Here is a 56,920-nt window from a genome sequence, read left to right as displayed (position 1 = left end):
CTCAGTTCCCTGCATCGCCAGCATGCCTCGGTCACGATCAATTTTCACGGCCGCAGCCAGCATTACGCCAGTATGCTGGTCGAAGTAGACAGAGACCAGAAGGTCTTTTATCTGGATGAATTCAATCCCCCCAGCGGCCACAAACTGGCCCTGGCCGGAGAAAGCTTTGGCGTACGAGCTAACACCCAGGGGCTCTCCATTTTCTTCAGTCAATGCCAGGCAATCAGTGTTCTGGAAGACGAAAAAGGCCTGGTCTACAAGGTCGCCTTCCCCACTGCCGTACAACACAACCAGAAACGTGAAGCCTATCGCGCCCGTGTACTGGCTTCCATGCAGGCCCCCATCACCCTGCTGGCCTATGAAAGAGGCAAACCCATCCAGGGCCGACTGGTGGACCTTTCCAACGGCGGCTGCAACCTGATCTGCGAAGAGCTGCCCGACCCGCCGCTTCGTAATATGGAAATCTTTGAAGAACTGACCCTGGATGTAAAGGACTTTGAACGCAGCATCACCGTTCCCGCTGAAATCCGCCGCATCAGCGCCGATGAAAAAAAGGAAACCGTGCACTGCGGCATCCGCTTTATCAATGTTGATGGAGCCACCCAGGCAGAAATCGACCGCCTGGTGATGTTTCTCCAGCGCGAAGCCTTGCGATTGGACTCTGGCCGAGATTAAACGTTATAATTCAGCCGCTTCGCAAGCGTGCCTCAATAGCTCAGCTGGATAGAGCGTCCCCCTCCTAAGGGGAAGGTCGCAGGTTCGAATCCTGCTTGGGGTACCACTCTTCCAGCAGCACTTCATCCGTTTCTACAGACTGAAAGCCCCCCGCTTTTTTCAAGCAACTCTGCGGCAAAAGCCTTTCAAGTTCATGCATTGGCTGGCATCCCCGGTAGCGATTCGCTAAAGTTAGATGATCCGAACATAACATTAAAAAGAAAACGAGTTCTGCTTCCATGCTGGTATGTCCTAGCCCTTCCTGCCCTGCATTTTTTATGGCCTTGTTGCCCGGGTATGAGTGATGGCTGCCTACCCCAGTGATCAGAAAACACCTGCCCGCCCGAGCCAGGCTTACAATGAGCTGCTGGAATCCATCTATGATTCAGCAACCCACCCGGAAGCCTTTGAATACTTCCTCAAAAAACTCTGTGCTTTTACTCAAAGTGGCTCGGCCAATCTGTCTACCGTTAATGTAAGTGAAGGCTGTTTTGTCGGCGGCTGGATTTACGGGTTCAAAAAAGAGGATCTGGCCCTCTACATGGAAGAAAACCTGATCAATCAGGACCCCATCGCCCAAAAAATCATGAGCTCACCGCCTGGTCAGTTTATTGCCATAAGAAAAATCATTGATTGGGAGAGTTTCAAACAGGAGACTATCTACAAGCGGTGGGTCGAACCCCAGGATATTATCGACTCAGCGGGCTGCATGATCAAAAGCGAGGGCAGCATCCAGACCACCCTGTTTATTCAAAGAAAGACCGCTCAGGGCCCCTTTACCGATGAGGAGGTTCACTTCCTCAATTCCCTGGTCCCTCACATCCAGCGATCCGTTAGCCTTTACTTGCGACTGGCCGCGAAGGACATGGCCAACCAGACGCTTCCCAACGTGCTTGATGCCCTGGCCACCCCCACGATCCTGCTCGACTCCCGAGGACTGGTAAAACACGTGAATACCACCGCCCAAGCCTTCATGACGCAACGCGGCTGGATCAGTATAGAAAACAACCTGCTGACTTCCAGTGTGAAGGAACTGCGCAACCGCTTTAATTCCTTTTTAATGACCAACGCCGCCTACATTCATGCTGAACAGGGAAGTGGGCAATCGGTGATTCATACTCAGGTCGGGGGTGAACACCTGGCTTTCTGTATGCAGCAGGTGGATGCCGCCCCAGGTTCGGGCACCAACGGAGGAGCCCTGCTATTTATTCACCACCAAGAACAGTGGATTGATGAGAGAAAGGTGCCGGTTATTGCCGAACTTTTTCATCTAACACCGGCAGAAGCCAGGGTCGCCCTCTTGCTCGCACAAGGCATGAGCATTGAAGCCATCGCCAATTATCTACAACGCCAGAACACCACCGTGAGAACTCAGCTCAAAAGCGTCTTCTCAAAAACCGGCACCAACTCCCAGGGACAACTGGTATCCCTGTTACTGACCAGCCCCGTCTTTTTGACCTGATCCACCTCTGGCACATCAAAACGGCTGCACCCAACTTGGATGCAGCCACTGAAGGATTCGGTTAGTTAGTTTCTATCCAAACCCCCAAGCCCTTGCCATTAAGAGAATCAGCCTGACCTTCCGGCGTACTAGCCTCTATGAGGATATTGGCGCCACTGGGCAACCTTTCAATTGGCGTAAGAATAAAGCTCCAGCTATCGCCATGATCATCGGTTTCCGTGTAGTAAAGCCGACCATTGGTAACCTTCCAGGTGATCGAATTGTAATCGCCACCAATGAAATTAACTATGCCTCGATCATCATCATAAAAACTGAGATTCCATTTTGGTAAATCAAAAGCCTCTAAACTAAAACTCTTTACACTGATATCCGCCTCGGTAAAGAGCGTACCGATGGTTAGCTCCTGGCTGCCTTTGTCATAGAAGATGCTGCCTTCACTTTCAGCCGAGAGATCCACAGTGATTTTATTGCCTGCTGCCCAGGAGATGTCGTCACCCAAGGTGCCCAGACCCGCACCGCGAGTAAAATCCTCCTGGCCGGACGGTGAAGTCACCTCCACCAAAATATTCTCCCCAGCCGCTGTTGTTTCTATGGGCGTGAGGGTAAAGGTCCAGGTATCACCGTAATCATCGGTTTCGGTAAAAATAATCTTGCCATCACTGATCTGCCAGCTAATGCTATTGGAATCATCGGCACTAAATTTAATACTGCCCGTGCCACCACTTCTAAAGATCAGCGTCCAGGCATCCAGATCAAACACCTTGAAATCCAGTGATTTGCCGGAGATATCCGCCTCGGTATAACCGCTTGCCAAATCCAGGGTGCGCGTGCCCTTGTCATAAAAGACACCTTCCTGATTCTCCACCTGCAGTTGCAATGTTCGCGTATGGCTTTGCAGGTGAGCGATGGCATCACTGCCATTCACCAGGCTGGTCGTCACAGAACCACTGTTATTGATCAGCGTTTCCACATCACTGGCAAAACTGCTACTGGCAAAATCAATGGATAAGCCTGCTGCGCTTTCGTGGGCCTGGTTATCAATTTTAATGCCGCCCGTATCCGGGTCACCATCAGCATCCAGGGTTTGCAGCAAGCGGGCAATATTGACCGCAGTGGTGTTATTGACATCCGTGGTTCCTGCCAGGGTCAAGGGCGACATCACCTCACCGGCTGTGACAGCAGGCAATTCCAGATCACCAATACTGAAAGTGACCGTCTCACCCGACTTATACTGGAATTCGCCCTGATCATTGGTTCTGCCGCTGAAAGAAGCGGTTGAATAAGCCAGGTTCACCACCGGACTATCAACAAAACTGCCCGTCAGCGTCTGATCACTCGTATCGGAACCGGAAGATGAACCACTACCACCATCACCGCCCAGGCAAGCCGTCAATAAAAGGGCACTTGTAGTAACCCCCAGAATTTGTGGAAATCTTCTTTTTATTCGCATGGGTCATCTCCTCAGCATTGAAATCAAGAAGGTGTCTCGACCACCAGCCTGCAACCTCGACACCCACACAGACCTGAAACTATCTGCCTCGGGCAAAGACTAGCCAGCTCAGTGACAACCCGCATGCCCCATATGGGTTAGATTGCATAAAAAATGCAGATCATCATACAAACACATAAAGCTGTATATTTATACAGCATCAATCCATCTTTTGATTTCAGTAAAAACAGCAGCAGAGACACACAAAGAAAAGCCAGTAACCGCCAGAAAACTGGCATAGCAGGCTCTTTAGCCCATAAATCACCCAACAGATGGGTAGACTTAAACCTTCAAAACATAATGACTGTATATTTATACAGCTTCAATAAACTTGCGGGAAATCAAGCAAAAGACAAGACAGCGGGGATTTGCTTGCTGGCATTAGATGGGTTTGATAGAAAGGAATAAGGATCATAAAAACCCAGCCACCACCGCAGGATGCGAGTCTTACCCTGACCCATCCCCTGGGGCGGCATCGTGAAAGCAGTAATCCAGACGTGCACACTTTGTTTGCCGGTAATGCTCAAAAGACACTAGGGAGCCTCTGATTAACGTGATGAGCGCCGGTTAGACAAGGCGAAATTGAACGAAAAAGCGGAGTTTACAGCGAGTAAATGAGCATTTTGAGGTCAATTTCAACGCAGTATAATCAAGCGCAATAGTTAATCAGAGGTTTCCTAGCAAAATCCAGAAAGACCAAAGTATTCAATGAACTGGAAGTACAGCGACGTAGATAGTAAGCAGGGCAAACAGGGGAAAACGTGCATGCACGGTTTTATAGGCAAAAAGTTACTGGGTAGGCAGGGAGTAAGTTGTTTAAAATCAGAGCTTTAAACGCTCTAGAGGCCTTTGACTGGATGCTTGATAACGAGGGGGCCTTATGAATAAAAATGTTATATTATTTAGAGAGTTTCATGCCATACATCTTAGATTTATCAAAATTAGAACTCGGTGATATTATCCTAGAATCAGGAACTACTAAGTTTAGTGGTCTGATTAAGTTTGGAACTGGGAGCAAATATTCCCACGCAATGATTTATGTCGGGAGTTCAATCATTCATGCTCTAACAGATGGCGTTTATTCTAAAAACCCTCAGAGAATTATTGTTGATGATGAAAAATGTCTTAAGGTCCTTAGAGCAAAGGATAAATTAACTGACAAGAGCAAAGCCATTATTACACAATATGCTCGAAATCTGTCTGGAAGTTTATATAACATACCTGAGGCTGGCGCTAGCTTATTGCTTAACAAAGCAAAAAAAAATGCAATTACAACAGACCAATTTTGCTCTCGCCTTGTGTCACAATCATATCTACAAGCCGGCATTTCAATTGTAAAAAACCCAGATTATTGCTCACCAGAGGATTTAAATAAGTCCCAAGCTCTCATAGAAGTTAAAGATTGCTTAAGGGAAGCAACCCAAGAAGAAGTAGATTTTTCAGAAACATCAGATCCCATTAAAGAAAACCAACGAAGAATGTTTGACTGGCTTAATAAAGCAAGGGATAGCTTCAAGAAAAAAGGAATAGTAATTCAAACAGATAATGATGTTCAAACTGCCTTGATGTCACACCCAGACCTTGATGATGAAATTTGTTCTTATATAAAAAGCAGTGAGTACCTTGAACATTTTAGCTACGATAAGGTCGTGAATCCCCATAGATATGATCTGGATTTGTTTTTGAAAAAAAGTCAAGAAACAGGTCTTGGAATTGAGTTGTTTTTTGGTGAAATTAACAAAGAACCAAATGAAATAACAAGACACTCTACCAGCCTTTTCCAAAGCGGACTAAATTCCACTCATTTAGGTCTTGAGTATCATCGCCTGCATACTGAACTCTATAAAAACCTATTATCGATGTCTAAGGATAGGCTTACAACTTTACTCCAGTTTGCTCAGCTCATTCAGCAAAGGAAGCTAGTTCAAATTTGCGAATATCAGTTAGATTACATTGCAAAAATAATATAACAAGTAAATCCAGGTGACGCCTACGGCGCACCTGATTTAGGCGTTCAGGCTGTAGAAAAACCTAAGAGGTTTCGGTTTCTGAGAATTTATCTCGCTTCTACATAAATTCTGAAGTTTTTGATGATGAAAAGTGATCCATAATTTACATAGGGTCGCCATTTTTAGTACAAAAAATGATCAACTTTATAGGCTGAGGTTTTTCTACAGCCTCGTTAGGCACTTAGAAAGAGCAGAGGTAAGAATTGGCACATTTATCAGACATGGAAGAGCTTTTACAGAATATTCCTAATCCTCAAATTTCAGATTACATGAGGGAAGCCCTACAGTGCTATAACTCAGGGGCTTACAGAGGATGCATTGTTCTTAGTTGCATTGCTCTATTTGACGACAGTGTAAACAAGCTGGCTGATATCAGAGGCTTCAATAAGAAAGCGAAGGAAATACATGATGAGGTTGTCCGTCGCCAAAAAGAGCAAGATGTATTCGAATCTTATCTTTTGGATCAATTATCGGCTAACAAACTGATCTCGGAGCTTGATTCAGCGACGATTAATACCATTAAAGCTCGTAGAAACAAAGCGGCTCATCCCAGCGGTCACAAGCCGTCAGCAGAAGAAGCTCGCTATATTTATTTTGAAGTTATTGACAAGTTTCTAAGCAAGCAATCGTTTAATTCAAAAGTACTAGCAGACGAAATTTTGGAGAGACTCGAAAATACTGGCTTTTTTCCTTCAAATCAAATTGAAGACGTTAGATCAGTTGTCATTCATGAAATCAAACTGCTTCACAGTGACTCTTTTCCATACTTTCTATCTAAACTGATCGAAGGGGTAACGAGCAAAAACACATATTTGACTCAAAACTCTCGCTATTTTTTAGATGGCTTGTCTTCACTTAATCACGATAAGTGGAATGGTATTATTGTAGCCAAACTGCTCGAAAAGAAGCTCGGAGATGATAAATATGATTCTCAGTGTTTAGCTGCTGTTTCATTGAATCCAAAGTTGATTGAGGAGCTATCTGAAACAGCGATGAAGCGACTTAGACAGTCGATTGAAACCAACACAAAAGAAATGCCAAATAGCTCATCCGTAAATAGTCCTGCACATCTTTTTGAAAATATACTGAGATATAACCCCCCAGCAATAAAAGCTTTAAAAAATGAGTGCGTTCAATTTATTCAGAAGCACTCCTATCTGCCTTTGTCTCCGAGGATTGCAAGTTTTGATGACGATTTATGGGGTCAGTATCAAGATATATTGTTGTCGAAGGCTGGTTCTAGCACGTTTGATACAGCTAACAATTTCTCGAAAAAGTTCGGGGTTATTGAAAAGTCCATTGTAGATAAATCTAGTGATGAGTATCTACTAAAACTGATGATTGGCATTATAAGTGCGGCTGAGTGGGGAGCATGGGGAGCAGAATCAATAGTTTCGAATAAATTTGAAAGCTACCCTGAGCTTAAAAATAGGGTGTCGGTCTTTTGCTTAAATAATGAAGCAGAGTGCTTGAAAATTTACGGCGATGAAAAATCAGAGATTGATAGTGTTGCAAAATTCATGAAGCGATATTTAGAGGACGATAAGGGTGATGCCTAACACCTATGAGCCTTCTGGCTGTCAATAGAACGTAGGGATTTTTTATTGGCCGCGTCAGCGGCCAATATCAAATCCCTGAGCCAGTGATCCTACTTCATCTGTCATCGTTGGCTGTTGGTGGCTTACAGCAAACATACCCGAGGGCACCTCCTGCGGTCGCCTACTGAGGCTCTCTTAACGTGGTGGTTCACCACTGCCAGACCAGGTTGCTCCTTGCAGGTCGGTCTGGGGCACTAGACATTCATCGGTTAACCAGCAGCTGTCCTATTCAAAAACCGGGTTACTTTACAGTTCCAGTTAGTTTCAGGTTCAGCGCCGGTGTAAGCCCACTCGCTCAGAGGGTAATCCCCCCAAAAAATAATCGCGGTGATAAGTGGAATTTTGTACTCTGATGAAGAAATGAAATCAAATAATCTCTAATACGGCTTGGAATCAGACCTTTCAAGAATATAAATAGGGGGAATTCCTTTTCCCCGGTTCCTTTAGGCACTCGTGCTATCCAACAGCTCTGGCGATCAGGCCAGGTTTTCTTCAAAGAAGCTGGTCAGCTTGTCGAAGGGAATCTTGTCGAGCTGATCGTAGAGATCGACGTGGTTGGCGTCTTCAATGATCATCAGTTCCTTGGGTTCGGCCGCATCGGCATAGGCACTTTCACTGAAGTAGAGGGAGTGCGCCTTGTCACCGTGAATAAACAGGGTGGGACGCGGTGAAATCTCGTCGATGTAGGTCAGCAGCGGCATGTTCATGAAGGACAGCGGGTTGGTCAGCGTCCAGGAGGCGTTGGAGTTAACCGAACGCGGATGGAAGCCTCGCTCTCTGGATTTGTAGTAGCCGGCGTATTCCACCACGAACTGGGGTTCGCCACCCTCCAACTCCAGGGAAACAGGACCATAGGCGGGCTCACCCTTTTCGGCATCAACCCAGCGCTGCTGGCTGAGCTGTTCCAGATTGGCAGTGCGCTCTTCAGCGGTCATGCTGTCAAAATAGCCCTTGGCCATGACCCGGCTCATGTCGTACATGGTGCTGGTCGCCACTGCCTTGACGCGCTTGTCCACGGCTGCAGCGTTCAGGGCCATGCCGCCAAAACCGCAGATACCGATAATGCCGATTTTTTCGCGATCCACCTGTTCCTGCAGACCCAGAAAGTCGATGGCAGCACTGAAGTCTTCGGTATTGATATCCGGCGAGGCCACATTGCGTGGCTGACCACCACTTTCACCCGTGTAGGAAGGATCAAACGCCAGGGTGATAAAGCCTCGCTCGGCCATTGTCTGGGCATAAAGGCCGGAGACCTGCTCTTTGACGGCACCAAAGGGGCCACTCAAGGCCAGGGCGGCCAGCTTGCCCTGGGCATTTTTGGGTTTATAGAGGTCGGCTGCCAGGGTGATGCCATAGCGGTTTACAAAGGTCACTTTCTGGTGATCGACCTGGTTGCTCTTGGGAAAAGTCTTGTCCCATTCGCTAGTCAATTCCACGCGGGAATGTGCGAAAACGGGCGTTGTGGATGCAATGCTCATAGCCGCGATGCCTGCTCCTGTCATTTTCAGTAGATTGCGACGTTCCAGATTGGTAGTTTCCTGTTCGGGGGCTTCTTTCATGGTTATTGCTCCAGGTAATTTTCAAGGACGCCTTGGGCGCGTTGGCCGGTTTCTGCGTTGACTCGCTCGTGCAGTACCTCGACCAGTTGTTTCAGTTCATCGGTGCTCAGACCGCTGTTCATGCCAATCCCCAGGTGGGCCCGGAATTGCGGCTCGGCACCCGGAAGCGCAGCCAGCATGCCCAGGGTGGCGATTTCACGATCCTTCCAACTGAGGTTGTCGCGGGCGAAGATGTCGCCAAAAAGGTGGGTTTTCAAAAACTCATCAGCCGCCGGGGCAAAATCAAACAGAGCACCTTCAACCGGCTGGCCGACCAGCTCGGTCTGGTTGGCGGTTCCCTGCGCCAGCAGCTCGTCGCCTTGGGGGATGGGGGCTTCGGGCGCTCGACCGACTTCATCTTCAATACCGGCTTCACGCCTTGCTTCAATCACCTGCATGTAGGTGCCCAGGGCATTCAAGCTGCGTGGAAAACCGGCATAGGCGTAAAGCTGAACCAGAACTTCTTTGCCGTCATGAATGGTCATACCGGCATCCAGGGCTGCATTGAGGGCGTCTTTCAAGGCTTCAAGATCACCGGCTGCACCCAGAGCTGCAACGGGGATCAGAGCTTGTTGGCGTTCACTCAGGGCAGTTTGCGAGGTCGACATGGCGTTGTCCTCCGAGTTGGATGTTGAAGCCAGACCCCAAACGGGGATGAGTAGCAAACCAAGGAGCAGGCTCCTCAGCAGTGGCGGTAAAAAACGTGATGACATGGTGGCTCCTGTGGGTTACTGGTTTTCAAATAACCGCTGACCCTTGTAGATCCTGATCAGCTGGATCTCAGCTTAGGAGCAGCCCAACCCACCAACAACAGCCCTGGATTCATCGAAGCCATGAATCAAATCGATCAATCGCTATAAAAAGTTGGTGTAGACTGAAAAAAATCCAATAATCACTTAAAAATAATCATCGATCTTCCAGTTGCTTGCCGAAGCGCCAGGCCTCTGGAAATCAACCGCTTAACCAGCGAGGCAGCCATGCGTGAGGAATTGAATGATCTGGCCCTGTTTATGGCCGTGGCGGAAGAAAAAAGCTTTACCCGAGCCGCAGCCCGGCTGGATTTATCCCAGTCGGCGGTGAGTCATGCTGTGCGACGTCTGGAAGCCCACGTTGGAATCCGGCTGCTGAACCGTACCTCGCGCCGGGTTTCCACCACGGATGCCGGGGAAAAACTGCTGGCAGCCCTGCGCCCCGGACTGGGCATGATCACTTCACGCATCGAGGAACTGCGTCTGCTGGGCGATGCCCCCCAGGGCCTGGTGCGGATTTCCACCAGCAAGGCGGCCCTCAACAGTTTTCTCTGGCCCAAGCTTTCCAAGATCATCAGTGATTACCCTGAAGTACAGATTGAACTCAACCTGGAAAGTCGCCTGACGGATTTAACCGAAGAGCGCTTTGATGCCGGGGTGCGCCTGCGCGAGTTTGTCAGCCCGGACATGATTGCCGTGCCCATCAGTCCGCGGATACGTCTGGCTGCCGTGGCCTCACCTGACTACATCAAAAAGCATGGCATCCCCGAACACCCGGACGATCTGGATGAGCATGCCTGCCTGGCCCTGCGTTTTCATTCCCACGCCAGTGCCTATGACTGGGAATTTGCCAAGGACGGCGAAGAGATCGTTAAGAAAGTCCACGGCCCTTTTATCTTCAGTGAAAGCGATATCGCCATCGAAGCGGCCAAAGCCGGACATGGCATTGCCTTTGTCACTGAACCGGAAATCCGTGAAGAAGTGGAGCAAGGCAACCTGCGCGAACTCCTTACCGACTGGTGCCCGCCCTTTGAAGGCTATTACCTCTGTTATTCGGGGCGTCGTAATATCAGCTCGGCCTTTCGCCTGGTGATTGACCGCCTCAAATACAAAGGCGAGGCTAATTGACAACAAAACACGCCAAATGCAGCAAAATAACTAATAATTCAAGCAAAATTCAAAAAACCTGATATTTAAAAACCTTCGATTCAGGACACCTGATCCAGCCTTATGCTTGCACATCAGCGCCTACCGAATATATGATCCATATATAGATCATATATTCAGAGGTTTGCTATGGGGATTGTTAAGATTAACGACGAGTTGCACGAAGAAATCCGCAAGGCCAGCTCAGTCATGGTTCGCTCCATTAATGCTCAAGCTGAGTATTGGATAAAAATGGGTATGCTGGCTGAAGCCAACCCCAGCATGACTTTCTCTGAGCTGATCCGTGAGCAGATGAAACAGGCCGATGTCGACCTGGATCTCAGGAAGGTGATCGGTGGCTAGTGTAGCGCTGAAAAATCCTGAAGAGCTGGATCTCATGCGCGAGGCAGGCCGTCTGCTGGCTTCGGTTTTTGATCATCTTGATCGCTTCATTGAACCCGGAGTCACCACCATGGCGATCAATAACCGGGTAGATCATTACATCACCGAAGAACTCAAGGCCCGCCCTGCCAGCAAAGGCCAGTATGGCTATCCCTATGTGCTGAACAGCTCGATCAACGAGGTCATCTGCCACGGTGTGCCTTCGGCAACCCAGCAGCTCAAATCCGGGGATATCGTCAATATTGATATCACTCTGGAGAAAAACGGGTTTATTGCCGATTCCAGCAAGATGTATCAGGTCGGTGAGGTCAATCCCATCGCCCGCCGACTGGTCGAGAAAACCTATGAGGCCCTGTGGCGCGGTATCCGCGTGGTAAAACCCGGCGCCACCCTGGGTGATATCGGTTATGCCATCCAGCGTTATGCCCAGAAAAACGGCTATTCGGTGGTGCGTGAATTCTGCGGTCACGGGATTGGCCGGGAAATGCACGAAGCCCCCCAGGTACTGCACTATGGTCAGCCGGGTCGAGGCCTGGTTCTGGAAGAAGGCATGGTGTTTACCATCGAACCCATGATCAACCAGGGCAAAGCCAAGATTAAGCAGTTGAATGATGGCTGGACGGTCATCACCCACGACAAGAAGCTATCCGCCCAGTGGGAGCACACGATCGCCGTTACCGCTGATGGCTTTGAAGTGCTGACCCTTCGCGATGAAGAGCGCCAGCAACACTGACCTAACCCGCCTAAAACCAAGAAGGAAGCGCAACCGATGGCACTGAAAGGAAGCTGTTTATGCGGCCAGATCCGTTATGAAATTGATGCGTTGGCAATGCCGATCCAGCATTGCCACTGTCAGACTTGCCGCAAGGCCCATGCCGCTCCCTTTGCGACGACCGCAGGGGTAAAGCGCGAGCAGTTTCGCTGGCTTCAGGGCACCAGCAGTTTGTCCACGTTTGAATCCTCACCGGGAAAGCTGCGCCATTTTTGCAAGCACTGCGGCTCGCATTTACTCGCTGAAAGACCCGCGCAGCCTCATGTCATCCTGCGGGTGGCCACTCTGGATGACGATCCAGGGTTAAGGCCCCAAGCGCATATCTGGGTTTCGCAGGAGGTTCCCTGGCTTGAATACGCCGGAGTAAACCACCACAGTGAATATCAGGATGATCCTTAATCAGCAGCAGCACCCTGAAAATCCCCTGAAAAATCACCTGTGACCCGGGATTGAATCATGAGCAGCCACCCCCTCAACTGGCCCGAAGAGTCGTTTTGCCTGCGGCCTTCCACACTGGACCTGACCGCGCTGGCACAAGAGGTCTACCGGCTGACCTGCCGAACGGATTTTTCGGCACCGGGTTTCTGCCTGGTTAATCTGGGTGCGGCCCTGGATTCCCGGGCGCAGCGCCAGTTGATGGTGGATCTCAAACAGGCCCTGGCGGCGCTGCATGAAACCCGAACTGCAAGCACGCTGGTTTATCAGTCGGCCGGGCGCTTTGATCAGCAAAAAAGCACCGGTTTTCATCGCGATGGCGGGCCAGCAGAAAGCCTTTTGATGCTGGGCTATGAACCCACTGGGGTGAAAGCAGAAGTAAGCCTTGCTGATTTCTCCCGCTTTGCCCGAGATCTGGGCCTGACGCCGGAAGCTTATCTGAGCCAGCACTCCCCTCTTTCTCCGCCCAGCCGCGAGCAACTTCAGCCCTATACCACCCACCTGCCCAGCTTTGCAAAAACGGATTTTCAAATTCTCTGCGTCAATAATTCCTGCCTGCCGCTATCCTCGGATCAGCCGGGTTGGCAAGGCGTTTTTCACAGTGCGCTCATCCTGACTCCGGATGCCACCCAGCAACGGGTGATCAATTCCACCCAGATCGCCACGGCTCCCAAGGGCACACCCGATGCCCTTACCGAGGATGAACTGCAAACCTTTATCACCACCACCCAGGTGCTGTAACAGCAAAATCGGCTGACTCTAAAGCGGCCTTTGGCTTTTCCCAGCAGTTACTTCTTCCCCCTGCCTGAAATTTTTTTCATCCGTCCAGAGCTGCATTTTCTTACCCTGTGCAGAAGCTTTCCAAGCTATTGATTTAAAAGATCTATTAAATAATCCAGATAGGCGCTTTTTTGATCCTGACCAGTACCCGGAAAACTCACCGGTCAAGGGAAGGCTGTTGTCTTGGTGCTGAAGTTTGTGTAAGGTTTTTATTGATTGAACGTTCAATTAAAAATAATGGATTGAATTGCTATGCCCAAAATTGGAATGCGAGACACCCGCCGGCAGCAATTGATTGAAGCCACCATGGCCTCGATTGCCGAGCTGGGAATGCAGAAAACCACGATCATCAGCATCAGCCGTCGTGCGGGCCTGTCTTCGGGCATTATCAGCCACTATTTCGGTGGCAAAGAGGGTCTGATTGAAGCGGCCCTGCGCTATCTGCTGGAACAACTGGGCAAGGAATTGAAAGAACGTTTGGCCTTGAGTGATGGCACTCCTGAGCAACGCCTGGAGTGCATTGTTGAAGCCAATTTCTCCGACTTCCAGCAATCGGAAATGACCGCCAAGACCTGGCTGAGTTTCTGGGCCAGATCCATGCACGAGCCGGGGCTGCAGCGTTTGCAACAGATCAACAATGCCCGCTTGTACAGCAATCTGCGCTATGCCTTTGCTGCCCGCTTGCCCAAGGAGGCAGCCACCGCCGCCGCGCGCCAGACGGCCTCGATGATTGATGGTTTCTGGCTGCGCAGTGCTTTGAGCAAAGACCCGACTGAAGGTTTTGAGGCTGCAAAAATCCTGTGCAAAGACTTTGCACTGAAAACACTGAATTCAGGATCTTGAAGATCCCGGTAATCTGGAGCTGAATCATGGCAGTAACCCGCTATCAGAATTTTATCCACGGCCAATTTGTGGCTAACGCTTCGGGCGAGACTTTTGAGGTCATCAATCCGGGCACTGGTGAACTGGCCTATGAGGTGGAAGTTGCGGATGAGAAAATCCAGCAGGCCGCCATCGAAAGTGCCCGTGCCGGTTTTCAGGCCTGGTCTGCCATGACCGGCATGGAGCGCAGCCGCATTCTGCGCAAGGCGGCTGATCTACTGCGTGAACGCAATGATGAGCTGGCTGCGGTGGAAGTCATCGACACCGGCAAACCCCTGCAGGAAGCCGAAGCCGTGGATATCGTCACCGGTGCTGATGCGGTGGAATATTTTGCCAATGCTGCGCCCAGCATCGAGGGCATGCAGCAGGATCTGGGCGAGGATTTCTTTTACACCCGCCGCGAACCCCTGGGCATCTGTGCCGGTATCGGTGCCTGGAACTACCCCATCCAGATTGCCTGCTGGAAGTCGGCTCCAGCGCTGGCCACTGGCAACAGCATGATTTTCAAGCCTTCCGAAGAAACGCCTCTGGGAGCGGTCAAACTGGCCGAAATCTACATCGAAGCCGGGGTTCCTGCAGGCGTGTTCAACGTCATTCATGGCGCTGGCGAAGTGGGTGCCTGGCTGACCCATCACCCTGAAATTGCCAAGGTGTCTTTCACCGGAGAAGTGGCTACCGGCAAGAAGGTCATGGCCGGTGCGGCCACCTCGCTCAAGGAGGTCACCATGGAGCTGGGCGGCAAGTCCCCGCTGATCATTTTTGATGATGCCGATGTGGATAACGCCGTCTCTGCAGCCATGGTGGGCAACTTCTACACCCAGGGCGAAATCTGCACCAACGGCACTCGGGTGTTTGTCCACGAAAGCATCTACGACGCCTTTATACAGCGCCTGCTGGAGCGTACCCGCAACAACATCAAGATGGGCAATCCAGCCGACCCTGAAACCAACTTTGGTGCACTCATCTCCAGTAAGCATCGTGATCTGGTCTTGAGTTATATCGAAAAAGGCCGGGCTGAGGGTGCCACCCTCACCTATGGTGGCCAGGCGGCCAGCCCCGAATCTGCACCCGGTGGCTACTTTGTCGAACCGACCATCTTCACCGATTGCAGCGATGAGATGACCATCGTGAAGGAAGAAATCTTTGGCCCGGTCATGTCGGTGCTGACCTTCAAAGACGAAGCCGAAGTGATTCGCCGTGCCAACGCTACTGATCTGGGGCTGGCCGCAGGGGTCTTCACTCAGGATATCCGCAGGGGTCATCGAGTCATTCACCAGTTGCAAGCCGGTATCTGCTGGATCAACAGCTATGGCGATTCCCCGGTGGAAATGCCGGTGGGTGGTTACAAGCTATCCGGGATTGGCCGCGAAAACGGGCGTGAAACCCTGACTCACTACACCCAGATCAAGTCGGTGTATGTGGGCATGAAGGATCTGGACGCGCCCTTTTAATCAACCCCTCACCAGGAGAAAGCGTATGAAAGAAAACCAATACGACTACATCATCGTGGGTGCGGGGTCTGCTGGCTGCGTACTCGCCAACCGTCTGAGTGAAGACGGCCAGCACCGTGTACTCCTGCTGGAAACCGGTGGCAGCGACAAGAGCATTTTTATCCAGATGCCGACTGCGCTGTCGATTCCCATGAACACCAAGAAATACGCCTGGCAGTTTGAAACCGAGCCGGAACCCTATCTGGATAATCGCCGGATGCACTGTCCACGCGGCAAGGTACTGGGTGGCTCCTCTTCCATCAATGGCATGGTCTATGTACGCGGCCATGCACGCGATTTTGATGAGTGGGAAGCTGAAGGTGCCCAGGGCTGGAATTACGCCCAGGTGTTGCCCTATTTCAAGAAAGCCGAAACCTGGGCCTTTGGTGGTAATGACTACCGCGGCAGCGAGGGCCCCCTGGGCGTCAATAACGGCAACCAGATGCAAAACCCTCTCTACCAGGCCTTTGTCGAGGCCGGTCAGGATGCCGGTTATTTTCACACGGCCGACTACAACGCTGCCCAGCAGGAAGGCTTTGGCCCCATGCACATGACCGTTAAAAACGGTCGTCGCTGGTCAACCGCCAATGCTTATCTGCGCCCGGCCATGAACCGTGAAAACCTGACCCTGGTCACCCATGCCCTGGTGCATAAAGTCTTGCTCGACGGCAAAAAAGCCACGGGTGTGCGCTATGAAAAAGGCGGCAAGACCCATGAAGTCAGTGCTGCCAAAGAGGTCATCCTCTCGGCCGGTTCCATCGGTTCACCCCACCTGCTGCAACTCTCGGGTATCGGTCCGCGTGATGTGCTGGAAAAAGCCGGAATCGAGGTTCAGCACGAGCTGCCCGGTGTCGGTGCCAATCTTCAGGATCACCTGGAATTCTATTTCCAGTTCCGCTGCGAGCAGCCGGTTTCACTCAACCGCAAGCTGGACTGGTTCAGCAAGCTGAAAATCGGTGTCCAGTGGATACTCACCAAAACCGGCCTGGGTGCGACCAACCACTTTGAATCCTGCGGTTTTATCCGCTCCAAGGCGGGTGTGGAATGGCCGGATCTGCAATACCATTTTCTGCCCGCTGCCATGCGCTACGATGGCCGGGAAGCCTTTGATGGCGATGGATTTCAGCTGCACATCGGTCATAACAAGCCCAAGAGCCGTGGTCATGTCCGGGTTCAATCGGCTGATCCACGCCAGGCCCCCAGCATCCTGTTCAACTATCTGCAGCACGAAGACGACCGCGAAGGCTTTCGTGACTGTGTGCGCCTGACCCGGGAGATCATCAACCAGCCAGCGATGGATGCCTATCGCGGTTCGGAGATTCAGCCCGGTACCGAGGTGCAAACGGATGCCGAGATAGACGCCTTTGTGCGTCAAGCCGTGGAAAGCGCCTATCATCCCTCCTGCACCTGCAAAATGGGTCAGGATGAGCAGGCAGTGGTCACCCCCGAGACCCGCGTACACGGCATCGACCAACTTCGAGTCGTGGATTCTTCCATCTTCCCCACGATTCCCAACGGCAACCTCAATGCGCCCACCATCATGGTGGCCGAGCGTGCCGCCGATCTCATTCGTGGTCTGGAACCACTCAAAGCTTCCACCGCCCCCGTGGTGATGGATGATCTCTGGCAAGAGCGCCAGCGCCCAGGAAGCGCCAAGCGCGGCCACCCCTAGCTATTTTCCCTACGCCGGTTTAACCGCCGGCGAACCACTTGCAAACCGGCAGCACTTACCTATCGCCGCGAAATTCTTCGCTGGCGGCCAGGTAGCACCTGATTAACGTGAAAAGCGAAGTTCAGGGCTGGATTCATTCCTGATGAATTCCAGCACCTCCCACACTCTGTGGATCGCAACGCATTAATTAATCAGAGGTTTCCGAGGGAGCGCACGATAGCTAAGTGTTGGGTTTGTGTCCGATTCATTAACGAGGAGGAGCACCCATGTTAATCACCAGCAACCAACCTGCCCAACGGAGGATCAACCCATGACACTCTGGTTATCCGCAGGCATGCTGTTTACTTTTGCCGCCATCCTGGCGATTCTTTTGAAATGGGGCACGATGAAGGTCATCGGTGTTACGCCGGTGCATACCCTGACGTTTGTCGCCATTTTGTTTACCTCCGGCCTGGATGTGGGGCTGATCATGTTCCCGCTGACCGAGTTCGGCAGCTACGCCAATCTGGCGGAAAGCCCTGAATACAGCTTTGCCAACCCCTTGGCGATTGAATTTGGCTTCTGGGCCTTTTTAATCTGGGGATTTTATTTCCTCACCTGCTTCTATTTCGCCATCATCGAACCGCGGGTGCAGTTTTTTGAAATTCCGGTCGTGAAGATCATCAATAATGTGGTGATCATCGGCACCTGCGCCTTCACTGCTTATCTGCTGCTGGTCAACCTGCCCTGGTATCTGCCGCAGTTGGGTGATGGCGAAAGTGTCGTGCCCGAGTTTTATCTGATCGTGCTCGCATCTATCGGTCTGGCGGTCTACTCCAGCTCGCGAATCAAGTATGTGCGCATTCTCAGTCTGGCTTCCAGTGCCCTCTTTATTGCCCTGATTGCCCTGATGTGGGTGCGTGCTTTTGTGGTGGGCTCAGGTTCACCGGGCGACTTCTTCGGTACAGCGGGTTTGCTGGGCGAATACTTCGGCAACATCCACCAGTTTGTGCTGCCGCTGAATGACTACCACGAGTTCTATCTCTACTGGTGGTTCGCCTGGAGCATCATGATCGGTCAGTTCACCGCGCGCTTTGTCAGTGGTATCCGCACCTGGCAGTTGTTGATTGCCATGCTGATGATTCCCTCTATTGCCATTGGTGTCTGGTTTATCGTGCTCTACCAGTACCATGTCGAAAGCCTGGAGGTAGCCACCCTGACCAATCTGGCCATGATCACCGTGGGCGTGCTGATGGTGGTGAATTCACTGGATTCGCTGATTCGTCTCTACACCGACAACCTGAACCTGACTGCCGAGCGTTTGGGGCGCATCAACTACGTGATCTTCAACTTTATTGCCATGGTCGGGCTGACGCTGCTCTTCCAACTGGAATTCCTGCAAATCCAGTGGGTCGGTGCGCTGGTGATTGCCCTCTACTTTGGCTGCGCACTCTACATCCTGATCAAGCGTCGCGCTGAAGTGGCTGGCATCCAGGGATCACCTGAAGAAAATATCCTCGATTTCCATCGAATCGAGCAGGTGAGTTAAGCGCTAACGATCGAGTCAGTTCTTGAAGTGAAAAAGGCCCGGACAACCTCCGGGCCTTTTTTATTTCTGCTTTAGGGGCAGGGGTTGGGCTGTTGCAGGTGAATGGCTTCGATGGCTTCCAGCAGCTCTTGAGGCAGTTGCAGTTCGGCCGAGGCCAGGTTGCTTTCCAGCTGGTCCATGCGGGTTGCGCCGATGATGTTGCTGGTGACGAAGGGACGATCATTCACAAAGGCCAGGGCCATTTGTGCCGGGTCCAGGTTCCAGTCTTTGGCCAGTTGCACATAGCGCGCCGTGGTTTCTTCGGCCAGGGCCGAGGTATAACGCTGAAAACGCTGGTAGAGCGTCAGGCGAGCCCCTTCCGGCTGGGCCTGATTGAGGTATTTGCCACTCAGGACACCAAAACCCAGAGGAGAATAGGCCAGCAGACCGGCGTTTTCACGAATCGCCATTTCTGCCAGACCTACTTCAAAGGTGCGATTCAGCAGGTTATAGGGGTTCTGGATGGATTGAATACGTGGCAGGTTTTGTTGCTCACTCAGGCGCAGGTATTCATGCATGCCCCAGGGAGTTTCGTTAGAAATACCCAAATAGCGCACCTTGCCTTCCTTGACCAGGTCTTCACAGGCTTTGAGGGTTTCCTCGATGCTGATGGCACCGTCATCGCCCTGGTGTTCATAACCCAGGCGACCGAAATAGTTGGTTTTACGCTCCGGCCAGTGAATCTGGTAGAGGTCGATATAGTCGGTCTGCAAACGCTTGAGGCTGGCTTCGCAGGCTTCCTTGATTTGCGCGGCATTCAGGCGCGGGCCGCCTCTTAAGTGCTTCATGTCCGAACGACCCACGACCTTGCTGGCAATCACCAGGTCTTCACGCCGGGGTTGCTGTTTAAGCCAGCTGCCCAGGTATTGCTCGGTCAGCCCCTGGGTTTCCGGTTTGGGCGGCACCGGGTACATTTCCGCCGCATCGATAAAATTGACGCCTGCTGCGATGGCTCGATCCAGTTGTTCGTGAGCCTCGGCTTCTGTGTTTTGTTCCCCCCAGGTCATGGTGCCCAGGCAGATCTTGGATACTTGCAAGGATGTTGTTCCCAGTGGACGGTAGTGCATGCTGTCTCCTTGGTATCTAAAAAAGTTGATCAGAAGCTTTCTAGGAAACCTCTGATTAACTATTGCGCTTGCTTATGCTGCGTTGAAATTGGCCTCAAAGTGCTCATTTACTACTTGTAAACTCCGCTTTTTCGTTCAATTTCGCCTTGCCTAACCTGCGCTCATCACGTTAATCAGAGGCTCCCTAGGAATTTTTTGATCAAGACAAAAGGGTTTAAGAAGCTGACGGCGGGGGTGAAGGCTTAGCAGCTGCCTTCACTTCATCCACCCCCTGAACCGGATAAAGCTTGTAGATTTGAAAGAATTCTTCACGGGAAAAGCTTTTCAGCAGTTGTTTGCTGTAGGCAATCTTGCGGTTGCGTTTTAAATCAAAGCCTTTGTAGGCCAGTAGTTGCAAACAATCGGGGCAGACCTGACGCGGGCTGGACTGGTTTTCTCCCAGAGGAAGAGCACCGGTGCGCCGACTGCTGACCCAGACGCTCTGCTGAGGGTCCCAGCTAGCTGTTTGTGCACACTGGGCCAGATGGTAATCCTGCTGGTCTTCACGGTAGACCACCAGGCGCGAGTTCTTCAGGCCCCAGGTCAGGTCGGCAAAACGCTTGAGCCGATGCAGGGGCAGCTGGCGGCCTTCACGATCCAGTTCGGAGCGCTCACGTCCGGTCAGATGGCGTTCGGGATCAAAGAGTTCAAAGTGCCCGTTTTTTCGGGCTCCCATCTGCAGGCGTAGCTGCTTGAAGGGTTCAAACTCGGTGAAATCCGGCAGCTTCATTGCTCGGTGGTCTCCTCGGTGACCTGGGGTCGCCGGTGTTCTTCAAGAATTTCACGAATGCGCGAGTCGGCATCTGTTCTGACCCGAAATTCCACCCGCCGCGAGAGCTCATCGTTTTCACTGCCGTCTTCGTTGAGAATCGGCTGGGAGGAAGACAGCCCGTTGGCGGTCAGGTTGCGCTTTAGCCAGGTCTGCTCGTGGCTGACACCGGGCAGGTTAATCACATACTCCAAACTGGAACGGGTACGTGCCTGGGACAGGCGCATGTTGTTGATGTAGGCCTCGTTTTCGCTGGTGGCGTTAGTCCATTCACTGGAGGTATGGCCTTCGATGCGCACTTCTTCAATTTCATCGCGGTATTCCGGAGCGGTAATGACTCGCACATAACGGGGAAAGAATTCTCCCAGAATTTCGGCAAAACGCGGACGCAGGTTGGAAGAACCGATTTCGTAAAGGGCTCCGGAGTCCTGAAAGGTAATCACCAGATCGGGGCTCAGTTGAGCCCCCCAGCGCGGCAGATCCTCTTCAAATTCGGCCAGCAGATCCTCATAGAGGGCTTCACGGATATCCAGGTAGATTTCCGCGATTTCACGCATCCGCTCGCTTTCCTTTTGCACAATGACCATAAAAACCACGGAAACCAGCAGGAAGACCATCATCAGACCGGCCATGAGGTCACTGACAGAAATCCAGTGGGCTCCTTCTTCCCCGGAAAGCAGTTCTTCTTCCGGATTCTGGTCCAGACGGGTCATGCGTCACCTGCCTGGGTCCTGGCGGGTTTGGCCGAGTCTCGGGCTTCCAGTTTTTCCGCCAGTTGGACCAGCTCGCGCAGCTTGTCGGTCAGCGGGGTGTAGTCACTGACAAACTTCTCGGACAGGGCCGCCAGTTGGCTACCAAAGGTCTGCAGGGAATGCGTCAGTTCATGCTCCAGGGCTGCATCCAGACGCACCAGCTGCTGTTCGCTGCGATCCAGGGTCTTGTTGGCCTGTTGTTGCTGGCGGGCCAGTTGTTCATCCAGACGCGTGCCCAGGATCTGATTGAGATTTTCCACGCTATCAGCGACCCGCTTGGCCGAGCTATCCAGCAATTTTTGCATCTGGCTGTGCTGGCGATCCAGTTGTCCGGCCAGGCCATCGGTGAGGGCATGAATCCGGTCTTCGAGACGCGGCAACCCGCCTCCGGCCTTGTTGACCAGATTGGCCAGAGAATCCAGGTAGCTGCCCAGGGATTCCGATTGCTGCTGCAGCCCCCCCATGACTTCGCCCAGGGTATCAGCCACCACGTTAAACGACTGGGTGTGTTCAACCATGGTTTTGTAGGCTTCGGTGGCCTTGTCGAGCACCTGGCCATTGGCTCTTTGTTCGTTAAGCAGAGCTTCCAGTTCTTCCTTGTAGTTGTCCTGCCATTGCAGCATCTGGCCCACGGCCTGGTTCAACTGTTGGAAGTTCTCGCCATACTGGACATTGATCTGCTGGTTGAAATCCTGCAGCAGAGTTTCCAGCGCGGAAACCAGCGCCTTGGAGTTGGCATCCGCCATCTTCTGCTGGTAGTCACCAATACCCTCACCCAGCTTTTGCAGGCTGGCCTGGAGTCGCTGGTCATTGCTTTTCATGTATTCATCAATGCGGGTCAGTCCGGAATTTTTCAGCAGCAGGCGGATATCCCCGAGCAGGGTTGCCAGATCATCCATGGTCGCACCGGTGACCTGGGTGCTGCCATCCATGCCACGCACATGGTTGAGGACATGACGCAGTTTGATGGTCATGGCTCCGAGCAGACCGGCAATGGATGACCAGAAGGCGGTTTTCAGGCCTTCGATCAGCTGGGGAACACTGGCTTCAACATCCCCAGCATCAAATTCCATCAGACCCAGGGCGATACCGAAGAAGGTACCGAAAATGCCCACACTGGTAAGGATCGAGGGTGCGGCATTGACTGTTCTCAGGGAGTAGACGGGCCCATGAAAATAGGCGGTCATTCCCAGAATCAGGGCGATAAAAAATAAAGTCAGGGGTGAAAAAAATGTAAAAAATGCCATGGTCAGCAATCACTAGTCTCTTGGATCAATCGGCCGCGGGTTAAGCTTCACCCTCAGCACGGGAAGTAGGCGGTCTTGTGGTGGCCCTTGTAAACCAGCCTCTCAGTTTACCTGCTGCGGCCTCCAGGGGTAAATTACTGCAAAGTTTTTAGGCTGTGGCGCTTATCCGCTACAATAATGCCGACATTCAACTCTACAGGAAAAGCTCTGTGAATAAAGCCAAGTTATTTGCGCTCAGCCAGTATCTGCTGCCCCATCACCTGCTGTCGCGACTGACCGGACACCTGGCCGCCTGTCAAATCGGTTGGGTCAAGAACCTGCTGATCACTCGATTTGCCAAGCACTTCCAGGTGGATATGAGCGAAGCTCAGGAAGAGCAGCTGACCGCCTACGCCAGTTTTAACGACTTCTTTACTCGTCCTCTGAAGCCAGGTGCGCGTCCCATTACCCCGGACCCCAAACAACTGGCCTGCCCGGCCGATGGCGCCATCAGTGAGCTGGGTAGTCTGGAGCATGGACGGGTGCTTCAGGCCAAGGGCATTCATTACAGCCTGACCCGCCTGCTCGGTGATGATGCCGACAAGGCCGCTCCCTTCATGGGCGGCAGTTTTGCCACCATCTACCTGTCACCGCGCGACTATCACCGCGTGCACATGCCTCTGGGGGCAACCCTCAAGGAAACCCTTTATGTACCGGGTCGACTCTTCTCGGTGAATCAGGCCACAGCGGATAATGTACCCGGCCTCTTTGCCCGCAATGAGCGCCTGGTCTGCTTTTTTGATACCCAGGCCGGCCCCATGGCCATGGTGCTGGTCGGTGCCATGATCGTGGCCGGTATCGAAACCGTCTGGGACGGCCAGGTAACGCCGCCGGTTCGCCAGGTTACCCTTAAGGACTTCACCGACCCCCAGCCAGTAGTACTGGAAAAAGGTGAGGAAATGGGACGCTTCAAACTGGGATCGACCGTGATCCTGCTGTTTGGTCCCGATGCGGTCAAATGGCGTGACGATCTGGAAAACCTCACCCCGGTTAAACTGGGTGAGCCTCTCGCTGAACTGAATCTTTAATAAAACGGGGAGCAGCTGCTCCCCGTTTTTTTAAAAGCGATACAGATATGCAAAAAAGCCGCCGGAAACCCATTCCCGACTGACCAGAGGGCTGGCCGTTACCTCATCGGGTAAACGCGTGGAACTGGCCACCAGCATGATCGAGTGGCTTTGATTGAAAGAATAGATCGTATTCAGATTTAAACTGGGCACCCAGGCTGCATCCGCCTGATAAGCCCAACGTTCACGACTGGCATCCGCCTCTTCAGCCCTGACGCCGTAGTAATAGCTTAAAAGGTCCGAACTTTGCCAGCTCAAGCTCACACCGGGACTCATTCTCAGTTTAGGGGTTATTTTGAACCCATAGCTGTAGCTGGTGCCGATTTCCTGGCCCTGGTGCTTGTCGAGCAGGTCGGTGATCAGTTGAACGGAAAACTGGTGACCGTTAACCCGACCGGAAAATCCCACGCCCCCATCTATCGACCAGTCACGATCTTCCATGCCATGCAAATACCAGGAATCGCTCGACTCATAGCCTGCCAGACGCCCCTTGACCAACACACTGGCCTGGACACCGCCCCATTCACCACCCGTTCCCCAGGCATTAATACCGGCTTCGATACCGCGCAAATAGGCAAAACGACCACGGTAACTGACAAAAGCGGGAATAGTATTAGGATTAGTACTCACTCCGCGATAAGGGCTTTGTCCCAAGGCTCCGCCAACACCGGCACTCCAATTGGCGGCTGCCGGCAAACTGGCTATCAGCAAGCCAGTCGCCACTAAAACTCTGATACCCCGAAAAGCCATCTTCCCTGCCTCTGTTAAAATGAATTCAATTCGTTGGCCCTTGCCAGTCAATCAAGCGTCTGTTTCAAAGACTAAAAAGTCTATCCAATACTGGTTGCAAAGCCAAGAAGCTGCCTCAATTACTTAAATGCTTCAATTTAAGCTAAAATAGACCTTGTATTTGAACCTTCAGGCGAATCATGCGCAAAATTATCCGAAAATTGCTGGTCTGGTGGTGGCGCTTGCTGGCATTGGGTGCACTTGGACTGAGCTTGGCTTTTGGAATCAATGCCTGGTTTGTCGGCCAGACCAGTGATCGCATCGAAACACTGGACGAAGGCTGTGTCCCCCTGCAGATGGGGATTCTATTCGGCACCAGCCAGTACTTACGTTCTGGGCATCCCAACCCTCACTATTATGGGCGCATCGAAGCGGCAGCCCGCCTTTACCGTGAGGGCAAGATCGTGCGCCTTTTGGTTTCTGGCGATAACCGTACGCGTTATTACAATGAACCGGCGCGGATGCAGGAAGACTTACGTGAAAGAGGCGTGCCAGCCAGTGCTTTACTGCTGGATCATGCCGGTTTCAGCACCTTTGATACGCTGAAAAGAGCCAAGGAAGTCTACGGCATCGACAAGGCCCTACTGATCACCCAAGACTACCATCTGCCCCGTGCTCTCTTTATTGCCAAGTCTCTGGAGATGGAAAGCTATGGCTGTACCGCGCCAGGACCTCGGTGGTCCGCCATGAAGAATATCCTCTTCCGCGAACTGGCAGCCCGCCTACTAACACTGGGTGATCTTTTTATCTGGCACCGGGAACCCCGCCTACTCAATGACCCTGAGCCCTTGGGGCATTAATCACCCATCCAGGTCGGGTCAGTGAACCAGCCAGACTTCGGTGGCCTCCAGATGCTCCTTAAGCTCCTGCAGTAGCGTCTGCAACTGCAGGGACAGGCTGGAGGAATCCGTCTCTTGCATCAGCCCCTGAAAGGCCCTTTGCAACTCCTGCTCGTGATCCTGGAGAAGATCCAGAGCCACGATTTCCGGGTCCTGCCACAGGCGACGAAACTGTTCCAGCAACTGGGTCAGGCCTTCAATATCCTGGTCGGCTGCCCGCGGGCGGATATCCAGTTCTTCTACAGCCGCTTGCTGCAAACGCTGGTGCAGGGTTTTCCGCTGTTCGAGCATGGCATCCAACTGCGCCTTGCGGCTGGTGACCGGCAGGCGTTCACGCATATCCTGGTAGAGGTCCAGGCTTTCTTCCAGCAGTTCCAGCAGTTCGTTAAAGCTGGCCTGGATCGGATTCAACAGCATCGCTTTCTTTTCTCCACAGCAAGCGCTTAAAAGGTCATCATACCAGTAGTCCCGCCACAAAAAACCCCGGTCCTTCACGGATACCGGGGTTTTGTAAGCTCAACGCCTAACAGGAAGCCATCAGGCCTTCATGATCAACGCCTTCTTGTCGGCCTTCATGGCGGCAAACTCGTCTTCAAAGAAGAATTTTTCTTCCCCAAAAGCAGGCTTGAGATGATTCAGCCAGGTGGCTTCTTCATCATACTTGGCAAAGAAAGGACGCTGTACCCAATCGGCACTACGGCCCTGGATAAAGCGCAGGACAAAAACCTTCTCACCCTGGATTTCTGTTACCCCCTGAATCTCGACCTTGCCGGGATCAGCGGACATGGAAGGCCCACGGGCAGTACGGCAAAGACCGGGCACCTGCTTCATGGCTTCGCGGTAGATTTCCCAGGTTTTGACCAGAGGCACTTCAAAGTAGTGGCGTGCCCCGGTATCGCGTTCAGCAAACATGTAATAGGGGATCATGCCCTGCTGAACCTGCATCTTCCACATCTTGGCCCACTGGTCGGCATCATCATTGATATGCTGCAGCAGTGGTGCCTGGGTGCGAATTTCGGCACCGGTATCGCGGATACGACGCACGGCTTCACGGCACACCTGGGTATCCATCTCCTGCCAGTGGTTGAAGTGAGCCATGAAGGCAATATGCTTACCCGCAGCGGTCAGTTCACGGAACAGCTGGAGGATATCAGCGGCATCGTCATCGGTGACAAAACGGTAAGGCCAGAAGGTCAGGCTCTTGGAGCCGATACGGATATTCTGGATATGATCCAGTTCCGGTTTCATCAGACCTTCCAGGTACATGCGCAGGTGCTTGGCCTTCATCACCATGGGATCACCGCCGGTCAGCAGCAGATCGGTAACTTCCTTGTGCTCGGCCAGGTAGGCATGCAGAGAGTCCGCTTCGTTGGAAGCAAACTTCAGATCCTTATCGCCCACAAACTGGGCCCAGCGGAAACAGAAGGTGCAGTAGCTGTGACAGACCTGACCCTGGCTGGGGAAGAAAAGTACAGTTTCCTGGTATTTGTGCTGCATACCCTGCAAAGGCTGACCATCCAGTAGAGGCAGGTTGAGATCCATTTGCCCGGCAGGATGAGGATTCAGATCAGCCCGGATGCGCTCTATGGCTTCTTTCAATTCAGCCGGAGCCGCTTCTGCCTTCATCAGTGCTGCTACTTCATCAAAGTGTTCGGGCTTGAGCATGCCACGCTGCGGGAAGGTGAGCTGAAAAACGGGATCTTCGGGTACCTTGTCCCAGTCGATCAGCTCGTCGATGACGTAGCTGTTCACTCGAAAAGGTAGCACCTGGCTGACCACACGCATATCAAAACGCAAGTCTTCCGGAAGCTTTTCCAGAGCTTCGATCTTGTCCAACTGACGCTGGGTATAAACCTTAAAGGGGCGGGCCTCTATGGCCGGGGTGTCAAGCGATACACGCTGGTTCATAGTCCGTCTCCTCCGGTAGGCAGGCTAAACTGGTTTTAAGTCTGTTAGTTAGAGGGGGACTTTTACAGAAACGCGCAAATATTTGCAAGAAAAACTAGAAAAATCGGCAAAAAAAGACAAAAAAGAGCGTTCACGCAAAAATAATTGCATAAACGCTCCGGAAGGCAAAGATGCGCTTTTAATGCTGATAATGGTGAATATCGCGCTGCGGGAAGGGAATGGTAATGCCGTTGGCATCAAAGCTCAGTTTCACTTCTTCCATCAAATCCCACTGCAGAAACCAGAAATCATCCAGCGTGGCCCAGACTCTCAAGGACAGATTGACCGAGTTATCACCAAAATCGGTAATGATGACCCGGGGTTCAGGGTCTTTCAGAGCCCGCTCATCGGCTGCAACCAAATCCAGCAGGAGTTGCTTGGCCTTGCGCAGGTCATCGTCATAGCTGATGCCGACACGGATATCCATGCGTCTTTGCGGCTCGGTGGAGTAATTCACCAGATTACTGCCCACCAGGGATGAATTGGGAATCATCACCACCTTATTATCCGGTGTTTTCAGATAGGTGTGCATCATGGCCATACGCTCTACACTGCCACCGGTACCCGCACCTTCAATATAATCACCCTTTTTAAAGGGCTTAAGCGCCACCAGCAAGAAACCTGAAGCCAGGTTTTGCAGGGAGTCCTTCAGAGCCAGGCCTACCGCCAAACCAGCGGCACCCAGAGCAGCCAGTAAAGAAGTGGTATTGACCCCGAGCTGACTCAGCACGGCAATAAAAAGAACAATTAACAGGAGTGCATGAACGATCTGCCCAAGAAAATGAGCTGCGGATTCATCCATACGTTTAGCCAGCGCTTTAACGCAGAGCTTTCTGACCTGCTTGACCAGCCACCAGCCAAAAACCAGCAGCAGCAACGCAGGCCATAGATTGTCAAAAATTCCCCAAAGCCGATCGACTACGGCTTCTGTTGCCATCAATTCATCCATTTAAGCATCCTCTTGATATTTCCGCCTGGCAAAATAAAGATTACTCCCATAAGGAGCAATAGCAGTAGTTAAAAGCTAACACAAAATGTATATTAACCCGAAATTAAAGCAACTCCTCACCAGTTCACGGAGGCCCTCCCATGAGCAACGCCCTGGCCCATTTGCTAACGTCCATTTTACGCCTGCTGGGCCTGAAAACCCTGGATAAACAATTCCTGTTTTCCTACGCCCTGATCTTCTGTTTAGCGGCTACGGCTTCGGTTTCGCTTTATCTGAGCCAGATGGTCTCTCCAGAAACCATCAACGTGGCCGGTGCCCAGAGAATGTTGAGTCAGAAGATGACCAAGGAAACCCTCTTGCTGCTGGAAGGTGCCGGTGACCGAGCCACTCTGGAAGCCACCCAGGCGCGTTTTGCTCAAGCCCACCAGGATCTTCTTCAGGGAAACCCTGAACGCCGGATCACGGCTTTTAAGGAAGCCGATATCCAGGCCAAGATGCAGGAAGTTGATCGTCTCTGGGCCGGAATGCAGACACAGATCCAACGCACCCTGAACCAGGGTGATGGCCAGAGTGTGGTGGAACTGAATCAGCAATCCATTCAGCTACTAAAAACCATGAATGAAGCTGTGGGCATGATGACAGCCCAGGTGGAATCCACTCAGAAACTACAGGTCTGGCTGGCTTTTACCAGCGTCACCCTGATTCTGGTGCTGGTTGTTCTGGGTCGGGTATTCGGTATGCGCCAGCTGATGGATCAGATTCAGGTGCTCCTCAAAGGACTCCGCCGGGTGGGTGAAGGCGATTTCACCCATCGGGTAGCGGTCAAATACAAGGAAGATGAAATCGGCCAGATGTTTACTGCCTACAACCATATGCAGGAGCAGGTATCCCAGCTATTAAATCAGGTCAAGCAAACCAGCGAGACCACCAACCAGCATGTTCAGGATACTGCCCGGGCTGCTCAGGCCACCGACCAAGGGGTAGCCCAGCAGCACGAGGACCTGGATCAGGTGGCAACCGCCATGAATGAAATGACCGCAACCGTAGCTGAAGTCGCCAATCATGCGGCCAATGCGGCTGAGGAAGCGGACACTGCTGATGATCGTGCTCGTGAGGGGCAGCAATTGGTTCGTCAAACCTCCGACCAACTCAATGAGCTATCCAACAACCTCAAAGAGGGCGCTGATCAGTTACACCGCCTACGTGATGAAACCAATAATGCGACAACAGTGCTGGAAGTTATCACGGCCATTGCCGAGCAGACCAATCTTCTGGCCCTGAACGCGGCCATTGAAGCGGCCCGTGCAGGTGAAGCCGGACGCGGCTTTGCCGTAGTTGCCGATGAAGTACGTAATCTGGCCAGTCGTACGCGGGATTCCATCGGTGAAATTGAAACCATCATTGCCCGCTTGCAGGGAGATGCCCACAAGGCTTCGGAATCCATGCTGACCTATTCCGATCAGGCTTCACAAACCGTGGTTCAGGTCGAAGAAGCCACTGCAGCTCTGGATGCCATTGTCTCGGCAGTGGACAGTATTCGTGGCATGAACAACCAGATTGCCACTGCAGCTGAGGAACAGCACCAGGTCGCTCAGGACATCGACCAACGCATCGTGCACATCGCCGGCATTGCCGAGCATAACCGCACCGAAGCCAATCAGGTCGTCACCTCCAGTCAGCAGATTCAGAAAGAATCAGAAGAACTCAATGAGCAACTGAATCATTTCCGAGTTTAAATCAGGCCAAAGCAGGCATAAAAAAACCCCGAATAATCGGGGTTTTTTTTCGTTCTCAAAACCTTAGGGCTTTTGAACGTAGGACTGACACCAGCCACCGGGTTCAACAGAGTTCTGTGGGAACAGAGAACAACCGTTGTTAGCCGGTTTGAAGAACATGCAGTTGTCGCAGCGCTGACCTTCCTGGTACTTGGCGTGGCCGGAGGCATCTGCTGCAACTTTAACGTAGTTCAGGGCAGCAGCCTGGGGGGCATCTTCGCTCAGAGCGGGCAGAGAAGAAGCAAAGGCTTGGGTTGAGAGCACGCCCATTCCCAGTGGCAGAGCAGCCAGACCGAAAAGGCCCTTTTTCAGAAACGCACGACGGCTGTTGTTAGACATAGTATTCATCCTCATCATCTTTAGTTTTTTGTGTGCCGGTTGATTGCACCGCAATCATCCCGGCCCGGCATTAACCTGTATCAAGGTTCTAGCCTATGACGATCATTATCCCCCAGGGGTTCCTCAACCGAGACCAACTTTAGTCGCAACCCCCTGCGGTCAAGCGTCACAGCCCAATATAACGCTAAATTCCAGAGAGGAAAACACTAGATCAGATATACCTATAAGAAGCCGTTATTCATCGACCTTTTTATCTTTCACAGCAGCCAACCAGGCCGGATCAAGACAGGTTTGTTCACTATCCAGCCCCAATTCCTGCATCCGCTCTTCAAAATGTTTTTTTTCCGCCTTAATCTCCAGGCTATTGGATTCATCACCATCCAAACGATGCATCTGCTCCACGGCCAGATGGTAAAAACGCAGCAACTTGAGCGCCTCGGCATCCCCGGCTTCTGCCAGAGGTTTAAGGCGGTGCATGACATTGGTAATCCGCATCAGGTTACGCTTGAGGTGCCAGCCGTAGACGGCTTCCTTCATCAGCGGCTGCTGGCTAAGGTAGTAGCGAACGAGTAGATAGGTGCAGCCAACAGCCAGGATGACGCCCAAAAGATTCCAGCGAAAGTTATTGCCTCCCTCACTCCCCAACAAGATTACCAGCAGTTGTGAGAGCAGCATGCCCAGAGCCGCAAAAACCGCAATAATCACCCAACTGCTTTTGCGGGTTTGGCGACGATAGTGCAAAGGGTCTATTTCCTGCAGGCAAAACGGGTTCATCATAGCTTTTCCTCAGATAGCTTCAGCAACACAGCGGTGCAGTTTAACCTGCTCTGCCAGTTTGTGCAGTGCCTGGCGGCTGGCCTCCCAGCCCAAGCAGGGATCAGTCATGGATTGGCCATAAACCCCCTCTCCGGCTTGCAGGGGTTGATTACCGGTTTCCAGAAAGCTTTCCAGCATCACGCCCAGAAGCGGTGACCCCTCGCCCAGCTGCAGGCCCAGATCTTCAAGAACCTCCGCCTGGCGCTCGGCTACCTTGCCGCAATTGGCATGACTGGCATCCACCAGCACCCGTGGGTTCAGGCCCGCATCCGCCAGACGTGCGCTGGCAGCCTGCACCTGAGACAAACGATAGTTGGGACCCGAGGCTCCACCACGCAAAACCAGGTGACCATGAGGGTTACCAGCCGCCTGGAATTGCACCAGTTGCCCCTGGGTATTAATTACTGTGGTTGCCTGGGGCTGGGCTGCTGCCTTGAGGGCGTTGATGGCAACATCGATGCTGCCATCGGTGGCATTTTTGAAACCCAGCACACCCGGCAGATGGCTGGCCATTTCGCGGTGCGTTTGCGATTCAGTGGTTCGGGCACCCAGGGCATACCAGCTGATCAAATCAGAGAAGTAATCGGCCAGAAAAGGATTCAGCGCCTCGGTGGCAATTGGCAAGCCCAGTTCAGCGACCTCCAGCATTAGCTGGCGGCAGACCCTTAAGCCACTATTGATGTCGGTCTGGCCATCCCGTTGGGGATCATTTACCAGGCCTTTCCAGCCCAGACAGGTACGTGGTTTCTCAACGTAGACCCGCATTACCAGGAGTAGCTGATCACCCACTTCCTGCTGCAGGGCGACCAGGCGTCTAGCATAATCCAGCGTGGCTTCCCGATCGTGTACCGAACAAGGCCCTACCACGACTAGAAAACGCGGATCGTCACCTGCTACCAGCTGACACAGGGCCGCTCGCTGTTGATCCACTTGCCGAGCCAGCCGGTTACTTAAGGGCAACTCCTGAAGCAGTTGCTCCCGGGTTATCAGAGGCTGGCTGGTCACTTGCTGCTGTAATTGACTGTTCATTTTGATTCCTTTAATCCCAGGATGGGTTCCAGGCATAAAAAAACCCCGGTGTGGCTGCACCGGGGTTTTTAGTTTCTTTGCCTGGGCAGCCACTGGGCGCCCGAAACCTGATGTTCAGACGCAAGTTATTGAACTAAACCAATAGCCTTTTGCAAAAACTGGGTTGTTGTTCAGATTAACTTGCATTTTAAAACTCTGTTTTGCGGTAGTGTTATTAACAGTCAAACACAAAAAGTGTTTGGGCTCAACTGCCAATTCGCACTTCCTGAATCACCAGGGCATGATGATAGACAGGTACATTCTGCCTTTCAAAATGCTTTTCCAGTTCCACGGCAACGCGATCACTGAGGTGAACACGGGCCAACTCCGGATGATTGCTGAAAAGATCATCCCAGATCTTTTCCAGATACTCCGGACTATAGTCATCAAAGAAATCAGCCAAAGCCTCACCGGTTACTTCCTGACCGGCAATAATCAGGCGTTTGGCGGCTTCAATAATTTCTCTAAACTTTTCATTCCAATCGTTTTTAGAAGTCATCAGTGCTTAACGAGCTTACCCGCATCCAGTTTCTTTTGTTCCATCATCAAGGCAGTCACATACTCTGCTCTTGTTGAGGCATTGACTGGCTTGCCCTTGTCCTGACACCAGGTAATCAGGGCTTCCAGGTCGACATCCACCTTTTCGATCAGAATATTCCGGGTCGCAAAGACTTCGATCATTTCCAGGCTTTTGGCCTCCCACTCTTCCCAGCTGGATTCCAGGCGGTCACTGTCTTCAGCCACTTCCAACAGGCGATCCCATTGCTCGGGTCGAATCCAACAGAGGCCTGCAACCTGGGGCTGGTCTTTCGGTGCCTGACTCATTATTACTCCCGTGTTTTTACATCTACCCGGCCAGTTTAGCACAAGCGTCAGGATATCTTCTCGGCATAAGCATCCAGCAGGGTTTCCTGGGCACTGACTTCATCCTTGCCTTTACCGGGAGAATTCAGCAAGTAGGTGCCATCACTCTGCAACTCCCAGCTCTGGCAGTTATCCAGCAGGTAGGTTTCCAGATCCTTACGCACCCGGACGGCCAGTTTGGCATCCAGCAGCGGGAAGCAGGTTTCTACCCGGTGGAACATATTGCGCTCCATAAAATCGGCACTGGCGCAGTAGATCTCTTCTTTGCCATCGTTATAAAAACTGAAGACGCGCGTGTGCTCCAGAAAGCGCCCGATGATCGAACGCACGCGGATATTTTCTGAAACCTCGGGCAGACCGGGTCTCAGGCAGCAGATACCGCGTACGATCATGTCCACCTTGACGCCAGCCTGGCTGGCCCGGTAGAGCGCCTTGATCAGCTTGGGTTCGGTGACTGAGTTGGTTTTGATAACGATACGCGCTTTTTTGCCAGCCTTGGCCAGTTCCGCTTCGCGTTCGATCATTTCCACCAGACGCTTGTGCAGGGTAAAGGGGGCATGCAGGAGCTTGTGCATATTCAGCACCTGCCCCATACCACAGAGCTGCAGGAAGACGCGGTGAACATCCTCACACAGCTCCTGATTGGCCGTAAGCAGGCCGTAATCAGTGTAGAGGCGTGAGGTCTTGGCGTGGTAATTACCCGTACCCAGGTGAGCATAGTGATGCAGCTGGCCGTTTTCGCGCCGCAGGATGTGCATCATCTTGGCGTGAGTTTTATAAGCAACCACCCCGTAGATCACGATAGCACCCGCCTCTTGTAGACGGCTGGCCAGGGTCAGGTTATCGGCCTCGTCAAAACGGGCGCGCAATTCGATGACAACCGTCACCTCCTTGCCGTTACGGGCCGCTTCCACCAGGGCATTGACGATGCTGGAATCCGGGCCGGTGCGATAGAGCGTCTGCTTGATGGCCACGACATCGGGATCACTGGCCGCTTCGCGCAGCAGGTCTTCCACCGGCGAAAAACTCTCGAAGGGATGATGCAGCAGCAGGTCATTCTGGCGAATGGCATTAAAGATCGAGCCCTCTTCCTTACGCAGAGGCCTGGGCAAGCCAGCAGTAAAGGGAGCGTATTCCAGGTCGGGCCGATTCACCTGCCCCATCAGAGCCATGAGGCGATTGAGGTTGACCGGCCCATTGACCCGATAAAGCTCTTCTTCGCCCAGGCCAAACTGATGCAGCAGAAAATCCACCAGATCATCAGGACAGTTATCAGCCACTTCCAGGCGCACGGCATCGCCGTAACGACGCGATAGCAGCTCACCCCGCAGCGCACTGGCCAAGTCGGATACTTCTTCAGAGTCCACACTCAAATCGGCATTGCGGGTCAGGCGGAACTGGTAGCAGCCGCGAATTTTCATGCCGGGGAAGAGCAGTTCGGCATGGGCATGGATCATCGAGGAGAGGAAAACAAAGTTATCCCCCTCCTCACAGAGCTCATCGGGAATACGGATCAAGCGCGACAGGGAGCGAGGTGCAGGGAGAATGGCCATCCCGCCTTCACGGCCAAAAGCATCCTTGCCTTCCAGAGACACGATAAAGTTAAGGCTCTTGTTAACCAGGCGCGGGAAGGGATGCGAAGGGTCCAGGCCGATCGGGCTGATTACCGGCAGAATCTCTTCCTTGAAGAAATCCTCGACCCACTGGCTTTGTGCCTTGGTCCACTGATCGCGGCGTATAAAACGAATCTTTTGCTCTTCCAGGGCCGGAATCAGCAACTCATTAAGTATCTTGTACTGGCGCTCCACCTGCTCGTGACAGACACGGGCAATTTCCTTGAGGACCTCTGGTGGGCGACGCCCATCGACACCGGATTTCTCCCGATCCAGGGCCACCTGACGCCGCAGGCCTGCCACACGGATTTCAAAGAACTCGTCCAGGTTACTGGAAAAGATCAGCAGGAACAGCAGCCGGTTCAGCAGTGGGTGGCTAACATCCAGTGACTGCTCCAGAACACGGATATTAAACTGCAGATGCGATAGCTCGCGGTTGAAATAGAGCTCCGGATTATCCAGATCCACGCTATCATCCGTCTTGCGGCGACGCACCCCACTTTTGCTCTGGTTAATCCTGAGGATCGCCCTGGGGGCTGAAGTAGTATTCAGCCCTTCCGAGTCATTGCTTGACGTGGCTGTCTTGGAGGATTCCGGCCTGCTGGTCTTTTCGGTCATTGCCTGGTTCCTTGACTGAATGCGATTGGAGGTCGTTACTGATTCAACAGATAAGCGGCACGCTTGCCAAAATAGGTGAGGATGCCGTCACTGCCTGCGCGTTTAAAGCAGAGCAGCGCTTCCATCATGGCGGCTTCATCCAGCCAGCCTTTTTCAATGGCGGCCATCTGCATGGCGTATTCACCGCTCACCTGATAGACGAGGGTGGGAACACCCAGCTCGGTTTTGACCCGGTGAACGATGTCCAGGTAGGGCATGCCGGGTTTGATCATGACCATATCGGCACCTTCAGCCAGATCCAATGCCACTTCATGCAGGGCTTCATCGGAGTTGGCCGGATCCATCTGGTAGCTGGCCTTGTCAGCCTTGCCCAGGTTAGCGGCAGAGCCCACTGCATCACGGAAGGGGCCATAGAAAGCCGAAGCATACTTGGCAGCGTAGGAAAGAATACGTGTATTCACCAGGCCATCCTGCTCCAGCACCTGACGAATAGCGCCTATGCGCCCATCCATCATGTCTGAAGGGGCCAGAATATCGGCACCCGCTTCAGCGTGGGACAAGGCCTGCTTGACCAGTGTCTCCACGGTGCGGTCATTCAGCACATAGCCCTTAGCATCAATGATGCCATCCTGACCATGCGAGGTATAAGGATCCAAGGCAATATCCGTCATGATGCCCAGCTCAGGAACAGCATCCTTGATGGCCTTGATACTGCGCTGTACCAGACCGTTAGCATTGTAGGCTTCTTCGGCCAATTCGGTTTTTCCTTCGCCATCCACCACCGGAAACAAAGCAATAGCGGGAATGCCCAAATCAGCCAACTCTTTGGCTTCCTTAACCAGCAAATCCAGGCTTAAACGTTCCACACCCGGCATCGAGGGCACAGGTTCACGTTTATTCTCACCTTCCTGAACAAACAGGGGCACCAGCAGATCATTGGCCGTGAGCACTGTTTCCCGCATCAGACGGCGCGAAAAGTCATCTGCCCGCATGCGACGCATCCGGGTTGCAGGAAAATTACGGTTGGTTACTAACACAAAACAATCCTCTTAAACTAATCTATTGCAGGAGTATATCAGTAGCCAGGATGAAGGGAAGAGCGTCACCTTGCCACTCCACGAGTCTGCCACTAGAGTCAAGTTAACCCCCAAGCAACAAGGAGATGAAATCATGGCCAAGAAAAGATTTGCTGTCCTGTTATCCGGTTGCGGTTTTCAAGACGGCGCAGAGATCTACGAAACAGTTCTAACCCTCTTGCGTCTGGATCAACTGAATATCGACTATCAATGCATTGCCCCCCGCATCCCTCAGATGCATGTGATCGATCACAGTAAAAGCGAGGAAATGCCCGGTGATCGCGATGTCTTTACCGAAGCATCCCGCCTTGCCCGTGGCGAGCTTATCGATCTGGCCGACGCCAATCCGGATGATTATGACGCCGTGCTGTTACCAGGTGGTTTCGGTGTGGCAAAAAATTTCTCCACTTTTGCGACTCAGGGAGCTGATTGTGAAGTCAATCCGAAAATCGTTGCCTTCGTTCAGGCCTTTCATCAAGCGGACAAACCTATCGGCCTGATGTGCATTGCACCTGCTCTAACCGCAAAACTGGTTGCTCCAGGAGCTCTCTGTACCATCGGCCAGGATGCTGGTGTCGAAGGGGCCCTCTCTAGCATGGGAGCCCTGCACAAATCAGCGGCCGTCGATGAAATCGTTGTGGATAAAACACACAAGTTGGTGACCACCCCGGCTTATATGCTGGCTCAGCGACTGACCGAAGCCCAGGCAGGCATTTTTAAACTGGTCGACAAGGTTGTGGAAATGGCTTGACCGTCAAAAGCCCTGCAAAAGCAGGGCTTTTGGTTCAGATCAGATCGGTCACACCGGATAGATCGGGGGAAGTGCTCAGGCGAATAGCATCGATCCCCCAAAGGGTTGCAGGGTTAATCTTGATGCGTTCGTTAACGTTGCAGGCACTCTTGATGGCAAAATTCTGGGAACCCGTGTTACGCCGGCGAGGCGAGAGGAATAGATCGCCACTGGGTTTTTTGACGCTGGCTACCAGCGGCGATTTGGGGTCAGGGGTACGCCCGACCACTACAGCCAGCTCGCCATTGTTGAGCTTGACGTAAACTCCTGGCGGATAAAGACCCAGCTCATTGAGGAACAGCAACGTAAGCTTGGAATCAAACTTGCTGCCACGCTGAGTGAAAATATCCTTCAAGGAATCCTTGTGCTTGATCGGATTGCGATAGGGACGCGGTGTCACCATCGCGGTATAAACATCGGCCAGGGCCAGCACACGAGCTTCACGCCGGATATCTTCATCTTTCAGGCCTCGCGGATAGCCGGTACCATCCAGTTTTTCATGGTGCTGGGCTACCAGCTCCAGCCAGAGCTGATCATCGACACCCACCTCTTCCAGCTTTTGACGGCTTTGCTCGGGATGCTTTTCAATGACCTTGCGCTGCTGATCATTCAACGGCTGCTTCTGCTGGTGCAGACGCTGCTGATAAGGGTTCATTGCCAGATTACAAGTCAGGGCTGCCGCCAGAACAGACAGGCGCACCTCCTGCTCAACCTGCAGACGCTCAAGAATCAGTTCAGAAAGAACGGCAATCTGCATGGGATGGTGAACATGGTAGGGAAACTGATCCGCCAGATGCACAGCACCGAGCAGGGCATCAGCATCATATTCGGTTAAACCCTGAAGATGGGTGGCAATATCGTAGACGCGCTTCTTAACCACACCTGGGTTGGGCGTCTTGTCCTTTTCTATCAGCTTGAAAACTTCTTCCAGCTTCAGACAAAGCTCATCAAATTCGGCAAAAGGATTAACCTTGCGGCGAAAACGAACAGGTTGGGGGATCAGACTCTCAGGGTCAGGCTGAATTTCGCGCGCAAACAGGCCCACCCGTGTCAGGATTTCTTTCTGCCTTTCTGAGCGCAGAATAGCGCCCTTGGCCATCAACAACTTGCCAAATTCGTCGTAGATGGGCCAGGGTACCGGCTGTTCTATTTTCAAAAGTTCAGGAGTTATTCTGGATAACTCGAAATCACGCAACAACATAAGCTAATCCTTGCAGTAGGTCTGCAACCTATACAGGCTGTCCCGAATAGATCGCCTGTAAATGATCACCACCACACTCTAAAGCCTCGAACCAGGAGAGGAAGTTTTCTACCTGCTCCCCCTCGAACATGGAACCATGCTGAGGCACTATCATTTTAACCGGTTTCGGCAGATTACGGATCTGTTTGACCCATTGCCGACAGACCGCATTGGAGTGCATGTAGCGTTTATGGAAGCCTTCCATAAATGCCTTGTGCTCCTCGAAATCCTCTACGAAAAGCGCTCTCTTGCCCGGTGGAAAAATAGAAGCGCCGATATCCCCCGAAAAGAGAATGCCCGATCGCTCATCAAAAATGCTGAAGTTGCCTTCACTGTGCAAAAAATGTGCGGGCAGTAATAGCAGGTGATCCCCCGTGGGCAGCTTCAACTTGGCTCCCTTGTCCGGCAGAGGCACCACCCTCTCTGGCTCATCCAGGCCAAAGTGGGATACAAAATGCAGCCATAGCCTGGAAATCAGTAATTTGGCATCCGTCGCCTTCATCCAGTAAGGAGCCGAGGAACAGACGTCCGGATCCTGATGCGTGGCAATCAGGGTATTGATCTGACGCGGATGCAAATAACGCGTCACCTGCTCTAAAACCTGGTGGAATACGTAGGTTCCACCTGGGTCAAAAAGATAGCCCTGGTCACCGTTGATCACCATGCACTGGTTGGTCTGGACAAAGGAGTTGGAACCCTCCTCTTCTTCCCAGCCAAACCAGACAAACTGGTGCTCATCATCTTCGTAAAGTAGCCGGTTATCTTCCAGGTTTGCAGTCATCGTAGCAGGCTCCTAATCCTTGTTGGTTATCTTGCTACTCTAGGCCATTTATCCGGCCATAAAACTGAGCCAGCTCAAAATCCGTAGAATTCATCAAGCAGATCAGTACCACATTGTAAGTTTTCCAACCAATCCAAAAAGGCCGGAATCTTGTCCTTGCCGATGATGGCGCCATGCTGGGGAACAATCATTTCTATTGGATACTGGCGCACCATGGCCACCCATTTACGCAGGGCTGCATTATTACCCATATATCGTTTATGGAAGCCTTCAGTGTAGGGTAGATGTTCTTCCCAGTCTTCTACAAACAAGTAACGCTTGCCTTTGGGGAACACTGCTGCCCCGATATCACCGGAAAATAAAATTTTCGAGCGGCTGTCGTAAAAGCAGAAGTTCCCTTCACTATGCAAAAAGTGAGCAGGCAACATGACGATTTCACCACCGGCCGGTAACTTGATCATCTTGCCTTTGTCTTCAATAGCGACCAAGCGATTGTTATCGCTAAAACCAAAGTGGGATACAAAACGAATCCACAAGCGTGAAACCAGCAGACGGGCATTAGTGGCTTTTAGCCAGAGGGTCACTGAAGAAAGTACATCGGGATCCTGGTGGGTAGCCAGCAAATAACGAATCTGATCCAAGGGGATGTATTTGTTCACTTCCGAAGCTACTTCAGAAAAAATGAAAGCGCCGCCTGGATCAAAAAGATAGCCTTGATCCTGATTAATCACCAGCACTTGGTTAGACTGCACCAGGCTTTCATCAGAATCCGGATCTTCCCAGCCAAACCAGATGTATTGGTGTTCGTCATCTTCAAACAAGACCTTACTGCTTTCTACCATTTCAGGCTCCATGTACGGGCAAGAATTTCCTGTGTCTTAATATATATCAATAAAACACCAGGCCCACAATTGATATAAAACAATAAACCCAGCCATAAGCTGGGTTTATCATGCAAGATTGTAATTATTTATTTCACTCTGTTCCTTTCTTCTTAGGAAGCAGTCTGGAAATCAATATTCCCAGCTCAAATAAAAGCCACATGGGCACGGCCAATAAAGTTTGGGAAAATATATCCGGCGGAGTCAGTAACATTCCTATTACAAAACACCCCAGAATCACATACATGCGTTTTGATGACAGCTTTTCCACACTGGTAACACCAGCCAATACCATTAAAACGGTGGCAACGGGAATTTCAAATGCCAGGCCAAAAGCAAAAAATAATTTCAGCACAAAATTAAGGTAGGCATTGATATCGGTCATCACCGCCACCCCGTCAGGGGCTGCAGTGGTAAAAAAGGCAAACAACAGCGGGAAGACAACGAAATAGGCAAAGGCCATACCGCCGTAAAATAAAAGAATACTGGAAGAAACGATCGGAAAAGCCAGTTTCTTTTCATGATCGTAAAGTCCCGGTGCAATAAACCCCCAGATCTGTCCAAGAATATAGGGCATGCTAATAGCCACAGCGGCAAAAAGAGTCAGCTTAAAGGGAGCAAGGAAAGGCGATGCCACTTCGGTGGCAATCATCTGGGTGCCTTCCGGCATAATCAGGCGCAGCGGTTCAGAGATGAACAGGTAGATATCATTGGCAAAGTAAAAAAGCCCCAGAAAAACCAGTAAAACTGCCAGCACCATTTTCAGAATGCGGTTGCGCAGCTCGACCAGATGCTCAACCAGAGGAGCATGAGCCGTCTGAGTAGACTCGGGCTGGTGATTTTCCGAAGTGGAGTGCATCGCTTCCTCTTCCTGCTGACTCATGAGGACTTACTCTCCTGATCCGGGGACTTAGGCTTTTCGCCATCTTTGCTTAAGCTGGTCGTGCTTGGAGCGGTCGGCGGGGTCGTAGGTTTAAAGTCTTCCTGTAGCTCCTGCTCGGCATCATGCAAGCCCGCCTTGACCTTGCGTTCATGCTCAGCCATGCGTTGATGCATTTCTTCCAGGCGCAGCTGTTCATTCACTTCATTCTGAATGCCCGAAACGGCCTTGCGAATACGGCCTACATAAAGGCCGAGGGTTCTTACCGCCTGGGGCAGGCGCTGGGGACCCAGCACCAACAGACCCAAAACAGCCAGGAGGACGAGCTCAAAAAAGCCGATATCAAACATAGTCTGTAGCGCTTACTTGCGCTCCTGTTCCCGATCTCGAACTTCTTCAGCCTTAACATCAATGGCGTCCTTGTCCGCTTTGGATTTTTCCAGACGCCCATCTTCCTGCTTGTTTTTCAGTTCGTCTTCCATTTCCTTCTCGCCATCTTTCATGGCGGATTTGAAGCCTTTAACGGCTCCACCCAGATCACCACCCAGGTTACGCAATTTTTTGGTTCCGAAAATCAGAATAATGATGCCCAGAACGATCAGTAGTTGCCAGATGCTAATGCCACCAAAGCCCATGTTTTTCTCCTGCTGTTTTCGTTGTTAGTTACTGGTTACGGCTGGCTTTTTCTTCCAGACCGGATATCCCCATACGTCTTGCCAGTTCATCCAGCACCTGCTGATGGCTGATCCCCAGATGGGAGAGCATAACCAGAGAATGAAACCAGAGATCCGCAGTTTCTGCAATGACCTCTTGGTGGTCCCCGCTACGCTGGGCATCCTTGGCGGCCAGGAGGGTTTCGGTTGCCTCTTCGCCTACCTTTTCCAGTATCTTGTTCAATCCCTTGGCATGGAGCTGAGCAACATAGGAAGTATCCGGAGAGGCTTGGCGTCTTTCATCCAGAAGCGCTTCCAGTTGCTGAAGAATATCACTCATAAATTGGTTAAACCTTAGGGTCATTCAAAAAGGAGCTAGCATAGCTTAAAGCGCCCGGCCACACCATCTTGCAAGCTTGGTCCTAACGTCGCACTAGCACCAACAAGCCTGCACCGGCCAGTGCCCAGGGAATCCACTCTTCATGCAGTAGCGGGGCCAGGTGTTCACCCACGCCGCCCGCCAGTCCGGCCAGCATCAGCAAGAGGCCCAGCAAAACCTGGCCATTGCGTTGACGCGAGCGGGCCATTTCCTGACGCATTTCTCGAAGCAATTGACGCTGTTCGCGCTGGCTTTCTTCCCAGGAACGTAACTGAGTCAGACTCTCGTGCGCCAGCTGTGGCAACTCGGGAATCTGCTCCAACCAATCGGGGAGTTTTTCCTTGGCTTTCAGCAGGATGCCACGGGGGCCGACACGCTGTTTCATCCAGTTTTCCAGGAAGGGCTTGGCTGTGGTCCAGAGATCCAGCTCAGGGTAGAGCTGACGCCCCAAGCCCTCGATATTCAGCAGGGTTTTCTGCAGCAAGACTAGCTGTGGCTGAACTTCCATATTAAAACGGCGCGCGGTTTGAAAAAGCCCCAGAAGCACCTGACCAAAGGAAATATCCTTCAGCGGTTTTTCAAAAATGGGCTCACAAACCGCCCGGATGGCTGCAGCAAATTCATTGGCGCGGGTTTCTTCACCCACCCAGCCGGATTCAATATGCAGACGAGCCACTTCATAGTAATCCTGCTTGAAAAAGGCCAGGAGGTTGCGCGCCAGATAATTCTGATCCTCGATGCTCAGGGAGCCGACGATGCCACAGTCAATGGCAATATAACGCGGACTTTCCGGCTTGCTGGTATCCACGAAGATATTGCCCGGATGCATGTCGGCATGAAAAAAGTTATCCCGAAAAACCTGGGTAAAAAAGATTTCCACACCCCTTTCCGCCAGCTTTTTCATGTTCACGCCATCGCGGCGCAGCTGATCCACATCAGCGACAGGCACTCCATAGATGCGCTCCTGCACCATGACGTTTTTGCGGGTAAAGGGCCAGTGAATCACCGGCACATACAAGAGTGCTGAATTAAGAAAATTGCGCTTGAGCTGTGAAGTGTTGGCTGCTTCCTTTTGCATATCCAGCTCATCCATCAAACTGATTTCATAGTCCGCCACAACTTCAACAGGATGCAGACGGCGTGAATCAGGCACCAGTTTGAGAACCAGATAGGCCAGCATGTAGAGAAGCTGCACATCCTTGCGAATAATGCGGCTGATACCGGGGCGGATCACTTTGACCACGACCTCTTCGCCAGTGTGCAGGCGCGCCGGATGCACCTGAGCCACCGAGGCTGAAGCCAGGGCCTCACTGCCGAATTCGGCAAAGGCTTCGCTAACCGGCATTCCCAGAGATTTTTCAATGGTCGTCTTGGCCAGTGCCGCCGGGAAGGGAGGCACCTGATCCTGAAGCCTCTTCAATTCATTGGCTACGTCGTCCGGAAGCAGATCCCGGCGAGTGGAGAGCATCTGGCCAAATTTGACAAAAATCGGGCCTAGCTCTTCCAAAGAGAGTCTCAGGCGCTCACCCCGGGTGTAATGACCCAGAGGAAAAAGACGTATAGGGTTGATTTTTAAGAGAAAAGCCAAAGGGGCAGGTAGGCGTTCAACAGGAATCAGGACATCCAGTCGGTAGCGAACAATAATCCAGGCAATTCTGAAAGCACGATACAAACGACCCACTAGTGATCCCCCGCTTGTTGTTGGGCTGTTTCCAGCAGGCGGATACGGGCTTCCAGGCGATCCACATCCATACGCAATTCATCCAGACTGTCTTCCAGCAGATGCCGACTGTTTTCTCCGGGCATCACTCCTGTTTCTTCTTCCAGGTAGTCCTTAAAATCCTGACGTGCTGCGTTAGCCGTTCTCTGGGTCCAGCCCAGCAACTGGGATAAACCGGCCTGAAAACCGGCCAGGGGCAGCGGGCCGGCAACCTGATTGAGCAGTTCACCGGCATCCAGCCCCAGCGCAGCCAGCAGACCCTGAAAGGCTTCCAGCTTCGCAGTTTGCCCACCAACCTTGACCTCGGGACTGAAAAGCACGGCTTGGGCATCGGGTCGAGTCGCCATCTGCAAGTAGGCTGGCAGGCTGGCTTCCATCCAGGCATCCGCCGTCTCCTCCGTTTGGCGGTAAAAGTACAGGCCTGAATCACTGACCTGAACAAACACCTGCCAGCCCTGGGGATGCACGCGCAGCTCAAAGAGGCTGCCACTGAGTTCTTGCAGACTCAGGGCCGTCGCCCCGCCTTGGGCAGCAGCCTGGCGTAGCAGCGGGTTGATCAGACTTTCCAGTGCAGTCAGTGCAGCCAGAGGTAATTGCATCGTTTCTTCCTTAAGCAGTGATTACAGCTTGATGCCCCGGTGTAAGGCCACAACACCTGACGTCATGTTGTGGTACTCCACTTCACTGAGACCCGCTTCTTCCATCATTCCCTTGAGAGTTTCCTGATCCGGATGCATGCGGATGGATTCGGCCAGATAGCGGTAAGAATCACTGTCACCGGCAAAGAGCTTGCCCATGAAGGGCAGCGCAGTAAAGGAATAGGCATCGTAAACCTTGCTCATGAGCGCATTGGTGGGCTTGGAAAATTCCAGCACCAGCAAGCGGCCACCCGGTTTGAGAATTCGGGCCATATCCTTGAGGGCGCGGCTTTTATCAGTGACATTGCGCAGACCAAAGGCAATGGTAATGACATCGAAGTGGTTATCGGGGAAGGGCAGGCTTTCGGCATTGGCCTGCACAAAACGAATGTTGCCAGCATAGCCCTTATCCAGCAGGCGATCCCGCCCCACCTTGAGCATGGAGGCATTGATATCGGCCAGATAAACCTCGCCTTCCGGCCCCACCAGACGCGAAAACTGCTGGGTCAGGTCACCGGTACCGCCCGCAATATCCAAGACTCGATGGCCCTTGCGTACACCGGAAAGCTCAATGGTGAACTTCTTCCAGAGACGGTGAATCCCCATGGACATGAGATCATTCATCAGGTCGTATTTGGCCGCTACCGAGTCAAAAACACCGGCCACCCGCTTTTGCTTCTCCTCGTAGGGAACTTCCTGATAACCAAAATCAGTCGTCTTTTTTTGCTGATCGTTTGTTTCTTGGCTCATGTCTGTGTCCTGAAAACTGTTGTGCAAATCACCTGTATCGCTAAGGAGCCAGGTGCCAACGGATCAGGGGGAGCAGGCTTTCCTGCCAGGCCCCTACCCTGCCGCTCATTAAAAATTCACTTACCGTCCTGCATCCACCGCCAGGGGAATCAATTTGGGCTGGCGGCTTTCTCCTGCGGCTTGCAACTGATCCAGGTAGTCCTGCCAGAGTTTTTCCTTGTTGCAACCCAGATGCCAGAGGTAGTCCCAGGTAAACAACCCGGAATCATGGCCATCATCAAAAGACAGCTTGAGGGCGTAGCGGCCGACCGGTTCGATCTTCCAGATACGCACCTCCTTTTTGCCCGTCTGCAGACGCGGCTGGCCATGGCCCTGCACCTCGGCCGAGGGTGACAGCACCCTCAGCAGCTCGGCAGAGAGTTCAAAAAACTCACCACTGGCATAGCTCAGTTCCAGGCAAGCCCGACTCTTGCTGTAGTTAATCTTGCTGGGTTGAGGGGCGGCCTCTTGCATGGCGAACTCCTAGAGAATATAGCGGGACAGGTCCTGATCCTGTGCCAGCTCTCCCAGTTGTTGATCAACATAGGCGGCATCCACCACCAGCTTCTCACTCAGACTGTCGGCATTGTAACTGGCTTCTTCCAGCAGACGCTCCATGACCGTATGCAAACGCCGCGCACCGATGTTGTCGGTATTTTCGTTGACCTGAAAGGCAATTTCCGCCAGACGATCTATGCCGTCATCGGTAAAGCTGAGATCCACCCCTTCAGTACCCATTAAGGCCGTGGCCTGACGAGTCAGAGAAGCATCCGGCTCGGTCAGAATACGGCGGAAATCTTCCGGCGTCAGGGCCTTGAGTTCAACACGAATGGGCAGGCGACCCTGGAGTTCGGGAATCAGGTCTGAAGGCTTGGCCAGATGGAAGGCACCGGAAGCGATAAAGAGAATGTGATCCGTCTTGATCATGCCGTATTTGGTGGTCACGGTGCTGCCTTCAATCAAGGGCAGCAGATCCCGCTGGACCCCTTCACGGGAAACATCGCTACTGGTGTTTTCACCCCGCTTGCAGACTTTATCCAGCTCATCCAGAAAGACGATGCCATTCTGTTCGACCAGATCCACCGCTTCGCGCTTGATTTCTTCTTCATTGATCAAGCGGGCCGCTTCTTCATCACGTACGATACGCAGGGCATCACGGATTTTCAGCTTGCGGGTTTTGCGCTTTTCCTGGCCCATGTTGGAGAACATGCTCTGCAGCTGCTGAGTCATTTCCTCCATGCCGGGCGGGCTCATGATTTCCACGCCCACCTGAGGACCAGCCACTTCGATATCGATTTCCTTGTCATCCAGCTGGCCTTCACGCAGTTTCTTGCGAAACAGCTGGCGGGTGGAGGATTCCTCGTTTTCGTGCAGGGGCTGGTTGTTGCTGTCGCGCGCCGGGGGTAACAGGGCATCGAGAATTCTTTCTTCAGCCGCATCTTCAGCACGGTGGCGGTTTTTCTTGATCGCCTCTTCACGCAGCATCTTCACGGCTGATTCAGCCAGATCACGGATGATGGTTTCCACATCCCGGCCGACATAGCCCACTTCGGTAAATTTGGTGGCTTCCACCTTGATAAAGGGGGCACGCGCCAGCTTGGCCAGACGCCGGGCGATTTCGGTTTTACCCACGCCGGTAGGACCGATCATGAGAATATTCTTGGGGGTGACTTCCGAGCGCAGGTCCGGGTCGAGCTGCATGCGACGCCAGCGATTGCGCAGGGCCAGGGCAACAGAACGCTTGGCTTCGGCCTGACCGATAATAAAACGATCCAGCTCACTGACAATTTCACGCGGGGTCATACTACTCATTTTTTCAGGCCTTCTATGGTCATGTCGTGATTGGTGAACACACAAATATCGCCCGCCAGACGCAGACTCTTCTCAACGATTTCTCTTGCTGGCATTTCGGTGTTTTCCAGCAGGGCACGGGCAGCTGCCAAAGCGTAGTTACCGCCCGAGCCAATCGCCAGGACACCATGCTCCGGCTCGACCACATCGCCAGTGCCGCTGATACACAGGGTTGCGGTTTCATCCGCTACAACCAGCATGGCTTCCAGCTTGCGCAGAGCCCGATCGGTGCGCCAGTCTTTGGCCATTTCCACGGCAGCACGAACCAACTGGCCCTGGTGTTTTTCCAATTGGCCTTCAAAACGCTCAAACAGGGTAAAGGCATCGGCTGTGCCCCCGGCAAAACCGGCCAGGATCTTGTCATGATACAAACGCCGCACCTTGCGGGCATTGCCTTTCATCACGGTATTGCCCAGGGAAACCTGACCATCGCCGCCCAGATAGACTTCATCATCACGACGCACACAAACAATAGTGGTCATGCTGTCTCCTTCAATTAATTGTTCTCGGGTTGCTGAGGGCTGACTGCAGCCGGAGCTGCGGGGTCAGCTTCAGCAGTTGTCTCGGTTGCCGCTGCTGCCGGAGCTTGCGAGGTTTCTGCGGGAGCCGGAGCAGCTTGTTCAGGCTCTTCTCTCAAGCGCAGCAGCATAAAATCGATACCCGCCGCCGCTAAATCATCCTGGGCCCGGGCCAGGTTACGGCGATCCTGGAAGGGACCGGCCTGAACCCGGTGCCAGATATCGCCTGACGGCGTTTCCACGGTATTGATCCTGACCTGGGCAAAGCCCAACTGAGTAATGCGCTGCTGCTGACGTATGGCATCCTGGGGCTGACTGAAAGACCCCACCTGCAACATAAACTTGGGTTGATCCGTGGCATCCCGCGGGGTGGATTCATAGGCTTCCACCTTGGGTGCAATGACTTCGCTTTCCGGCAAGAGGGTATAAAAATCAAAGCGGGGCTGATGCTCTCCACTAGCCGAATTTTCGGCGCGGGTCGCAGAAGCAGCTTCCTCGGCCACCGGATCAGCCACAGCCTCTTCGGTAGTCGCAGCAACCTGGGGCTCGGGCGAGGAATCCAGAGTCCGACCCAAGAGCACGCCCACGATCAAACCGATAGCCAACCAGCCCCAACCGGGCAGCCGCGACCAGATGCCGACAGACTCCGGCTGAGCGGCTTCCGGGGACCGGGGGGTTGCCCCCCGAACCCGGGCATCAGCGGTTTCAGTCGGGCTTTTCTTACGCGGCCGACTGGCAAAATCATGAGCCATGGTTCACCTCACTGGCCCTGGGGCCTCTTGATTACATGGATTCAGGTGCAGAAACACCCAAGAGCTGCAAGCCGCTGGCCAGCACCTGACGCGTTGCAGCCGCCAGAGCCAGTCGCGCGGAACGAACCTTTTCATCCTCGACCAGGAACTGGCAGGCGTTGTACCAGGAGTGCATGGCAGCAGCCAGTTCACGCAGGTATTGGGCAATCTGGTGGGGTTCCAGTTCCCGGGCGGCGATAGAAACCACTTCCGGGAAGCGTGCCAGCTGATTCAACAAGGCCTGCTCCTGCTCACTCTGCAGAGCGTCCAAATCGGTTGTTGCCAAAGTCCAGCTCATGCCCTTTTCTTGTGCCTGGCGAGCCACGCTGCACAGGCGTGCATGAGCATACTGAATATAGTAGACGGGATTATCATTGGTCTGGGAACGCGCCAGATCAATATCAAAGGTCAGCTGGGAAGTCGCAGCCCGCGCCGCCAGGAAATAACGAGTCGCATCACAACCGACCTCGTCAATCAAATCCCTCAGGGTGACATAGCTGCCTGCACGCTTGGAGATTTTCACCTCTTCGCCGCTGCGCATCACCGTCACCATCTGATGCAATACATAATCGGGCCAGCCTTCGGGAATATCAACCTCCAGCGCCTGCAGACCCGCGCGAACCCGGGTAATGGTGGAATGGTGATCCGCACCCTGCTCATTGATCACCTTACCAAAGCCCCGCTGCCACTTGTTCAGGTGATAGGCAACATCGGGCACAAAATAGGTGTAGCCACCATCGGTTTTGCGCATGACCCGATCCTTGTCATCACCAAACTCGGTGGTCTTCAGCCACAGAGCGCCACCGTCTTCATAGGTGTAACCCTTCTCAATCAGACGTTGCACGGCCTCTTCCACTTTGCCTTCTGCATAGAGCGAGGATTCCAGAAAATAGACATCAAAGGCCACACCAAAGGCCTTGAGATCCAGATCCTGTTCACGGCGCAGATAGGCCACGGCAAAACGACGAATAGCTTCCAGATCCTCGGCATCCCCGGCGGCTTTTACTTCCTGGTCATCGGCGGTGACGGTTTCCCCGTTCAGATAGGCGCGCGCAACCTCCTGGATGTATTCGCCGCGGTAGCCATCTTCGGGCCAGCCGGCATCTTCGGGTGTCAGCCCCTTGGCTCGAGCCTGAACCGACAGGGCCAGATTGGATATCTGGGCACCGGCATCGTTGTAATAGAATTCACGGGTTACCGACCAACCGGTGGCTTCCAGCAGACGACAGAGACAATCGCCCACGGCTGCACCGCGACCATGACCAACATGCAAAGGGCCGGTGGGATTAGCGGAAACAAATTCCACCTGCACCTTTTCGCCCTGACCCTGGTTACTGGTGCCAAAAGCAGCCTTTTGCTCCAGGATTTCCTTGATGACCGCCGTCTGGGCACTGGTGGATAAAAAGAAGTTGATAAAACCCGGCCCGGCAATTTCCATCTTGCTGACCTGCTGCATGAACTCACCATTAGCCTCGAGGCGCTCAACAATTTGTCCGGCCAGCTCGCGCGGATTCATTCCGGCCTTTTTGGCAGACATCAGCGCCAGGTTACTGGCCAGATCACCATGAGCCTTGTCCTTGGTGTTATCGATCTGAATGCGGGGCTGAAAATCTTCGGGCAACAAGGCTTCGGATTTAAGCTGGGAAACAAGCTGATCTAACTGGGAAGTAATAAAGGCTTTCATGAAATTGAACGGACCTTGCAGATTTGCGGGTTAGTGAAAATAAGCCTGCCATTATCCAAGGAAGGCCGACAAAAGTCACCCGTCAAGGGCGGCGTTGCGGCCAGTCATTTCTCTGAATCAGCGGCAGATAGTAGTTGTACTGGTCGCGGGAGATATAATTGGCCAAACGCATCCCCCGCAGGATGCGCTGATACTTGCGCTGCAAACCCGAGGTCAGGTTGCGATTCTGAAACAGGGAATAGTGATAACGCCGGGGACTGGGCAGCATCAGCGCCAGATAAGCCCCTTCGGCGGCATTAATCGCCGCTGGCGGCTTACCGAAGTAATAGCGACTGGCCGCATCCACCCCATAGATATCCGGGCCGAATTCCGCCACATTCAGATAGAGCTCAAGAATTTCGTTTTTCGAGAAGTTGGCTTCCAGACGCCGGGTGATCACTGCCTCGCGCAGCTTGCGGTAATAGCTTTGTTGGGGGGTCAAAAACAGATTCTTGACCGTCTGCTGACTCAGCGTACTTCCCCCAAAGGCTGTTTCTCCGCGGCGCAAGTTGGTGATAAACGCATCCAGCAGGGCATCATAATCCAGCCCGCGATGTTCGAAAAAGCGAGCATCCTCGGCCATGACCACCGCATAGAGCAGATCCCGATTAACCCGTCGCAAAGGCGTCCAGCGGTAGTGGGCATTCGGTGCTTCCAGCCGCGCCTCGACCCGCTGTTCGGCCTGGGCCTGCAAATTGGCAAAAGACTGCTCCGCCACACCGGGTAGAGTATAAAAGAAGAAAAAGATGCCACTGCCCAACAGCAGAATAAGCGCCAGACTCAACCAACCCAACCAGTAAACCAGGCGGTTCAGCCACTGCCAGGGCAAAAGCAACCAGCCCAGCAGCTTCTCCACCAGGGGATGGCGATTCTTTTTGCGGGTTGCTTTCTTTTTCCTCGAAGCCGGGGGCATAGATATCCTTGTTCAAACCAGCGATTACCTGACCAGCCAGGCCCTTTTCTATGCTGACCAAGGGCAGCGAAGGCTTGCTGGTAGTCATCTAAAAACACTTGCGATTATTCACTGACCACCAACCAACTTCAACAGAGAAACTGTTAAAATGCTTTCCCTTTATTGATCGCAACCCAGCGGAGCCCCATGTCCATTTCCTTTGTCCATCTGCGCCTGCATTCGGAGTTTTCTCTGGTCGATGGCCTGGTTCGTCTCAAGCCCTTGATCAAGAAAGCCCAGGCCCTGCATTACCCGGCCCTGGCCCTGACGGATGACAGCAATCTCTTTGCCCTGGTGAAGTTTTACAAGGCTACCCAGGGTGCCGGGATCAAGCCGCTGATTGGTAGTGACATCTGGGTGCAGGAAGAGGAAGGCGCACCGGCTTACCGCCTGACTCTCTTGGCCATGAACAACCTGGGTTACCGCAATCTGACTGAACTCCTGTCACGCGGTTGGCTGGAAGGTCAACGTGATGAAAAGGCCTTTATCCACCCCCAGTGGTTGCAGGAAAAAGCAGCAGGGCTTCTGGCTCTGTCCGGGGCCAAGGAAGGTGAAGTTGGCCAGCTATTACTGGCCGGGCACAAGGAGATGGCAGCCCAGCGCCTGCAACACTGGATGCAGGTCTTCCCCGATGCCTTCTATCTGGAAGTACAGCGCACCCGACGCCCGGGCGACGAAGACTGCCTGCACGCCAGTGTCGAGTTGGCCGCGCAGCTGGATTGCCCGCTGGTGGCCACCAATGACGTTCGCTTTATGGAGCGCAAGGATTTCTGGGCCCATGAAACCCGCGTGTGCATCGGTGACAGCCGCACCCTGGACGACCCCCGCCGGGAAAAGCGTTATTCCGAAGAGCAGTACCTGAAAAGCCCCGAAGAGATGCAGGAGCTGTTCAGCGATCTGCCCGAAGCCCTAGAAAACACGGTCGAAATCGCCAAGCGCTGCAATGTCGACATCCGCCTGGGTGAATACTTCCTGCCCGAGTACCCCATTCCCGAGGGCATGACCCAGGATGAATTCTTCCGCCAGATCTCCCATGAAGGACTGACACGCCGCCTGGAAAAACTCTTTGATACCCAGCGCCCGGATTTTGCTGAAATCGAGGCCCGCTATCGCAAACGCCTGGATTTCGAGCTGGATACCATCCTCGACATGGGTTTCCCCGGCTACTTCTTGATCGTTATGGACTTCATCAAGTGGGCCAAAAACCACCAGATTCCGGTCGGCCCGGGGCGGGGTTCGGGGGCAGGCTCGCTGGTCGCCTACTCCCTGGAAATCACCGACCTGGACCCCATCGGCTACAGCCTGCTGTTCGAGCGTTTCCTTAACCCCGAGCGGGTCTCCATGCCCGACTTTGATATCGACTTCTGCATGGATGGTCGCGACCGGGTGATTGAATATGTGGCCGACACTTACGGCCATGCGGCGGTATCCCAGATCGCCACCTTCGGCACCATGGCCGCCAAAGCGGTGGTTCGTGATGTCGCCCGAGCCCAGGGCAAACCCTATGCCGTGGGTGATCGCCTGTCGAAGATGATTCCTTTTGAAGTGGGCATGACCCTGGAAAAAGCCGCTGAAGAGGTGGAAGACCTGGGCCTGCTGGAAAAAGCCTACCAGACCTCCCAGGAAAGAGAGCTGACCGACCAGGATCTGGAAGAACTCGACCAGGAGGGCCTGGAAGTCTGGAGCATGGCCCGCGAACTCGAAGGCATCACCCGTAATACCGGCAAGCACGCCGGGGGTGTAGTGATCGCGCCCACCAAACTGACCGACTTTGCCCCGCTGATTGCCGAAGAAGACGGCAGCGGTCTGGTGGTGCAATTCGACAAAAACGACGTGGAAGATGCCGGTCTGGTCAAATTTGACTTTCTGGGTCTCAGAACCCTGACCATCATCGACTGGGCCCTCAAGGATGTCGATAAGGTGCGCGCCCTGGATGGCCAGCCGCCGCTGGATATCTCCACGATCCCACTGGATGACAAGCTCACCTTCGATCTGCTCAAACGTGCCGAGACCACCGCGGTTTTCCAGCTGGAATCCCGTGGCATGAAAGAGCTGATCAAAAAGCTTCAGCCGGACAGCCTGGAAGACATGATCGCCCTGGTCGCCCTCTTCCGCCCCGGCCCCCTGCAATCCGGGATGGTGGATGACTTTATCCAGCGTAAACACGGTCAGGCCCCCCTGGCCTATCCCCACCCGGATTACCAACTGGAGATGCTGCAACCGGTACTGGAACCCACCTACGGGATCATCCTCTACCAGGAGCAGGTCATGCAGATTGCCCAGGTCATGGCCGGTTTCACCCTGGGTGGTGCGGACATGCTGCGCCGGGCCATGGGTAAGAAAAAACCCGAAGAAATGCAGAAGATGCGGGCCATTTTTCTGGAAGGCAGTCAGAAAAACGGCATCGATGCCACTCTGGCCGGGCAAATCTTTGATCTGGTAGAAAAATTCGCCGGTTACGGTTTTAACAAATCCCACTCGGCCGCCTATGGTCTGGTCTCCTACCAGACGGCCTGGCTCAAAGCCCACTACCCTGCCCCCTTCATGGCTGCGGTTCTCTCCACGGAGATGAACAACACCGACAAGGTCGTGATGCTGGTCGAGGAAGTCCGTGCCATGCAACTCACCATCACACCGCCGGATGTAAACCAGGGCAGCTGGCGATTTACCGTCAACAAGGAAGGCCAGATCGTTTATGGTCTGGGAGCAATCAAGGGCGTGGGTGAAGGTCCGGTTGAAGCCGTGGTTGAAGCCAGAAATGAAGGCGGCGCTTTCAGCGACCTTTTTGATTTCTGCACCCGGGTCGACATGAAACGCCTCAATAAACGCAGTATCGAGGCCCTGATCCGCAGTGGCGCCCTGGATCAACTGGCTGATGGCCGCCACCTGCTGATGTCAGCGCTGGATGATGCCCTCAAGGCCGCCGAACAAACCAAACACAATGCCAATATCGGCATGGATGACCTCTTTGGGGAAATCCTCGCCGGCGATCAACCCAGCGAAGCTGAATCCACCGACCCCTATGCCGACTATCGCGCCCTGCCGCAGTGGACCGACAAACAGCGCCTAGCCGGGGAAAAGGAAACCCTGGGCCTCTACCTGACCGGCCACCCCATCGATGAATACGAGCAGGAATTAAAGCGCTTCGTCGGGGGCAAGATTGCCAAACTCCAGGCCTCCCGCGAGAGTCAGCGGGTTGCTGGCCTGGTGGTGGCGCTGCGCACCATGAAAAACAAACGCGGCGACACCCTCGGCTTTTTAACCCTGGATGACCGCTCGGGTCGAATCGAAGTGGCGGTCATGGGAGAAACCTTTGATCGTTACCAGCATCTGCTGGAAAAGGACACCCTGCTGATCGTCGAAGGCGAAGTGCGAGAAGACAGCTTTACCGGCGGGCTGGCCCTGCGTTGCAAGGAGATCACTGCCATGGCCGATGCCCGCAGCCGCTATGCCCGCGCTGTGGAAATCCGCCTGGATGAAAATCAATACACCCCAGGATTTGCTGATCAGCTGGAAACCACGCTGACCCCCTATCGGGTCAGTGAACAGGGTCTCAACCTGGAAATTGCTTTTCACAGTCAGGTGGGTAGTGCCCAGCTTTGCTTTCCCGAAAACTGGCAGGTGATCCCGCATGACCACCTGCTGGAAGAGCTGATGCGCCACTTCGGAAAGGACAGAATTCGACTACTCTATAAGGCATAATTTTTGAGTCTTGCGCGCTTTTCCACTATAGTAGCAGCAGATTTTTACCTGCTTACGCTCACCCAAAACCAGTAGATATCATGAATCTTAACTATCTTGATTTTGAACAACCCATTGCCGACCTGGAAGCAAAGATCGAAGAACTTCGCCTGGTGGGCAATGATACTGATGTCAACCTGACAGACGAGATCACCCGCCTGCAGGAAAAAAGCACCAAGCTGACCGAGCAGATTTTTTCCAACCTGAGTTCCTGGCAGGTATCCCAGTTGTCGCGCCATCCCATGCGTCCTTATACGCTGGACTATCTCAATCTCCTGTTTGATGATTTTGATGAACTCCACGGTGATCGCCACTTTTCCGATGATGCGGCCATCGTCGGCGGCATGGCTCGTATCGACGGGCGTCCCGTGATGGTGATCGGCCACCAGAAAGGCCGTGACGTTAAAGAAAAGGTTAAGCGCAACTTTGGTATGCCTCGTCCTGAAGGCTACCGTAAAGCCCTGCGTCTGATGGAAATGGCCGAGCGCTTCAAGATGCCGATTCTGACCTTCATCGACACCCCTGGCGCCTACCCAGGTATTGATGCTGAAGAGCGCGGCCAATCCGAAGCTATCGCCTTCAACCTGGCGGCCATGTCCCGCCTGGAAACACCCATCATTGCTACCGTCATTGGTGAAGGTGGCTCCGGTGGTGCTCTGGCCATCGGTGTTTGCGATGAACTCATGATGCTGCAGTATTCCACCTACTCGGTCATCTCGCCTGAAGGCTGCGCCTCCATCCTCTGGAAAAGCGCCAGCAAGGCTTCTGATGCTGCCGATGCCATGGGTCTGACTGCCTCGCGTCTGAAAGAGCTGGGCTTGGTGGATACCCTGGTGCCCGAACCTCTGGGTGGTGCACACCGTAACCCCGAGAAGATGGTTGAAAGCCTCAAGGCCTCTCTGCTCCAGGCACTGGACAAGCTCGACAAAAAGGACACCGACGGCCTGCTGGAGCACCGCTACCAGCGCCTGATGAGCTACTCCTCACTGGAAAGCCTCAACAAATAAGCCTTCTATGAACCTTCCGGTTCAGCAACTGCAGCAGGCTCTGGAACAACTGGAGCCTGCTGCAAAGCCACTCCAGATTTGTATTGCCTTCAGTGGTGGCCTCGACTCCCGCGTACTCTTGGAAGCCGCCTGGCAACTACAACAGCAAAACCCCAACGACCTGCAGCTCAGAGCCCTGCATATCAATCACCAGCTCTCTGATCAGGCTGACGCCTGGGCTGATTTTTGCCGCCGTTGTTGTGAACAAAAGCAGTTACCTCTGACAATCCATCCGGTTCAACCCAACGACTACCCTGGCTCCAGCCTCGAAGCCAGAGCCCGCCAAGCGCGTTATCAGGTCTTTGCCGAGCAACTCCAGGAAGGTGAATACCTGCTGCAGGCCCATCATCGCAAGGATCAGGCAGAAACCCTGCTATTACGGTTGTTAAGAGCTGCAGGCACCCTGGGCCTGAGCAGCATTCCAAGGCAACGCCCCTTGGGCCGAGGCCAACTGCTGCGCCCTTTTTTGCATCTCAGCCGTGAAGATCTGGAACTAGCTGCCCATGAGCAACAACTGCAATGGGTGGAAGATGACAGCAACCAAAGCAACCGTTTTGATCGCAACTTCATCCGCCTGCAAGTACTGCCGCTACTACAAGAGCGCTTCCCTGCCTGCGAGGAAAACCTGGCCGAAGTGGCTCGCCTGGCCACCCAGAGCAACCAGCTCAACCGTGACCTGGCTGAACTGGATCGACAACATCTGCAACCTTCCACATCCGCAGCTCTGCCGGTTCAAGCACTGCTGCAACTGCCCAAATACCGACAGATCAACCTTCTGCGTCACTGGCTTTTGGATCGTGGCCTGACGCCGCCCGGCAAACACCTCTGGGCAGAACTGCAAAAACTGCTGCAGGCTCGCCAGGATGCCCAGCCTCAACTCAGTTGGGGAGATTCCCAGGCACGTATCCAGGCCCGCCGTCATCAAGATCAGCTGTTTATCCAACCTGAAAAAGCCTTCGCACCCCTGCCCGCAAATTGGCAGCTTGACTGGGATAACCGTTCACCTCTTGAGACCCCCTGTGGATGCTTTGACTTCCAGCTGCGCCAGCAAGCTTCTGACAATCTTCCCAAAACCCTTCGAGTCACCGCCCGCCAGGGTGGAGAAAAAA

At 53.1% G+C, this 56,920-nt stretch carries 55 protein-coding genes and 1 tRNA gene (2 of these 56 running past the window's edge); 22 read left to right on the top strand and 34 right to left on the bottom strand.

Features of this window, described 5'->3' with window-relative positions; translation table 11 throughout:
- The 3 genes from DFK18_RS06410 to DFK18_RS06400 all read left to right on the top strand — a co-directional run.
- A protein-coding gene (locus tag DFK18_RS06410) for a flagellar brake protein (protein WP_114417404.1) crosses the window boundary here: on the top strand, positions 1–675 show its 3' portion. Its footprint begins 54 nt before the window's first position; 675 of the gene's 729 nt are visible here — the last part of the coding sequence; its start codon lies off the left edge, out of view; it ends in the stop codon at positions 673–675.
- Positions 676–704: 29 nt separating this feature from the next.
- Positions 705–781 (top strand) — tRNA-Arg (locus DFK18_RS06405).
- A gap of 237 nt (positions 782–1,018) precedes the next feature.
- A complete protein-coding gene (locus DFK18_RS06400) occupies positions 1,019–2,176 on the top strand; it encodes a helix-turn-helix transcriptional regulator (RefSeq protein WP_114417403.1) in 1,158 nt (385 codons plus the stop codon).
- A 61-nt stretch (positions 2,177–2,237) separates the two neighbouring features.
- Here the strand turns inward: DFK18_RS06400 and DFK18_RS06395 are convergent, their stop codons facing one another.
- Positions 2,238–3,626: a hypothetical protein gene (locus DFK18_RS06395; protein WP_162299713.1), complete on the bottom strand. Its 1,389-nt coding sequence runs from the start codon at positions 3,624–3,626 to the stop codon at positions 2,238–2,240.
- Positions 3,627–3,779: 153 nt separating this feature from the next.
- Here DFK18_RS06395 and DFK18_RS14480 point away from each other — a divergent pair, with 153 nt between their 5' ends.
- The 3 genes from DFK18_RS14480 (at position 3,780) to DFK18_RS06385 (ending at position 7,233) form a co-directional block, all read left to right on the top strand.
- On the top strand, positions 3,780–4,073 hold the full coding sequence (locus DFK18_RS14480) for a hypothetical protein (RefSeq protein WP_162299712.1): 294 nt from the start codon (positions 3,780–3,782) through the stop codon (positions 4,071–4,073).
- 506 nt (positions 4,074–4,579) lie between these two features.
- Positions 4,580–5,635 (top strand): YiiX/YebB-like N1pC/P60 family cysteine hydrolase, encoded by a 1,056-nt coding sequence (locus DFK18_RS06390; RefSeq protein WP_162299711.1) that lies wholly within the window; start codon positions 4,580–4,582, stop codon positions 5,633–5,635.
- 242 nt (positions 5,636–5,877) lie between these two features.
- The gene (locus tag DFK18_RS06385; protein ID WP_162299710.1) at positions 5,878–7,233 is read left to right on the top strand and encodes a hypothetical protein; all 1,356 of its coding nucleotides are present in this window, start codon (positions 5,878–5,880) and stop codon (positions 7,231–7,233) included.
- A gap of 515 nt (positions 7,234–7,748) precedes the next feature.
- On the opposite strand, the gene DFK18_RS06380 is transcribed toward DFK18_RS06385, so the two are convergent.
- Positions 7,749–8,831, bottom strand: coding sequence for an alpha/beta hydrolase (locus DFK18_RS06380; RefSeq protein ID WP_114417399.1), 1,083 nt, complete (start codon positions 8,829–8,831; stop codon positions 7,749–7,751).
- Between the two features lie 2 nt (positions 8,832–8,833).
- The gene (locus DFK18_RS06375; RefSeq protein ID WP_218563911.1) at positions 8,834–9,583 is read right to left on the bottom strand and encodes a carboxymuconolactone decarboxylase family protein; all 750 of its coding nucleotides are present in this window, start codon (positions 9,581–9,583) and stop codon (positions 8,834–8,836) included.
- 264 nt (positions 9,584–9,847) lie between these two features.
- Here DFK18_RS06375 and DFK18_RS06370 point away from each other — a divergent pair, with 264 nt between their 5' ends.
- From DFK18_RS06370 to DFK18_RS06330, 9 genes are all read left to right on the top strand, one after another.
- Positions 9,848–10,747, top strand: coding sequence for a LysR family transcriptional regulator (locus DFK18_RS06370; RefSeq protein WP_114417397.1), 900 nt, complete (start codon positions 9,848–9,850; stop codon positions 10,745–10,747).
- A gap of 168 nt (positions 10,748–10,915) precedes the next feature.
- Positions 10,916–11,128 carry a ParD-like family protein gene (locus DFK18_RS06365; protein WP_114417396.1) on the top strand — a complete coding sequence of 71 codons (213 nt, stop codon included), beginning with the start codon at positions 10,916–10,918 and terminating at the stop codon, positions 11,126–11,128.
- A complete protein-coding gene (map, locus tag DFK18_RS06360; RefSeq protein ID WP_114417395.1) occupies positions 11,121–11,900 on the top strand; it encodes a type I methionyl aminopeptidase in 780 nt (259 codons plus the stop codon). Before DFK18_RS06365 ends, map begins: the two co-directional genes overlap by 8 nt.
- 36 nt (positions 11,901–11,936) lie before the next feature.
- Positions 11,937–12,338, top strand: coding sequence for a GFA family protein (locus tag DFK18_RS06355; protein ID WP_114417394.1), 402 nt, complete (start codon positions 11,937–11,939; stop codon positions 12,336–12,338).
- Between the two features lie 57 nt (positions 12,339–12,395).
- The gene (locus DFK18_RS06350; RefSeq protein WP_114417393.1) at positions 12,396–13,115 is read left to right on the top strand and encodes a hypothetical protein; all 720 of its coding nucleotides are present in this window, start codon (positions 12,396–12,398) and stop codon (positions 13,113–13,115) included.
- Between the two features lie 291 nt (positions 13,116–13,406).
- Complete coding sequence (gene betI, locus DFK18_RS06345; protein ID WP_114417392.1) at positions 13,407–13,997, top strand: transcriptional regulator BetI; 591 nt, start codon at positions 13,407–13,409, stop codon at positions 13,995–13,997.
- Between the two features lie 26 nt (positions 13,998–14,023).
- On the top strand, positions 14,024–15,487 hold the full coding sequence (gene betB, locus DFK18_RS06340) for a betaine-aldehyde dehydrogenase (protein ID WP_114417391.1): 1,464 nt from the start codon (positions 14,024–14,026) through the stop codon (positions 15,485–15,487).
- Between the two features lie 25 nt (positions 15,488–15,512).
- A complete protein-coding gene (gene betA, locus DFK18_RS06335; protein WP_114417390.1) occupies positions 15,513–17,198 on the top strand; it encodes a choline dehydrogenase in 1,686 nt (561 codons plus the stop codon).
- A gap of 310 nt (positions 17,199–17,508) precedes the next feature.
- The gene (locus DFK18_RS06330; protein WP_114417389.1) at positions 17,509–18,726 is read left to right on the top strand and encodes a BCCT family transporter; all 1,218 of its coding nucleotides are present in this window, start codon (positions 17,509–17,511) and stop codon (positions 18,724–18,726) included.
- A 71-nt stretch (positions 18,727–18,797) separates the two neighbouring features.
- Here DFK18_RS06330 and DFK18_RS06325 read toward each other — a convergent pair whose 3' ends face one another.
- From DFK18_RS06325 to DFK18_RS06310, 4 genes are all read right to left on the bottom strand, one after another.
- The gene (locus tag DFK18_RS06325; RefSeq protein ID WP_114417388.1) at positions 18,798–19,832 is read right to left on the bottom strand and encodes an NADP(H)-dependent aldo-keto reductase; all 1,035 of its coding nucleotides are present in this window, start codon (positions 19,830–19,832) and stop codon (positions 18,798–18,800) included.
- A gap of 214 nt (positions 19,833–20,046) precedes the next feature.
- On the bottom strand, positions 20,047–20,601 hold the full coding sequence (locus DFK18_RS06320; RefSeq protein WP_114417387.1) for a hypothetical protein: 555 nt from the start codon (positions 20,599–20,601) through the stop codon (positions 20,047–20,049).
- A complete protein-coding gene (locus DFK18_RS06315) occupies positions 20,598–21,353 on the bottom strand; it encodes an OmpA/MotB family protein (RefSeq protein ID WP_114417386.1) in 756 nt (251 codons plus the stop codon). Before DFK18_RS06315 ends, DFK18_RS06320 begins: the two co-directional genes overlap by 4 nt.
- On the bottom strand, positions 21,350–22,639 hold the full coding sequence (locus tag DFK18_RS06310; protein ID WP_162299709.1) for a hypothetical protein: 1,290 nt from the start codon (positions 22,637–22,639) through the stop codon (positions 21,350–21,352). Before DFK18_RS06310 ends, DFK18_RS06315 begins: the two co-directional genes overlap by 4 nt.
- Before the next feature lie 209 nt (positions 22,640–22,848).
- Between DFK18_RS06310 and asd the strand changes: the two genes are divergently transcribed.
- On the top strand, positions 22,849–23,706 hold the full coding sequence (gene asd / locus DFK18_RS06305) for an archaetidylserine decarboxylase (protein ID WP_114417384.1): 858 nt from the start codon (positions 22,849–22,851) through the stop codon (positions 23,704–23,706).
- A gap of 30 nt (positions 23,707–23,736) precedes the next feature.
- Here asd and DFK18_RS06300 read toward each other — a convergent pair whose 3' ends face one another.
- Positions 23,737–24,456, bottom strand: coding sequence for a MipA/OmpV family protein (locus tag DFK18_RS06300; protein ID WP_162299708.1), 720 nt, complete (start codon positions 24,454–24,456; stop codon positions 23,737–23,739).
- Between the two features lie 218 nt (positions 24,457–24,674).
- Here DFK18_RS06300 and DFK18_RS06295 point away from each other — a divergent pair, with 218 nt between their 5' ends.
- Positions 24,675–25,334 (top strand): SanA/YdcF family protein, encoded by a 660-nt coding sequence (locus DFK18_RS06295; RefSeq protein ID WP_114417382.1) that lies wholly within the window; start codon positions 24,675–24,677, stop codon positions 25,332–25,334.
- Between the two features lie 18 nt (positions 25,335–25,352).
- Here the strand turns inward: DFK18_RS06295 and DFK18_RS06290 are convergent, their stop codons facing one another.
- The 3 genes from DFK18_RS06290 to DFK18_RS06280 form a co-directional block, all read right to left on the bottom strand.
- Positions 25,353–25,790, bottom strand: coding sequence for a hypothetical protein (locus DFK18_RS06290; RefSeq protein ID WP_114417381.1), 438 nt, complete (start codon positions 25,788–25,790; stop codon positions 25,353–25,355).
- A 120-nt stretch (positions 25,791–25,910) separates the two neighbouring features.
- A complete protein-coding gene (locus DFK18_RS06285) occupies positions 25,911–27,281 on the bottom strand; it encodes a KamA family radical SAM protein (RefSeq protein WP_114417380.1) in 1,371 nt (456 codons plus the stop codon).
- A 178-nt stretch (positions 27,282–27,459) separates the two neighbouring features.
- Positions 27,460–28,269: a mechanosensitive ion channel family protein gene (locus DFK18_RS06280; RefSeq protein ID WP_218563910.1), complete on the bottom strand. Its 810-nt coding sequence runs from the start codon at positions 28,267–28,269 to the stop codon at positions 27,460–27,462.
- A gap of 140 nt (positions 28,270–28,409) precedes the next feature.
- Between DFK18_RS06280 and DFK18_RS06275 the strand changes: the two genes are divergently transcribed.
- Positions 28,410–30,005 (top strand): methyl-accepting chemotaxis protein, encoded by a 1,596-nt coding sequence (locus tag DFK18_RS06275; RefSeq protein WP_114417379.1) that lies wholly within the window; start codon positions 28,410–28,412, stop codon positions 30,003–30,005.
- A 63-nt stretch (positions 30,006–30,068) separates the two neighbouring features.
- Here DFK18_RS06275 and DFK18_RS06270 read toward each other — a convergent pair whose 3' ends face one another.
- The 7 genes from DFK18_RS06270 to hemB form a co-directional block, all read right to left on the bottom strand.
- Complete coding sequence (locus tag DFK18_RS06270; protein WP_114417378.1) at positions 30,069–30,383, bottom strand: high-potential iron-sulfur protein; 315 nt, start codon at positions 30,381–30,383, stop codon at positions 30,069–30,071.
- A gap of 234 nt (positions 30,384–30,617) precedes the next feature.
- Complete coding sequence (locus tag DFK18_RS06265; RefSeq protein WP_218563909.1) at positions 30,618–31,160, bottom strand: DUF3087 family protein; 543 nt, start codon at positions 31,158–31,160, stop codon at positions 30,618–30,620.
- A gap of 9 nt (positions 31,161–31,169) precedes the next feature.
- Positions 31,170–32,228: a 3-deoxy-7-phosphoheptulonate synthase gene (locus DFK18_RS06260; RefSeq protein WP_114417377.1), complete on the bottom strand. Its 1,059-nt coding sequence runs from the start codon at positions 32,226–32,228 to the stop codon at positions 31,170–31,172.
- A 244-nt stretch (positions 32,229–32,472) separates the two neighbouring features.
- The gene (locus DFK18_RS06255; protein WP_114417376.1) at positions 32,473–32,766 is read right to left on the bottom strand and encodes a hypothetical protein; all 294 of its coding nucleotides are present in this window, start codon (positions 32,764–32,766) and stop codon (positions 32,473–32,475) included.
- Positions 32,766–33,092: a hypothetical protein gene (locus DFK18_RS06250; protein WP_114417375.1), complete on the bottom strand. Its 327-nt coding sequence runs from the start codon at positions 33,090–33,092 to the stop codon at positions 32,766–32,768. Before DFK18_RS06250 ends, DFK18_RS06255 begins: the two co-directional genes overlap by 1 nt.
- A gap of 47 nt (positions 33,093–33,139) precedes the next feature.
- Complete coding sequence (ppk1, locus tag DFK18_RS06245) at positions 33,140–35,362, bottom strand: polyphosphate kinase 1 (RefSeq protein ID WP_114417374.1); 2,223 nt, start codon at positions 35,360–35,362, stop codon at positions 33,140–33,142.
- 35 nt (positions 35,363–35,397) lie between these two features.
- Positions 35,398–36,399, bottom strand: a complete 1,002-nt coding sequence (gene hemB / locus DFK18_RS06240; protein WP_281269761.1) for a porphobilinogen synthase — start codon at positions 36,397–36,399, stop codon at positions 35,398–35,400.
- A gap of 133 nt (positions 36,400–36,532) precedes the next feature.
- Here hemB and elbB point away from each other — a divergent pair, with 133 nt between their 5' ends.
- Positions 36,533–37,189 carry an isoprenoid biosynthesis glyoxalase ElbB gene (elbB, locus tag DFK18_RS06235; protein WP_114417373.1) on the top strand — a complete coding sequence of 219 codons (657 nt, stop codon included), beginning with the start codon at positions 36,533–36,535 and terminating at the stop codon, positions 37,187–37,189.
- Positions 37,190–37,223: 34 nt separating this feature from the next.
- On the opposite strand, the gene DFK18_RS06230 is transcribed toward elbB, so the two are convergent.
- The 16 genes from DFK18_RS06230 to DFK18_RS06155 form a co-directional block, all read right to left on the bottom strand.
- A complete protein-coding gene (locus tag DFK18_RS06230; RefSeq protein WP_114417372.1) occupies positions 37,224–38,429 on the bottom strand; it encodes an HD-GYP domain-containing protein in 1,206 nt (401 codons plus the stop codon).
- 28 nt (positions 38,430–38,457) lie between these two features.
- Positions 38,458–39,249 carry an oxygen-binding di-iron domain-containing protein gene (locus tag DFK18_RS06225; protein ID WP_114417371.1) on the bottom strand — a complete coding sequence of 264 codons (792 nt, stop codon included), beginning with the start codon at positions 39,247–39,249 and terminating at the stop codon, positions 38,458–38,460.
- A gap of 74 nt (positions 39,250–39,323) precedes the next feature.
- A complete protein-coding gene (locus tag DFK18_RS06220; protein ID WP_114417553.1) occupies positions 39,324–40,091 on the bottom strand; it encodes an oxygen-binding di-iron domain-containing protein in 768 nt (255 codons plus the stop codon).
- Positions 40,092–40,224: 133 nt separating this feature from the next.
- A complete protein-coding gene (tatC, locus tag DFK18_RS06215; protein WP_114417552.1) occupies positions 40,225–40,989 on the bottom strand; it encodes a twin-arginine translocase subunit TatC in 765 nt (254 codons plus the stop codon).
- Positions 40,990–41,009: 20 nt separating this feature from the next.
- Complete coding sequence (gene tatB, locus DFK18_RS06210; protein WP_114417370.1) at positions 41,010–41,360, bottom strand: Sec-independent protein translocase protein TatB; 351 nt, start codon at positions 41,358–41,360, stop codon at positions 41,010–41,012.
- Positions 41,361–41,372: 12 nt separating this feature from the next.
- A complete protein-coding gene (gene tatA / locus DFK18_RS06205; RefSeq protein WP_114417369.1) occupies positions 41,373–41,645 on the bottom strand; it encodes a Sec-independent protein translocase subunit TatA in 273 nt (90 codons plus the stop codon).
- 28 nt (positions 41,646–41,673) lie between these two features.
- On the bottom strand, positions 41,674–42,003 hold the full coding sequence (locus DFK18_RS06200; RefSeq protein ID WP_114417368.1) for a phosphoribosyl-ATP diphosphatase: 330 nt from the start codon (positions 42,001–42,003) through the stop codon (positions 41,674–41,676).
- Positions 42,004–42,085: 82 nt separating this feature from the next.
- The gene (ubiB, locus tag DFK18_RS06195; RefSeq protein WP_245944339.1) at positions 42,086–43,723 is read right to left on the bottom strand and encodes a ubiquinone biosynthesis regulatory protein kinase UbiB; all 1,638 of its coding nucleotides are present in this window, start codon (positions 43,721–43,723) and stop codon (positions 42,086–42,088) included.
- Positions 43,723–44,361 (bottom strand): ubiquinone biosynthesis accessory factor UbiJ, encoded by a 639-nt coding sequence (locus DFK18_RS06190; RefSeq protein WP_114417367.1) that lies wholly within the window; start codon positions 44,359–44,361, stop codon positions 43,723–43,725. The genes ubiB and DFK18_RS06190 overlap by 1 nt, the downstream gene beginning before the upstream one ends.
- A gap of 21 nt (positions 44,362–44,382) precedes the next feature.
- Positions 44,383–45,150, bottom strand: coding sequence for a bifunctional demethylmenaquinone methyltransferase/2-methoxy-6-polyprenyl-1,4-benzoquinol methylase UbiE (gene ubiE, locus DFK18_RS06185; protein ID WP_114417366.1), 768 nt, complete (start codon positions 45,148–45,150; stop codon positions 44,383–44,385).
- A gap of 120 nt (positions 45,151–45,270) precedes the next feature.
- Positions 45,271–45,663 (bottom strand): gamma-butyrobetaine hydroxylase family protein, encoded by a 393-nt coding sequence (locus tag DFK18_RS06180; protein WP_114417365.1) that lies wholly within the window; start codon positions 45,661–45,663, stop codon positions 45,271–45,273.
- A 9-nt stretch (positions 45,664–45,672) separates the two neighbouring features.
- A complete protein-coding gene (gene hslU, locus DFK18_RS06175; protein WP_114417364.1) occupies positions 45,673–47,001 on the bottom strand; it encodes an ATP-dependent protease ATPase subunit HslU in 1,329 nt (442 codons plus the stop codon).
- Entirely contained in the window at positions 46,998–47,522 is a 525-nt protein-coding gene (gene hslV / locus DFK18_RS06170) for an ATP-dependent protease subunit HslV (protein WP_114417363.1), read from the bottom strand. Before hslV ends, hslU begins: the two co-directional genes overlap by 4 nt.
- A gap of 14 nt (positions 47,523–47,536) precedes the next feature.
- Positions 47,537–48,310 carry an SPOR domain-containing protein gene (locus tag DFK18_RS06165; protein ID WP_114417362.1) on the bottom strand — a complete coding sequence of 258 codons (774 nt, stop codon included), beginning with the start codon at positions 48,308–48,310 and terminating at the stop codon, positions 47,537–47,539.
- Between the two features lie 31 nt (positions 48,311–48,341).
- Entirely contained in the window at positions 48,342–50,033 is a 1,692-nt protein-coding gene (gene argS, locus DFK18_RS06160; protein WP_114417361.1) for an arginine--tRNA ligase, read from the bottom strand.
- Between the two features lie 82 nt (positions 50,034–50,115).
- Complete coding sequence (locus tag DFK18_RS06155; protein WP_114417360.1) at positions 50,116–50,985, bottom strand: biosynthetic peptidoglycan transglycosylase; 870 nt, start codon at positions 50,983–50,985, stop codon at positions 50,116–50,118.
- Positions 50,986–51,171: 186 nt separating this feature from the next.
- Between DFK18_RS06155 and dnaE the strand changes: the two genes are divergently transcribed.
- From dnaE to tilS, 3 genes are all read left to right on the top strand, one after another.
- Positions 51,172–54,726, top strand: coding sequence for a DNA polymerase III subunit alpha (dnaE, locus tag DFK18_RS06150; RefSeq protein WP_114417359.1), 3,555 nt, complete (start codon positions 51,172–51,174; stop codon positions 54,724–54,726).
- Positions 54,727–54,806: 80 nt separating this feature from the next.
- Positions 54,807–55,772: an acetyl-CoA carboxylase carboxyl transferase subunit alpha gene (gene accA, locus DFK18_RS06145; RefSeq protein ID WP_114417358.1), complete on the top strand. Its 966-nt coding sequence runs from the start codon at positions 54,807–54,809 to the stop codon at positions 55,770–55,772.
- Between the two features lie 7 nt (positions 55,773–55,779).
- Positions 55,780–56,920, top strand: the 5' portion of a protein-coding gene (tilS, locus tag DFK18_RS06140; RefSeq protein WP_114417357.1) for a tRNA lysidine(34) synthetase TilS. Its footprint extends 158 nt past the window's final position; the window shows 1,141 of its 1,299 coding nt (coding positions 1–1,141); the start codon lies at positions 55,780–55,782; its stop codon lies beyond the right edge, outside the window.

It is taken from the genome of Marinospirillum perlucidum (assembly GCF_003336805.1).
Classification (GTDB): Bacteria; Pseudomonadota; Gammaproteobacteria; order Pseudomonadales; family Halomonadaceae; genus Marinospirillum; species Marinospirillum perlucidum.
Note: the sequence above shows the minus strand (reverse complement) of the source record. Positions and strands in the feature narration are given on the sequence as shown.

What these genes read in the sequence shown, in the direction of transcription:
- DFK18_RS06400 (WP_114417403.1), top strand. Translation starts at nt 1,019, where the DNA reads ATGGCTGCCTACCCCAGTGATCAGAAAACACCTGCCCGCCCGAGCCAG.
- DFK18_RS06395 (WP_162299713.1), bottom strand. Translation starts at nt 3,626, where the DNA reads ATGCGAATAAAAAGAAGATTTCCACAAATTCTGGGGGTTACTACAAGT.
- DFK18_RS14480 (WP_162299712.1), top strand. Translation starts at nt 3,780, where the DNA reads ATGCAGATCATCATACAAACACATAAAGCTGTATATTTATACAGCATC.
- DFK18_RS06390 (WP_162299711.1), top strand. Translation starts at nt 4,580, where the DNA reads ATGCCATACATCTTAGATTTATCAAAATTAGAACTCGGTGATATTATC.
- DFK18_RS06380 (WP_114417399.1), bottom strand. Translation starts at nt 8,831, where the DNA reads ATGAAAGAAGCCCCCGAACAGGAAACTACCAATCTGGAACGTCGCAAT.
- DFK18_RS06375 (WP_218563911.1), bottom strand. Translation starts at nt 9,583, where the DNA reads ATGTCATCACGTTTTTTACCGCCACTGCTGAGGAGCCTGCTCCTTGGT.
- DFK18_RS06370 (WP_114417397.1), top strand. Translation starts at nt 9,848, where the DNA reads ATGCGTGAGGAATTGAATGATCTGGCCCTGTTTATGGCCGTGGCGGAA.
- DFK18_RS06365 (WP_114417396.1), top strand. Translation starts at nt 10,916, where the DNA reads ATGGGGATTGTTAAGATTAACGACGAGTTGCACGAAGAAATCCGCAAG.
- DFK18_RS06355 (WP_114417394.1), top strand. Translation starts at nt 11,937, where the DNA reads ATGGCACTGAAAGGAAGCTGTTTATGCGGCCAGATCCGTTATGAAATT.
- DFK18_RS06350 (WP_114417393.1), top strand. Translation starts at nt 12,396, where the DNA reads ATGAGCAGCCACCCCCTCAACTGGCCCGAAGAGTCGTTTTGCCTGCGG.
- betI (WP_114417392.1), top strand. Translation starts at nt 13,407, where the DNA reads ATGCCCAAAATTGGAATGCGAGACACCCGCCGGCAGCAATTGATTGAA.
- betB (WP_114417391.1), top strand. Translation starts at nt 14,024, where the DNA reads ATGGCAGTAACCCGCTATCAGAATTTTATCCACGGCCAATTTGTGGCT.
- betA (WP_114417390.1), top strand. Translation starts at nt 15,513, where the DNA reads ATGAAAGAAAACCAATACGACTACATCATCGTGGGTGCGGGGTCTGCT.
- DFK18_RS06330 (WP_114417389.1), top strand. Translation starts at nt 17,509, where the DNA reads ATGACACTCTGGTTATCCGCAGGCATGCTGTTTACTTTTGCCGCCATC.
- DFK18_RS06325 (WP_114417388.1), bottom strand. Translation starts at nt 19,832, where the DNA reads ATGCACTACCGTCCACTGGGAACAACATCCTTGCAAGTATCCAAGATC.
- DFK18_RS06320 (WP_114417387.1), bottom strand. Translation starts at nt 20,601, where the DNA reads ATGAAGCTGCCGGATTTCACCGAGTTTGAACCCTTCAAGCAGCTACGC.
- DFK18_RS06315 (WP_114417386.1), bottom strand. Translation starts at nt 21,353, where the DNA reads ATGACCCGTCTGGACCAGAATCCGGAAGAAGAACTGCTTTCCGGGGAA.
- DFK18_RS06310 (WP_162299709.1), bottom strand. Translation starts at nt 22,639, where the DNA reads ATGGCATTTTTTACATTTTTTTCACCCCTGACTTTATTTTTTATCGCC.
- DFK18_RS06295 (WP_114417382.1), top strand. Translation starts at nt 24,675, where the DNA reads ATGCGCAAAATTATCCGAAAATTGCTGGTCTGGTGGTGGCGCTTGCTG.
- DFK18_RS06290 (WP_114417381.1), bottom strand. Translation starts at nt 25,790, where the DNA reads ATGCTGTTGAATCCGATCCAGGCCAGCTTTAACGAACTGCTGGAACTG.
- DFK18_RS06285 (WP_114417380.1), bottom strand. Translation starts at nt 27,281, where the DNA reads ATGAACCAGCGTGTATCGCTTGACACCCCGGCCATAGAGGCCCGCCCC.
- DFK18_RS06280 (WP_218563910.1), bottom strand. Translation starts at nt 28,269, where the DNA reads ATGGATGAATTGATGGCAACAGAAGCCGTAGTCGATCGGCTTTGGGGA.
- DFK18_RS06275 (WP_114417379.1), top strand. Translation starts at nt 28,410, where the DNA reads ATGAGCAACGCCCTGGCCCATTTGCTAACGTCCATTTTACGCCTGCTG.
- DFK18_RS06270 (WP_114417378.1), bottom strand. Translation starts at nt 30,383, where the DNA reads ATGTCTAACAACAGCCGTCGTGCGTTTCTGAAAAAGGGCCTTTTCGGT.
- DFK18_RS06265 (WP_218563909.1), bottom strand. Translation starts at nt 31,160, where the DNA reads ATGATGAACCCGTTTTGCCTGCAGGAAATAGACCCTTTGCACTATCGT.
- DFK18_RS06260 (WP_114417377.1), bottom strand. Translation starts at nt 32,228, where the DNA reads ATGAACAGTCAATTACAGCAGCAAGTGACCAGCCAGCCTCTGATAACC.
- DFK18_RS06255 (WP_114417376.1), bottom strand. Translation starts at nt 32,766, where the DNA reads ATGACTTCTAAAAACGATTGGAATGAAAAGTTTAGAGAAATTATTGAA.
- DFK18_RS06250 (WP_114417375.1), bottom strand. Translation starts at nt 33,092, where the DNA reads ATGAGTCAGGCACCGAAAGACCAGCCCCAGGTTGCAGGCCTCTGTTGG.
- ppk1 (WP_114417374.1), bottom strand. Translation starts at nt 35,362, where the DNA reads ATGACCGAAAAGACCAGCAGGCCGGAATCCTCCAAGACAGCCACGTCA.
- elbB (WP_114417373.1), top strand. Translation starts at nt 36,533, where the DNA reads ATGGCCAAGAAAAGATTTGCTGTCCTGTTATCCGGTTGCGGTTTTCAA.
- DFK18_RS06230 (WP_114417372.1), bottom strand. Translation starts at nt 38,429, where the DNA reads ATGTTGTTGCGTGATTTCGAGTTATCCAGAATAACTCCTGAACTTTTG.
- DFK18_RS06225 (WP_114417371.1), bottom strand. Translation starts at nt 39,249, where the DNA reads ATGACTGCAAACCTGGAAGATAACCGGCTACTTTACGAAGATGATGAG.
- DFK18_RS06220 (WP_114417553.1), bottom strand. Translation starts at nt 40,091, where the DNA reads ATGGTAGAAAGCAGTAAGGTCTTGTTTGAAGATGACGAACACCAATAC.
- tatC (WP_114417552.1), bottom strand. Translation starts at nt 40,989, where the DNA reads ATGCACTCCACTTCGGAAAATCACCAGCCCGAGTCTACTCAGACGGCT.
- tatB (WP_114417370.1), bottom strand. Translation starts at nt 41,360, where the DNA reads ATGTTTGATATCGGCTTTTTTGAGCTCGTCCTCCTGGCTGTTTTGGGT.
- tatA (WP_114417369.1), bottom strand. Translation starts at nt 41,645, where the DNA reads ATGGGCTTTGGTGGCATTAGCATCTGGCAACTACTGATCGTTCTGGGC.
- DFK18_RS06200 (WP_114417368.1), bottom strand. Translation starts at nt 42,003, where the DNA reads ATGAGTGATATTCTTCAGCAACTGGAAGCGCTTCTGGATGAAAGACGC.
- DFK18_RS06190 (WP_114417367.1), bottom strand. Translation starts at nt 44,361, where the DNA reads ATGCAATTACCTCTGGCTGCACTGACTGCACTGGAAAGTCTGATCAAC.
- ubiE (WP_114417366.1), bottom strand. Translation starts at nt 45,150, where the DNA reads ATGAGCCAAGAAACAAACGATCAGCAAAAAAAGACGACTGATTTTGGT.
- DFK18_RS06180 (WP_114417365.1), bottom strand. Translation starts at nt 45,663, where the DNA reads ATGCAAGAGGCCGCCCCTCAACCCAGCAAGATTAACTACAGCAAGAGT.
- hslU (WP_114417364.1), bottom strand. Translation starts at nt 47,001, where the DNA reads ATGAGTAGTATGACCCCGCGTGAAATTGTCAGTGAGCTGGATCGTTTT.
- hslV (WP_114417363.1), bottom strand. Translation starts at nt 47,522, where the DNA reads ATGACCACTATTGTTTGTGTGCGTCGTGATGATGAAGTCTATCTGGGC.
- DFK18_RS06165 (WP_114417362.1), bottom strand. Translation starts at nt 48,310, where the DNA reads ATGGCTCATGATTTTGCCAGTCGGCCGCGTAAGAAAAGCCCGACTGAA.
- argS (WP_114417361.1), bottom strand. Translation starts at nt 50,033, where the DNA reads ATGAAAGCCTTTATTACTTCCCAGTTAGATCAGCTTGTTTCCCAGCTT.
- DFK18_RS06155 (WP_114417360.1), bottom strand. Translation starts at nt 50,985, where the DNA reads ATGCCCCCGGCTTCGAGGAAAAAGAAAGCAACCCGCAAAAAGAATCGC.
- dnaE (WP_114417359.1), top strand. Translation starts at nt 51,172, where the DNA reads ATGTCCATTTCCTTTGTCCATCTGCGCCTGCATTCGGAGTTTTCTCTG.
- accA (WP_114417358.1), top strand. Translation starts at nt 54,807, where the DNA reads ATGAATCTTAACTATCTTGATTTTGAACAACCCATTGCCGACCTGGAA.